Here is a 49821-nt window from a genome sequence, read left to right as displayed (position 1 = left end):
CCACCGTCAAGTCATTTTTATGTAGATAAATCAAAGTATGAAGATTTTTTACAAACTTTAGAATTAAATTATTTTATAACAAAATATAATGAGCAGAAAGACCAAGATAGCAGAGATATTATGTCTTTTTATAGTTTAAATTATGGTTTGTGTGTAAAAGAGAATATTAATTACGGTAGAGGAAAAGATAGGAAGTATGTTATACAAAGAAGATTTAATTATAATTTTTTGATAGAAAAATTTTTGGAACAAGCTAAATCTATTGAATGCGACAACGGAAATTGTGCAGCATCATTTAAAATGGAACAGTTAGATTTTCTCAAAATGTATGATATGTTGTGCCCAAAATGTAAAATTGGAAAATGTGAGATAAGAAACGTTGAAATAGATTTAGATGAGAAACCAGAAGAAATGTTACTATTACCTGTTGAATATGAAATATTGAATTCTTTAAGAATTAGCCCTGAACAATATCCATTAGAATTAGCTCAAGAAATTGATTGTACAGTTCAAAAAATCAGAAGAATTATAGACAAATTAGAGGAGAAAGGATTAGTTAAGAGGGATAAAGATGGAACAAATGCTAATGCAAGAACTATCTACCTTTTAGAACCCAAAGCTCAAATATATTTTAAATAAAAATAACCGGATCTAGACATAATACGATGACCGTATCATAAATAAGTGCGTTTTTTTCACATAAGTCATCAAGAACAGTTATTATTAATGTGTTTTTGATGGCTTATTTCATTTCTTTGTTAAGAAGGTTAGCTTGATTTAACTAAGTAACTTTATATAAAGGGAAAGCTATTTTGCGCCTACGTTTGTAGATTTAATTTAAGATACAGAGAGAATTTGTTTAAATGATAAACACTTAAAAAGAAGAATTTTATTGATTGGTATAAAAACATAATAAAAGGAGGTATTCCTAAATTTAATATTAGAATGCCTCCGTTGGCTTTTTTATATGTTTTCTAACTTTCGATATTCCGTATATTCACCTTCATATTCGGCAAGGCCTAAATGATCGCAAGAGCCGTTCATATTTTCAACACGGATTTCATCATCATATTTAACTAAATCAAATGAGCAGCCATTTAACTCATATGATGCCACATCATCAAAAATTAGCTGTGCGTCACGTGTTGTATAGTTAACGTGCCATGGCATTTGGTAGCCAAATAATTTTCCATTTGTAGGGTCATAGCGATAGCCATTAACAGATGTAAATGTAATTTTTGTCGGTGTCACTTTATCAATACGAATTGATGTTTCTACACCTGATCCTGTAAAGGCTGGATTATTGTAATAGCCTAACCAATGTGAGCGCTCTACTTGCGAAGATCCTTTAGCATAAATGGATACTTCATTTAAATCTTGATCCCAAGAAACTGTCGCCCCTAATGCTTCACTAATAAAGCGTAATGGCACTAATGTTGTCCCTGATTTTATAATTGGTGCTGCTGTCACAACTAATGCGTTGCCGTTAATTTTTGCTTTTTTTGAACCGACCATTAGCCAAACTGTTTTCGTGCTATTTTTCGCTGTAATCGTTTTATCTTTCGCATTCCAGCTCACTGTTGCACCTAATGTTTCAAATACGCCTCGTAGTGGTACTAGCGTTACGCCATTATGAATAATTGCATCACTGTGATAGCTTTGTGTTTGTTCGTTTGCTACATATACGTCTATGCCAGAGTAGGCAGAAGCATTATGTGCTTGTAAACTAAATGTAACGACGCATGTCATGGCAATAATAAAATATTTAAAAATCTTATTCATAGTATTCTCTCCTTCTAATAACTTACTGATTGAATAATTTTATTGCTAGTTAATTCTTTTTCTGATTTAATTTTTATGACTTCAAAGTTTTCCGTATTTACATATTTTTTCTTTAATAAACAATATTATACTAGTATAAAACAAAGGTGAAGGAAAATCACCCATTTTTTTAATAGATTTTTACTGGTTTTATAATATACGTATTAGGAGTAAAGGTTTAGGTTGGACTATTAAGTTAATTTACATAATGGTGGCATTCCTAACATCCCAAAGGGGCTATCCACCAGTTTGACTGAATATTTTTAACTAATCCCAACTCTTGGCTAACCCCTACTACTTGTAGTCGGGGTTTGTGGTGGTTGGACCAATTTTGGGCTCATTACGGAGAACCGTATCATAAATAAGTGAGGTTATTTCGATTACCTCAGTCTGAGAGTTAAACATTTTAATTTTGAAATGTAAAGGGTGCTAACATAGAGTAACGCTGTGTGTTGGCATCCCTTTTTGTGTATTTATTCTTTTGATTTTGGTGGTAGTTACTGTTTTTTCAGTAAAACTAGTACCCTTATCAAAAAACACAATAATTAAAATTATTTAAGTAAGTTTTATTATAATAATGTATAATATGCTGATGTATATGAAAGGAGGGATAAAAATGGTTTTTTGTGTCCACTGTGGTCATCAAAATGCAGAGGAAACTAAGTTCTGTGAGAACTGTGGTAAACCTATTAATTCGGTAATGGAAACTAAATTTGAATCGAATAATACCGTAGGACCTCAGCATTCTAAACAAAATGCAAAAAAGAAGCCTATGTCGAAGAAGAGTAAGTTTACAATCGTAGGTATTGCAGTAATGATCGGGTTAGTTGTGATCGCAAATATTGCTATTACGAAAATGTTAGATCCGATGAAACAGATTGAAGCGATGGATTCCGCATTGAAACAAGAAGATTATCAAGCGTTTTTAGAAGAATTCCAAATTCCTGAAAAATCGATTTATGATGCTGAAAGTTTTTCTTTGTATGTAAAGGAAAATGGGTGGAGCGCAATTCGTGATAATTTAATAAAGGAAGTAAATTCTTTAGAAAATGGTAAATTTGCAGATCCCATTAGTGATAGCCATGGTACAGATTTGATAACGGTTCTACAAAAGAAAGTCTTGTTTGGGCTATTTAAAAAGGTAGAATTCAAATTGGTTCCAATAGAAGTCTACACTGAAGCGCCATTTAAGGATATGGAAATTATCATTAATAATCATAAAATTAAAACGGATAACGAAGGCACACAATTATTGGGGCAGTATTTGCCTGGTGTTTATGCCTGGAGTTATACGTATGATGGTCAGTGGGCTAACTTGAAGAATAGCGGTGAACTGGCAATCCGAGGCAATGGATCAAATAAGCTGGAAATTGATCTTGATTGGAATATGACATCTTTAGAATTAGATTCTGACATAGAAGACGCAATCGTTTATGTGAATGGGAAATCCACTAAATTGACTGTTTCAGAAATAGGGAAAATGTATCCTCTTCCAGCTGACGATAGTATAAAGATTTATGCTGTTACTAAAAACTCAAAAGGTCAAGAGGTTCAATCAAATAGCATTACTTCAGATGCCCGATATGCTTACTTTGAATTTCCAGAAGATACAACACAAGTAAATCAAACTACTATTGAAGAAAAACAAGAAAAAGTTACAAATGGAAGTCAAAAAGATGAGTACATACAGAAGCTAGATTCGATTGATGTTGGTTTAGCAGATCTTGAGCATTTGTATACTAATAAAGATAATACAGAAATTTTAAAAGCAGAAAAAGAAACATATAAAAGATGGGATAATATCTTAAACGAAATTTATGCTCTGTTAAAACAGCAACTTTCTAGTGGTGACATGGAGAGTTTAAAAGGAGTACAAATAAAGTGGATTAAAGACAAAGAGAGTTCTGCCAAAAATGCGGCTTCAAAGTATGCTGACGATGAAATGAAAGAAATTACAAAGTATAAAATTGAAGCTCAATATACGAAAGAAAGATGTTATGAGCTAGTAAAAAATTATATGAAATAAACAAGTGAAAAAGAGAGTTTTAAAATCTATGCTTTACATGCCTCATACTGTCCATATTGCTCGACGTTCATCTACATCGAAGCGGATAAAAAATTATTATTTCTAGTTTAGCATTTTAAAACTTACATTGTAAAAAACCGCACTTAGTTACATTCCGGAGAACCTTATCATTAAGTGTGGTTTATAAAAAACTAACTAAAATGTACATTTTAGTTAGTCTTTTATTTTTCATCGTGTGATGTTAATTTATTGATGAGATTTTTAAGTGTCTTCATCGTTTCAGGATTGTTTGTATCTATTAATTGGTTATTATTTAACTTCTTTTAGCAAATGTTTTTTGGTAGCGAAAGCGAAGCGTCAGCTACAAATGTCTTTTGTACAGAAAGTATAGCGACAGGGACGCAATTATGCTGAGACATAATTGATAGGCATAAATATGGTGGGATATAAAAAAGGTAGCTGACGAATTCATCAGCTACCAATCTTATTTTTCAAGCTTTGTTAATGTTTTACCGCTCCAACCAAAGATAATCGTCAAAATTGGTCCGAGTAGACAGAAGAAGGTAAATGGCAGGTAAGATGTTGTTGGTATATCTAGTACACTAGCAATGAAAATACCACAAACACTCCATGGAACAAGAGGATTGACTACAGTTCCTGCGTCCTCCATAACTCGGGATAAATTTTTAGGGGCAAGCCCTACCTTCTCAAATTGTGCTTTAAATGCTTCACCAGTAAGTAGGATGGATAAATATTGCTCACCAATTAATGTGTTTACACCAATCCCCGTAATGGCTGCACCTGTAATGACAGAGCCAGCACTTTTAAAGAGGCTCTCTACCTTCGCTAAAATACTTTGAATAATGCCGAGCGTAAATAGAAGACCGCCCATTGTTAATGCTAATAAGACTAAGGCAATTGTAAATAGCATACTGTTCATACCACCGCGAGACAGTAATGCATCTACACCTTTATCACCCGTACTAGATACATAGCCTTCAAAAAGGATTTTAAAGACATTCGATAAGGCAATCGGTTCTTGTATGTAGGCAAGCCCAACGCCAATAATGGAGACGACTGCGAGTGTGATAAGTGCAGGCGCTTTATAAAAAGTCATAATAACAAGAACAACAATTGGCAATAATGTATACCAATGAATAAGTCCAGTTGACAGTAAGCCCTCTTTAAATTGCTCAACTGTTTCAAACGAATTATTTCCACCTGTTGGCGATAATATTGCATAAAGGACGAATGAGATCACGAAAGCTGGAATCGTTGTCCAACCCATATTTTTAATATGCTCGAAAAGATCTACACCAACCGTTCCAGATGCAAGATTTGTTGTATCCGAAAGGGGAGACATTTTATCCCCAAAGAAAGCTCCTGAAACAATCGCACCAGCTGTTATAGCTAAAGAGATGTCCATTGCACCGGCGATTCCCATAAAGGCAACGCCCACTGTTGCTACAGTAGTTAAAGAACTACCAACTGAAACACCAACGATACTACAAATCAAAAATACGATGGCAAAGAAAAAGCTTGGTGAAACTGTTAAAAAACCGTAGTAGATCAGTGTTGGAATTGTACCACCCATAATCCAACTCGAAATTAAAATACCAATAAAGAAGAAAATGAAAACTGCCCCAAGTCCAGCACTTGCACCAGCAATCATACCAGCTTCAAGCTCACGAAAAGGAACTTTTTTTAGTAATCCATAGGCAAGTAAAAGTGAAATGACAAGAAAAATAGGTATATGGGGTGTTGCTTTTAAATACCCAATACTGATTGCCATCGTGGCAATTATTAATATTATTATGAAGCTTGCCTCAATAAATCGAGGGTTACTCTTAGCTTCTATTCGAAACATGCTAATCCTCCTACTAGTTACTTCTTCGCTTCAACGCGGTGAAGCCTAAAAGAATTATAGCACGCTAATAAATTTTGTCAATTGACTGATAAATTTTGTTAATGAAATCGGTTGTGTTTTTCTTTAATGGATACTGAAATAATCCCATGCATTTTTAACAATTAATGTACAAGTCATGATGATAAAAATAATACGCATCATTTTTGTCCCACGTTTCAGCGCAAATTTTGAACCCATTATGGCACCAAAGATCATGACGAAGCCCATCGGTAGGCCGTATAAAAAATTTACTTTTCCTAATAGTAAAAACATAGCCAGCGCAGCTAAGTTCGATGTGAAATTAAAGGCTTTAGCATTACCAGCGGCCTGCAAGAAATCATTGCCCATCATTAATAAAATGAAAATAAAAAAAGAACCAGTGCCAGGTCCGAAGAAACCATCGTAAAAGCCAACAGCTGCAAAAGCCCCAACAAAGGCCATTTTCTTAACAGTACTTAATGACCGTTCTTCAGGTTGCTGTCCCCAATCTTTTTTGAAAATTGTATAAGCCGTAACAAGGACGAGCATAACAAGCATCATAGGCTTTAAAATAGTTGGTGATACGAGATGCACGGTGTATGCTCCAATAAATGAAGCAATAAAAATAAAAGGCATTATTTTCTTATTTTTTTTAATATCAACCTTGCCTGCTCGTAAAAAAGTTAACATGCTAGTCCCATTACTAATTGTATTTGCGAGTTTGTTTGTGGCAATCGCTGTACTTGGCGGTAAACCAACCGCCATAAGGGCAGGCAATGAAATTAATCCTCCGCCACCGACAATCGCATTTAAAAAGGATGCGATAAAGCCTAGTACTAAAAGTATTACAAGTGATAGTAAATCGATGTCCATATGTATGATACTCACAACCTTTTTATCGCATACTGTGTAACTTACACTATTCTAATAACAGTACTGCGAATTGTAATAAATGACAATGGAGTTTTTCATTTCTAATGTAAATATCGTTTACAATTCCTTAACATTTATAATGATGAAAAAAATAGAAGGGAAAAAAGTTTTTCAAGTATTTTTATAAAAATAAAAGAAAAAATGGGTATATTTAAAGAAAAATCGAACATTTTTGTTACTGAGTTTCCAACGTTTTCAACTTGGAAAAGTACCTAGAATTAATTGTGGCAAATTTTATATTACATTTTTGTAAATTCAACTTGTTTATGTTTAAAAATCTGTAGAAGTATGTGAAAGTTTTGTTATGATGATTGCAGAAATCGACAATATTCATTCAACAGGAGGAACATGATGTTCAACTCAAACAAGCAAGATCCATTTTTTAAGGCATTGTTAAACATTTCTAAAAACGTTAAAGAAGGTATTTATTACGCTCATAACGCACGTATTGAAAATATAGATTCACTAAAAGAAATCGCAGACACAATGAAGCGATATGAAACAAGTGGAGATAAATTGATTCACGAGCTGATCGTCATGCTCAATAAATCATTTATGACACCAATAGAGCGTGAAGATATTTTAGCACTTGCCAATAAATTAGATGATGTTATTGATGGAATGGAAGGCTGTATTGCTCATTTTGACATGTACAATTTAACAGAAGTGACAGACCCGATGCGCCAATTCTTAACATATATTGCGAAAAGTACAGACGAAATGGTCCAAGCAATGGAGCTATTAAATAGTAAAAAGCTTGTTGAAATGCGTAAACATGCTATTCAAATTAAGGACTATGAGCGTGAATGTGATGAAATTTTCCGCTCTTCGATGAAGCAATTATTTATTCAAGAAAAAGATCCGATGCGCATCATGGTGTTCAAGAGTATATACGAACAATTTGAAGATATTGCAGACTACTGTCAAACTGTAGCAAATACAATTGAAACAATAATTATGCGTAACGCGTAAGATGGAGAGTACGAAATGGATACGATATTACTGATAACAATATTAGTCGTTATATTTGCGCTTGTGTTTGATTTTATTAACGGCTTCCATGATACAGCTAACGCGATCGCAACTTCTGTATCAACAAGGGCATTGAAGCCACGTACAGCGATATATATGGCTGCACTTATGAACTTCATCGGAGCTATTACATTCGTTGGGGTAGCGAAAGCATTAACAAAGGATATTGTTGACCCGTTCAGCTTAAATGCTTTTACTGGAGATACTACAGGTTCTGTCGTTATTTTAGCGGCATTATTATCAGCGATCACATGGAATTTAGTAACGTGGTACTTTGGAATTCCGTCTAGTTCATCACATACATTGATCGGTTCTGTGGCTGGTGCTGCCATTGCGGCAGCTGGCTTTAATATTTTGAACTATAGTGGCTTTATAAAAATCCTTCAGGCGCTTATTTTCTCACCATTACTTGCGTTTGCAGGTGGTTTCTTAATGATGTCTTTATTCAAAGTATTATTTAAGGATATGAATTTATATCGAACGAATAAAGGCTTCCGGACAATGCAAATTGGTACAGCCGCTTTACAATCATTTACACACGGTACAAACGATGCACAAAAGGCGATGGGGATTATTACGCTCGCTTTAATTGCAGGAGGCTTGCATCACACAGACGATATTCCTTTCTGGGTACGTTTTGCAGCAGCATGTGCGATGGGTCTTGGTACTTCTGTAGGTGGTTATAAAATCATCAAAACAGTCGGTGGCAAGATTATGAAAATCCGTCCAGTAAACGGTGTTGCAGCAGACCTTGCTTCTGCATCTATCATTTTCGGTGCAACTTTAATTCACTTACCAGTATCTACAACACATGTTATTTCTTCATCTATCATGGGAGTAGGAACAGCACATCGTGTAAAAGGTGTTAAATGGGGTATGGCACGTAAAATTGTGACAACATGGGTAATCACGATGCCAATTTCCGCAGTCATGGCGGCAGCTATTTACTTTATCTTAAGTTTATTTTTCTAACATAATGAAGGAATGCACAAATTGCGTGCATTCCTTTTTTTATTTGATTAATTGGAATTGGGTTGTCTGAAAGCGATGGATGGGAAAGGCAAAGCGACGGAAAGACAGGTCTGACCGACGGAAAGAAAAGGCGAAGCGACGGAAAGTCCGGGTAGAACGACGGATGGAAAAGAAGGCGACGGAAAGACCGAGCAGACCGACGGAAAGAAAAGGCGAAGCGACGGATAGTCTGAACAGACCGACGGATAGAAAAGGAGAAACGACGGATAGCTTAATATAGAATTTAAAATAGGAGAAAATAAGCAAAATAATGCAAATTTATGACAAGATAGAGCCATGATTTTTATTGAGAGATTGCTATAATGGCAGTACATTCTATGGTAGGGGGGATGAAATGGTGGGAAATATAAACAGTTTCAAAAGGTTGCAATGTTGTTGAATATCCCATATTGCATTTTATAAGTAAGAAAAACCAGGCGTTTTTGCCTGGTTTTTCTTAACTTCCATAATATCCGATATTGTTATGTGGAAGTGTAACAGTGTGGATGTGAATCCCGAGATCCGTAGCCTGTTGTTTAAAAGTCTGATCCATATTCTCATCACAAATTATGGTATGAATTTTGTGTAGTGGAGCGATTTGAGCAAAAGAATGTGTATTAATTTTACTAGAGTCTACAAGTAAAATTGCTTCATCACAATGTTCAAGCATTTGTGCCTTTAATAGAGCCTGAAGTTCACTTGAGTCACTAACTCCATGCTTAAGATGTACACCTTTACATGAAATAAATGTCTTTGTCACATGATAGTTGGCTAGTGAACGTTCTGCTAACGGCCCGACAAAGGAATGAGATTTAGCAGTGTAGCGTCCGCCGGTTGAGATTATCTCAATTTGATTTTTATCAACGAGCTCTGTAACTACCTGGACAGAATTCGTGATGACTGTTAAGGGGATATTAGGCAAAAATCGAGCTAGACACCGGGCTGTTGTACTTGCATCTAAAATAATTTTATCACCTGTTTGGATGAATTTTAAAGCTTCATAGGCAATCGCCCGTTTTTCATGCACATTCAAAATTTCACGCTCTGTAAAATGGATTTCTTGATCGACGGAAGGGATTTTAATAGCGCCACCATGTTGCCGTTGTATTTTATGTTCGCGTTCTAATTTTTCTAAATCTCTTCGAATAGTTTCTTCAGTGACAGAAAATAACTCACTTAAATCGGTAACTTTAACGAAGTTCTGTTCGTAAATCAATTCAAAGATTTTTTTACGTCTTTCTGCTGCAAGCATGGTAAACACTCCTTTCAGTAAGATAAACCTTCATCATTTTAGCATACATCATAATGATACTGCTTTAATTACGATGAGTAAGCAGCTCTTTTTCATACGCTTTGACATTATTTAGCCAATTTTCACGCACTGGTACTTGTTGTGTTTCACAGTAATAATCCCAAATGGCTCCAAATGGATATGTTTTGAATTCTTCCATTAAAGCAAGGCGTTCAGTAAAATTTCCCGATTCCTGTAATTGGCGTAAATAATCGTTTGGTAGTAAAAGTGCATATAATAATGCTTTGATCATATTACGTGTGCCGATAACCCATGCCGCTATACGATTAATGCTAGCGTCAAAGAAATCAAGACCGATAATAACACGATGAATAGCATCATTACGCACTATTTCCATGGCAATTTCCCGTAATTCATCATCAAAGGTCACGACATGATCACTATCCCAACGAACAGGACGAGATACATGTAATGCTACCTTTTCGTGAAAGAGCAGTAGTGTGGATAGCTTATTAGACACCATCTCAGTTGGATGAAAATGGCCTGTATCTAGTAAACATAGTTTATTATTTTGTTGTGCATAGCTTAAGTAAAACTCATGTGACCCTACTACAAAGGATTCTGAACCGATGCCGAATAATTTACTCTCTACAGCATCAAGATTGTAGCGAATATCAATATCTTCAGCAAAGATAATATCTAATGATTCTTTTAAGCGCTTACGTGGTGTTAGACGATCACTAGGTGTATCCTTATAGCCATCTGGAATCCAAATATTTGTTAAACAAGGTGAGTTTAAAGCTTTCCCAAAGTATTCGCCAATTTTGCGAGAGGCGATGCAATGCTCAATCCAAAATGCACGAATGTTCTCATCGGGGTGAGATAGTGTCAAACCATCTTGTGCTTTTTCATGTGAAAATAATGTTGGATTAAAATCTAAGCCGAGTTGATGCTTTTTAGCCCATTCTACCCATTTAGTAAAATGCATAGGCTGTAACTCATTTCTTTCTACTATTTGCCCATCTGTTTCTGCATAAATGGCATGCAAATTAATGCGATGTTTACCAGGAATCAGTGCTAATGCTTGCTCAAGATCAGCACGTAGTTCGTCCCCATTACGTGCCTTGCCAGGATAGTTTCCTGTTACATCAATGCCACCAGAAAGTGTTTGCCGTTTGGTCTCAAAGCCGCCAACATCATCTCCTTGCCAGCAATGAATGGAAATAGGGATATTTTTGAGAGTTTGAAGTGCTCCTTCTACATCTATATTCCAATGTTCATAGAATGCCTTTGCTTGTTGAAAACGTTGTTGTATTGTCATAGATATCCTCCTTATCGTGAAAGATGAAATACTTGTTTAAGATCTATTGATACAGGTTGATTATTAGCATAAGTTTCCATTAGAGGTGCCATATACGCCCACCATTGACGACAAATTTCTGTACTTGCTAATGCATCCCATAGTTGCTCATCGTTAATTTCAAGATAGGCAAATAATTGTCCAGTTGCAGGATGTAAGAAAATAGAATAGGAATGTGCCCCATGAGCTTTAATTGCCTCTTGCATTGCGGACCATAATTCAGCATGGCGTTTTTCATATTCCTCATAGTATTGTGGGTAAACAGTCATTACGAATGCTTTTCGTAACATCATTATCCCTCACTTTCAATAAAGGTTGTCGCATGTGAAAATGCCGAAAACAGTTGTTGTTGATTACAAGGAAGAGGGGTGAATACTTTGTGTGGAAAAGAACGTCTCACAAGTGCGCGTCCCGCTTCAATAGATTCAACAGTACCTACATGAATTAATTGTACTAATAAGTTTCCGATAGCAGTGGCTTCAGTTGGACCTGTTACCACTGTTTTTTGACTAAAGGTAGCGATGCATTGATTTAGAAAATCATTATGAGCACCACCGCCGACAATATGTAGCACATCAATGGAATGTCCGACTATTTCTTCGATTTGCTCAAGATGATGCGCTATGATGATAGCTAAATTATAGTAAACTGCCGCAGCTAGCTCACCTTCTGTGTTAGGGATAGGTTGTTTTGTTTCCAGACAATAGGCTTGCAATTCCTCAATCATATTGTCTGGATTGATAAAACGACTATCATTTAAATTAATATATTGTTGAAGTGGGGGGACTTTTTTCGCTTTCTCTACAAGTACTTCAAATGTATAAGCTGTCGGAAGTAGACGCTGCACTTCTTGTATAATCCAAAGTCCCATTACATTTTTTAAAAAGCGATAAGTGTGTGCCGCACCGTACTCATTCGTGTAATTTTCTTCTAAAGTTCGTGTTGTCACAATAGGTTGCTTTGTTTCTATACCGATTAATGACCATGTCCCAGAGCTTAAGTAGGCCCAGTTGTCTGTACTTGCGGGCGTTCCTAATGCAGCAGAAGCTGTATCGTGTGATGCGACTGCAATGACAGTACATGCAGGCAGATCATATGTTGGAAAGGCATCCATACGTAATGGGCCAATGACTGTTCCTGGCTCAATCAATGGCGGAAATTGTGCGCGTGATAACCCAAGTATTTGTAAGAGCTCTTCATCATACTCACGTGTTGCGATATTGAGTAATTGTGTTGTTGAAGCATTAGTAATTTCGGCTGTTATATGTCCTGTTAGCCGATAATTTATATAATCCGGCACAAGTAGGATAGATGCTGTTTGGGTAAGGATATCCTTATTTTCCTCATATAGCTGAAATAGTGTATTGAACGGCAAAAATTGAATACCTGTTTTTTGATAAATCGTCGGACCATCCATCTGTTGAAACACAGAGGACATCGTATGGTCAGTACGATGGTCACGATAGGCAATCACAGGTTGTAGGAGCTCACCATTTTGGGCAATTAATGCATAATCAATTGCCCATGTATCGATTCCGAGTGTGCAGCTAACGATACCTTGCTGTTTGGCAATCGCTAATCCTTTTAAAATTTCATCCATTAAATAATGCACATCCCAGCAGAAGTGATTATTTACGTGGTGGAATTCATTTTTAAATCGATGAAGCTCTTTTAGCTGAATATGTCCATCTAATAGTTGGGCATGTACAAGACGACCACTAGACGCTCCGATGTCAACAGCAATATGATGCAATGTTTTTCACCCCTTGAAAAGAATGTACATCAATAGTAAGGAAAACCAAATAACGTATTTGAATTTGTTATTTGGTCGATTCTATAAATAGCTACAGGCTTAGTAACATTAGCGTGTAAATGCTGCTGGTACGCCTCCATCTACCGTTAGCATGCAACCTGTTGTTTTGCTAGATTTAGAGGATGCAAAAAATAGAATAGCATCTGCGATATCGTCAGGAAATATATTCACCAATAAGGTTGTGCGTTGACGATAATGTTCTTCTAATTCCTCTGGATCGATATTATAGGCGGCAGCACGTTCTTCTCGCCAGCGTGAGTCCCAAATAGCGGACCCTTGTAGTACAGCATCTGGCAATACAGAGTTAACACGGATGCCGTATTCACCTCCCTCGGTAGCAATACATTTGGCAAGATGAATTTCAAGTGCCTTCACAGCACTATAAGCGGCTGCATTTTTTCCTGCATAAAGTGAATTTTTAGATCCCACAAATACCATATTACCCCCGAGCTCTTGATGCCTCATGCATTTAAAGGCTTCGCGTGCTACTAGGAAATAACCTGTGCCAAGTACATCCATATTTAAGTTCCATTCTTGCAAAGTCGTTTCAGAAAATGGAGCGGATGTTGCTAAACCTGCATTGTTGACGATAATATCAAGGCCACCATAGGACAAGATAGTTTGTTGGATGGCTTCGATAACTTGTTCTTCCTTCGTCACATCCATTTTCACGGCAAGAGCAACAGGCGCTTTATATTCCTTGTTTAATGCATCGGCAACCTTTTGAGCGCCTTCAAGATTAATATCGGCCAATACAATGTGAGCTCCTTCAGCTACGAATTTTCTAGCAGTCGAGCTTCCGATACCACCAGCACCACCTGTAATGAAAGCAATTTGGCGGGAAAATTCTGCTTCTTTTGGCGCTAATGATAATTTATATAATTCAAGTGGCCAGTACTCAATTTGATAGGATTCTTCCTCATTTAGTGATACAAATTGACCGAGGACTTCAGCACCTTTCATAACGGCAATTGCCCGATTATATAGTTGGCCACTTACATCTGCCGTCAACATGCTTTTTCCGCTATTTATCATACCGATGCCAGGAATGAGGATCACACGTGGAGCTGCTTCAAACATAACATCATGGTCATTTTTATGACGTTCAAAGTAGTCCTTATAATCTTCTTTATAATTGTTAATAGCCTCTTTTAACATACATTTTAATGTCTCTACGTCATCTTTTTGAGGATGCCATTCTACATAGAGCGGTGTTCTCTTAGTGTGCACTAAATGATCGGGGCACGCTGCGCCAATTCGAGAAAGTTTCTCAGCATGTTGGCTGTTAACAAATTGCAGAACACTTGCAGATGTATCTACTTTTAACAGCATCTTTTTTTGATCACTTACAGCTCCTCGAATGACAGGTAAAATTTTGTGTAAAATGTTTGTGCGCTGTTCCTCATCGAATACCTCAAATTTCTGACCACCGAAGATAGTGGCTTCATCGATTTTATTAGCAATGAAGCGTTCAGCTTGTGCAATAATTTGAATCGTTTTATCGTAGCTTTCTTCCGCTGTATCTCCCCATGTAACTAATCCGTGTTTTTCCATTAAAACAAGTTCTGCATTTGGATTGTCTTTGACTTCTTGGGCAATCATTTTCGATAGCTTGAAGCCAGGGCGAATATATGGAACCCATACAAATTTATCTCCGAATATTTCCTTTGCTATTTCTTGCCCATTATGTGCACAGCAAATACTGATAATCGCATCTGGATGTGTGTGATCAACATGTTTGAATGGCAAAAATGCATGCAATAATGTTTCGATAGAAGCACGCGGATGATGTGTATCTATCATACAATGTCCGAGATATGCGACCATTTCTTCATCAGACATGTCTTCGCGCTCCAATAATGGCAGGATGTTTGCTAAGTCAAGCCCGGTAAATTGCTGGGGTTGAATAGTGGCTAAGTCAGAGCCGCTGCCCTTTACCCAAAGTACTTCGACATTTTCACCTTTAAAATTTTTTTCTATAGATTTGGCTGAAGTGTTGCCACCTCCCCAGTTACAAACTGTCCGATCTGAACCGAGTAGATTGGATCGATAGGCAAGCTCCTCTAGTGTCGATGTGAATGTTTTAACTCTGTCATTATTCCATGTATTGATTGGCATCAAATATCTCCACCTTTTAATTTCTTTGTTTTTCTTTGTTTATAGTAACATTTTTTCTGAAAAATAGAAATAATTTTTTGAAAATTAAAAATATGGCATTGTAAACGCTATATATTTGCTTTATGATAAGAAATAAAATAATAACAAAAAGTTTGAATTTGTTTTTTTATGTTGTTTTTTCTTTATTTGCAGCGTGGATAAAGCAAAGGGGGATGGTTTAGATGACGGAATATGTTTTAGAGTTACGGAGAGTAACCAAACAGTTTCCCGGAGTAACGGCTCTAGATAATGTGAATTTAAAATTAAAAAAGGGTGAGATTCATGCATTAATGGGAGAGAACGGCGCAGGAAAATCAACATTCATTAAAATTATTACAGGAGTATATGCCCCTAATGAGGGAGAAATTATTTTGCATGGAGAGAGTGTGCAATTTAATAATCCAAAGGAGGCACAAGCTAAAGGAATTGCAGCAATTTATCAGCATGTTACCAACTATCCAGATTTGACTGTCACTGAAAATATTTTTATGGGGCATGAACGAGTTAGTCCGCGTACGAAACGATTACTATGGAAAGAAATGCATGCTGAGGCGAAAAAGATTTTAGTTCAACTAGGGTCATCTATTGATCCTAAAACAGAGATGAGTGCATTAAGCGTAGCACAGCAACAAATTGTAGAAATTGCGAAGGCCATTTCTACAAATGCCAATATTATTATTATGGATGAACCGACAGCTGCCTTAACAGCGCGTGAAAGTGAGGAACTTTACCGGATTGCAGAAACATTACGAGATCAAGGAGCTTCTATTATATTTATCTCTCATCGTTTTGAGGATATGTACAGGCTTGCCACACAGGTCACTGTACTGCGTGATTCTAAATATATGGGAAGCTGGGGAGTGCATGAAATTTCAAATGAAGATTTAATTGTGCAAATGGTTGGCCGTGAAATTTCGCAAGTGTTTCCAAATAAGCATAATCAAATTGGTGAAAAAATTGTAGAAGTAAGGGATTTAGGAAAAGTTGGATACTTCGCTGATATTTCTTTTGAAGTACATCGAGGAGAAATCCTAGGGTTAACAGGATTAGTGGGGGCAGGGCGTACAGAGGTATGCCAAGCACTTTTTGGTATCGCACTAGCGGATAAAGGAGACATTTTTATTAAGGGACAAAAAGTTGTTATTAAAAAGCCGCAGGATGCAATGAAACTAGGAATTGGTTACTTGCCTGAAGATCGTCAACTCCAAGGATTAATTTTATCGTGGGAAATTGGTCAAAATATTACTCTTCCAGCTTTACGTCAGTATGCGACAAATGGATGGCTACGTACAGCTAAGGAGGCTCAAGTTGCTAAAAAATTAGCAGAGAAAGTAAATGTAAAAGCAAACTCTATTTTTGATTTAGTCAGCTCTTTATCGGGTGGAAATCAACAGAAAGTAGCAGTTGCTAAGCTACTTACGAGTGATGTAGACATTATCATTTTAGATGAGCCGACAAAAGGAGTAGATGTAGGGGCGAAATCCTCCATTTATGAAATTGTAAATGAACTTTCGGCACAGGGATATGGCGTAATACTTGTTTCATCAGAAATGCCTGAGATTCTAGGTTTAAGTGACCGGATTATTGTTATGAAAGAGGGACGTATAACACGAACATTACATCGAAATGAGGCCACGCAGGAGAAAATATTAGAGGCGTCGATGGGAACAGAAGTAACTGTATAAGTGGGGTGTGAAAATATGGAGACATTACAGCAAACGACAAATTCAGTGGATGCGCTAGCAGAGAATCGTTGGTTGACAAATATCTATAAATTTAGAGAACTGGGGTTAATTGGCTTCATTGTTGTCCTATGTATTTTTATTCAATGGAGAAATAGTAGCTTTCTCACTTTAGAAAATATTAATGATTTAATGACAAATGCTGCAATTTTAAGCATTCTTGCAGTGGGGATGATGCTTGTATTAATTACACGAGGAATTGATCTATCCATAGGGGCTATTATTGGCTTGACAGGAATGATTAGTGCCCAGTTTGTCAGTAATTATCATTTACATCCTGTCCTAGTACTGTTGCTTGGGATAGGGTTAGGTATTCTATGCGGTGTAATCAATGGCACACTCATTGCCAAGCTTGGCATTTTACCTATCATTGCTACATTAGCATTGATGAATATTTTCCGTGGACTTACTTATCGAGTGAGCAATGGTGAATGGGTTAGCTCTTATCAAATGTCTGAAAGTTTTTTAGCGATGGCAACAGGTAAATTATTCGGAGTTAATCATTTAGTGATCATTGCAATTGCTATTTATATTATTTTTTACTATTTTATCAATCACACCATTACAGGACGTCAAATTTATGCAGTTGGCAGCAATCCGGAATCGGCTGTTGTTAGTGGTATTCCTGACAAGAAAATACTAATTTTAGTGTATGCCATTATGGGAGGGCTCTCTGGTCTAGCTGGTGTATTATGGGTAGCCAAATTTGCATCCGCTCAAGGAGATACTGGTTCAGGCTATGAATTGACGGTTATTGCTGCCTGTATTTTAGGCGGTGTCAGTATTGCTGGTGGAGCTGGGAAAATTTCAGGTGTATTACTTGGTGCTTTGCTGTTAGGAATTTTGCAAAATGCACTGCCATTACTAAATGTATCTCCATTTTGGCAAACAGGTATTCAAGGTATCATTATTTTATTTGCAGTCATTTTAAACACACTTGTAAAACGTAGCGTAGATCGTAATAACTTATTAAGGAGGAAGATTTAGTGAATGAAAAAATACTTGTAGAAACAAAGCATCTTCCACGTAATTTACTACATGAAAAAACATTTTCATGGAAAAATTTCTTCTTTCAATGGGAATGGCTATTAATGATAATATTGTTGCTTGTTTTTGTTGTCAATACAGTGCTATCACCTTATTTTCTTAACGCTACTAGCTTATTAGATGCAACGATGATGTTTTTAGATAAAGCATTTATTGTGTTTCCGATGGCGCTAATAATGATTTTAAGGGATATTGATATTTCCGTAGGATCCATTGTAGCGCTAGCCTCTGTTGTTATGGCGACTGTATACAATGCAGGGGTATCTATGGAGTTCGCCATCATTTTATGCTTAATCGTGGGAGCGTTATGTGGTCTTATCAATGGATTGTTAACCGTTAAATTTAAAGAGCTTTCTGCAGTTATTGTGACATTAGGAACAATGATTTTATTTAGAGGGATTGCCTATATCATTTTAGAGGATCAATCATCTGGTGCATTCCCGGATTGGTTTAGTTTTTTTGGATGGGGTTATGTGGGGCCGATACCGTTTATCTTAATCGTATTTGTCATTGTAGCTATTTCCTTTACGTTACTTTTACACAAAACAACATTTGGACGTCGTGTATATGCAATGGGTAGTAATCCAACAGCAAGTTGTTTCTCGGGCATTAGTGTAGATAAAATACGGGTGATTATTTTTATGCTGGCTGGACTTATGGCAGCTATTACAGCTATTTTCTTAGTATCACGTATGGGAAGTACAAGGCCTAATATTGCAACAGGCTATGAGTTAGATATTATTGCAATGGCTGCTTTAGGGGGAATAAGCACTGCAGGTGGTAAAGGTCGTATGCTAGGAACAATTATTGCGATTTTTATTATCGGATATTTACAGTATGGCTTAGGGTTAATGAATGTATCTGCACAAACATTGCTTATTGTTATAGGGTTGCTGTTATTGCTATCTGTATCAGTGCCTAAATTTAAACTACCAACTTTCTTCACTAAAAAAGCATGAGTCGATTTACATTGGGTGTATATAAAAGCAATAAAAGATATCAATCTAAATGGTTTTGGTCATGACGATCGGCCGTTAATATGCTGTAAATGCCAAAATTGGAAGAGTTCATTTGTTTTGTGTATACCTAATTTAAATAAAAAATTTACTTAGGGGGTTATGGTATGAAAAAGTTTTGGAGCTTTGTGTTAACGATGACACTCGTATTATTTGTATTATCTGCATGCAACTCAGATTCCCCATCTAAAGAAGACAAAACATCAGGTGATAAGGAGAATAATAAGTATGCTTTTATTTTTAAAAACACCGGCAATCCTTATGGTGAAAAGATGCAGGAAGGCTTCAAACAGGCTATTAATGAAATTGGTGGAGAGGTAATTTTTCGTTCTCCAGAGCAACCAACTGCTGAAGGGCAAATTCAAATTATTGAGCAGCTAATAACGCAAAATGTAACTGCCATTGCTGTGGCAGCAAATGATTTCGACGCATTAGAACCTGTGTTAAAAAAGGCGAAGAGTAAGGGAATTAAGGTGCTATCTACAGATTCTGCAGCAAATGCTAATAGTCGTATGCTTCATGTTAACCAGGCTAATCCTGAGCGCATTGGTCGTATTCAAATTGAAGCGGTATCAGAAATGATTGGTGGTGAGGGAGAGATTGCTATTTTAAGCGAAACATCGCAAGCATCTAATCAAAATCTATGGATAGAGTGGATGAAAAAGGAATTAGAAGATCCTAAATATGCAAATATTAAACTAGTTAAAGTTGCATATGGTGATGGTTTACGTGATAAAAGTGTATCTGAAACAGAGGCGCTATTAAAATCTTATCCTAACTTGAAGGCAATTATTGCACCAACAACAGTAGGGATTGCAGCAGCTGGAAAAGTATTATCTGATAAAAATTTAGGAGGAAAAGTAGCTTTAACAGGACTAGGGTTACCTAGTGAAATGGCTAGTTACATTGAAAATGGTGTATCGCCTTGGATGTATCTGTGGAACCCTATTGATGTAGGTTATGCTACTGGTTATGCAGCAGCTGATTTAGTGAATGGTAATAAGGGTGAGGTTGGTGAAAAATTTGAATTAGGAACATTGGGTTCATTTGAAGTAGTAGAAGATGGAGAAGGCTCACAAGTTATGCTAGGTGATCCATTTAAGTTTGATGCGACAAATATAGCTGAGTGGAAGGATGTTTTCTAATCCATTACTAACACTGTCTAACGGTCGAAGTTTTCGACGTGCTAGACAGTGTTATCAATACCATAAATATTGGTGTGCAATTGATAGGATGTGGGATTTTCAATGGATACATGTACAGGGGCAATCTATGAGAGGTTATTGTAGCTTATTTCGACAGTTTACAAAGAGTCCGTTGATATCAACACCACAAGAGCTATTTAAGGATGCCTTTCAAAATATACTAATGATTAGAAATGAGCAAGGGATGGACGCTCAACTTAAATACTTACTCATAAAGTTTTGACGGAATGGATGACACAGATACTCGAAAGGTATTTACGGAAAGGTGAGCTAAAAGCTAAGGTTCCGGATTACCTACAGGAGGTACATGCTTTATTGACAACACAGTTTGCTGAACATCTATCTCTTTGTCATTTGGAGCGAAAATTTGCTATTAGCCGTTATACGTTGATTCGTCACTTTAAGCAATTTTATAGTATGACACCAAATGCCTATTTAATTTTGCGTAGGATGATAGCCACTGAACCATTGTGCAGGAGACAGCCCTTTCGGTACAACAGATTGGAGAGATGGTAGGCGTGTTTCATACAGGCCATTTCATTCGTTTATTTAAAAGTTATAAAGGTTTGACACCGCATACATTTCGAAAATCATTATAAATGTATGTTCGACTAGCTATTATATTTTTAATAGATGGAAGTAAAAGGTTCCTTGCCGGTTACATCATTTTTATATAATCTAAGAATGCACAATGAGCGCGTGCATTCTTTTTTATTGAAGTAATCAGACGGATATCCAGATCTATGGTAATTATAAAGAAAGTATAAAGTTCAGAAAAAATGTCTTTTTACATAGTAAGGTTAATGCAGGAGGAAAACAGATGAAAGAAAAGCTATTACTGATTGAGGATGATACGGCGATTGGGCGTATTGTGAAGGAAACGCTTGAGCAAGAGGGTTACCAAATTACTTGGGCAACAACAGGACTTGAAGGGCTAGCTGATTTTCAAGCAGATTCTTTCGATTTAGTGTTAGTCGATTGGATGTTACCTGAGATGGATGGTCTTACTGTTTGTCAAAATATTCGTTGGGAAAGTGATATACCTATTTTAATGATGAGTGCGCGTAAGGAAGAGGCAGATAAGGTTGAGGGCTTGCAGGGCGCTGATGATTATATTGCGAAGCCGTTTAGCTTAGAGGAGTTAAAGGCACGAGTAGCCTCACACTTACGCCGCTGGAAACGTTATTCGAAAAAAGAAATCGCTGAAGATGTAACATCCTTTGCACACGGCTTAAAAATTGATTGGCAGAAGGAAACAGCGCACCTTGATGATCAAGAGCTTGCCTTAACACAGAAGGAATTTGCCCTGTTAAAACTACTTACGAAAAATCCAAGCCAAACCTTTTCAAAAGAAGAGCTCTATCAGCATATTTGGCAACAGGCGAGCGTAGATGAAACACATACAGTCACAGTACATATAAAGGCGCTTCGAGAAAAGCTAAAAGACCCAGTAAAATCACCGTATTATATACAAACAGTATGGGGCAAGGGGTACCGCTTTATCGGTGAACTTTTATGAAGATTAAAACATGGTTACTCATCACTTTCTTCATCGTGATGGTTTTACCGATAACAGGTGCTTATAGCCTTTATGTGTGGATCAATGCCTATTACCAAGATAAAAACGTTGGTGAATATTTTGAAAAATTAACAGAGCTCAATCAGGTAAAATCTGTTCTCGAAAATCCTATGTATTATAAAAAAAATGCGGATATAAAGGATATTGAAGCACTAACGAATGAGCATCTTGCAATTACTCTTTACTCGAAATCAGACTTGATTTTGCATTCCTCAAATCCATTGAAACAGGTGTTTGATTCTAAAGATAGAATTTTTAAAGGTTTATATGAGCTAAAGCAAAACTACAATGCTTTTACTTATAAAGAACCTGTTTATCAAGATGGAGAATTGCTTGGGGTTTATGAGATTCAATTAGTTAGGACGGATTGGGTAAAAGGTGTAGAAAGTCGTTCTTGGCTTGTAATAGCTAGCTCTATATTTTTATTTCTCCTTATTTATTTTGCAGTAATGATGCTACTTAACCGTAAATTAAATCGCCCGTTACATGAACTGATGCGGCAAATGCGTACTTTTGCAAAGGGAGAGCATGTAGAAACAAATTTAGTGGCAAGAAAAGATGAAATTGGGGAACTTGCTCAAACCTTTCTTGCCATGCAGGACGAAATTGAAACAGCGCGTGCTCACTTGAAAACCGAGCAACAGCAAAAGGAGCTAATGATTGCAAGTATTTCCCATGATTTGAAAACACCTCTTACAGCTATTCAAGCATATGCTGAATCTTTACAAAGCAAGGCGTTATCAGAAGAACAGCAAGACGAGTACCGACAGATAATTTTAACAAAGTCTGAAACGATGAAGCATATGTTAGAGGATTTACTAATGTACACTTTACTGCAATCGACAAGCTATCATTTAGAACTTGTTGCAGTTGATGGGGCAGAGTTTTTTGAAATGGCACTGTCTGATTACGAGCAGCTGTGCAAAGATCAAGGATTTATGCTTGAAGTTACTTGTGACATAGAGGGTATGTATGCAGTGCATCCGAAGCAGCTTCAACGGGTGATCGACAATTTAATGAGTAATGCTTGGCGCTATGGAGCAGTAGGTACAACGATAGGCTTAGCAGCCGTGAATGCTGGACAATGTCCTAAAGGGTACTTTGATCTTGTATTGCCAGCACTGAATAAGCAGAATGGTATGTATATCATTGTACAAAATAGCGGGCAAGGTGTAAAAAAAGATGATATCGAGAAGCTATTCGAGCCCATGTACCAAGCAGATTCAGCACGAACTAAGGCTGGGGAGCGCGGCACTGGACTAGGATTAAATATAGCAAAACAAATAATAGAAAAACACGGTGGGACAGTAGAGCTTATATCAAAAGAAAACTATGGGACAGCTGTACTTTGCTGGTTACCATCATTTAAAGGAGAGAATTCATGATGAATTGGAAAAAATCATTACGTGCAGCAGGTTTAGTTGCTGCCCTAACATTTAGCTTAGTAGGTTGTAATACAGAGGGATCATATTCACCACAGGAAATTATTGATCATGCATTACAGGAAACGAAAGAACCACTTACGTATTACGGTGAATACACAATGGATATAGGCGAGGCTGGTGAAAAAGCTCAAGTCAAAGAGTGGATTAAAGATGGTAAACGACGTATTGAGTCGACAACTGAAAATGGTGAGCATAGCATCGCAGTCAACGATGGCTCACAGATTATGATGTATGATGTTGTTAAAAACACTGTTCATAAATTAGATATTAGCAACGGTGGGTTAGATGAAATCCCATCACAAAGAGACCAGTTAGAATTACTATTTAACGCAGTAAAGGATACACATGATGTGAAAATTGCAGGAGAGGAGAAGATTGCTGGAAGAGATACGTATAAAGTTGTCGCGAAAGCTAAAAAAGATGATACTTTAATAGGTGATATAGAAGTATGGGTCGATAAAAAAACATGGGTAACGTTAAAAACAATAACGAATAGTGCTGGAAGTAAAATGACATCAGAGTATACGAAAATGGATGAAAATGCAAAAATTGATGATGCACAATTTACACTTGATATTCCAAAGGATGCAAAAGTAGAAGACATAAATGTACCTGAACCTGAATCGGTGACACTGGATACAGTGAAAGAACAGCTTGGCGAATTTTTATTGGTGCCAGAAGTAAATGGACTAACTTTGGAGGATATTTCATTAGATAAAGGGATAGAAGATCATTCAGCATATACCTTTAGCTATGCGAAGAATGGTCAGCAAGATATTTCAGTAACAGTTGTTAAAGCAACTAGCAATGCTAAGAAGGAAGAGCCTATTAAAGGTCAAAAAGAAATGGACATCCGAGGTCAAAAAGGTACTGTAATGGATGAGAAAAACTTCCGTTATATTAGCTGGCAGGAAAACGGCTATCAATATAGCATTTTTCTTGCAAAACCTAAGCTTACTATCGAAGACCTTGTAGCCTATGCAAAACAAATGACCATCGTTAAGTGAGGTGAATTGTAATGAAAAGAAATGAATTTATCAAATGTCTTGCATTGTTTTTATTTAGCACAGTTTTTTTATACGGTGTAGGTGAAACATATGGCGTTCCGTGGCTGCAATTTCATTTCTTAGGACAATTCAATCATGGAGGTTTTTATTTCAGTTTTAGTTCTTTAACCCCTATACTTGGCGGCTTGCTAATTGTTGCGCTATATGAAACGAAGATAAAGCGACTTATTTAACTTCTTTCAGCGGGTGAGAAAATCCACTTTAAAAAAGAGTGGATTTTCTTTTTTGTCTTGATTTAGGCCACTTTTAAAAACGTGGATTTTTTAGCGTTGATGAAATACAGACAATAAAATCTCATTAATGATGATTAGTATAGCAAATACAATAGCTAATTGTGTTCGGCCTGTAGCATATAAAGCTAAGGCGGCTAGAGAGAATATCACGAATTCAAACATAAAATGCGAAATCCCACTCAATGGAAATGTTGCTTTGGGTGAACCAAACATACTCCAAAGAACTACGAACAAAGCGGGTGCTCCAATGCCTAGTAAAAGCTTAAAAAACATGCCTTTCCCAGTTTGTATACCCCAATATCCAAAAGCCATTAACACACAAATTTTTAATAGAAAGCGAAGAACTAAATTCAACACCATAGTATCCCTCCGAAAAATTGGTTTTTGAAAGGGGAAACATAAACACTGATAAAGTGAAAAGATTTGCTGATAAGAACGTCGCTTACCGATAGAGTCGCAACTTCTAACTTAAGCTATTTGTTGTAAATGAGTTTTTGTAAAGGCTTCATCATATTTTAATCCATAGCCTAGTGCACGATCTAAAAATATATGAGCTAGCCAAATTATAGAGGCCATTAGTAGCGGTGATGATACAGTGACAAAGCCCATAATTAAGAGAATGGCTGGCAAGGCTAAACTATGGCCAATGTTGTAAAACAACGCGCCGACTTTAGTGTTTACTATGTAGCCTAACATCGTTATATCAGGTAGTAATAAAAGCAGTACAAAATATAGGAACGAAAATTCAAAATGCCAGTAGAAAAATACAGTTACTAAAAATGCTATTAAATATTCCAATGAGATTATTTTACGTAGTTTTATGATGAACACTTCCTTCTTGTAATTTATTATACATATCCTCGATCAGTGAGCCGATGACTAACTTATTTTCAGCGTATTTGCCTTCAGCCAATAGTGTTTGAGTGAGCTGTAAGGATTGTAGTGCCTGCTGATAAAAAAATAACTGCTGCTCAATATGGGTGATTTTTGCTGAGAATAGCTGTACTGTTTCTTGATTGCAGGAATCTGAAATAGGCTTTTGCTCTAGTGTAAGGAGCTGTTTGATTTCTTGTAATGTAAAGCCAACCTGTCTTAATACTAAAATGAATTTTATTGTATGTTCACAAGTGACATCATACACGCGATAGCCATTGTCCTGTTTACTTGGATGTAATAATCCTTCTTTTTCATAGTAACGTACGGTATCAGTAGATAAATTATACTTAGCTGCAAATTGTTTGATAAGCATGTGAGCACCTCCTAAATTTATCCTAACATTGGAGTATGCTCCAAGGTCAATACCATTTTTTGAAATAAAGTGAAACGGTCATTTATTGGCAGTCGTTTATAGTGTAAGAGGGGGAGGTGAACGGCATACTTGAAAAAATGATGGATGAACATGCAGAGCATTTATTGCGTCTCGCCTATTTTTATGTGAAAAATAGGCACGCAGCAGAGGATATTGTGCAGGAGGTTTTTATAAAATTTTCTCAGCATGATTATGAGGAACGTGGACAGCTACGTGCTTATTTATCTAGGTTAACGATTAATAAAAGCAAGGATTATTTAAAAAGTTGGCATTATAAAAAATTGATTTTACAAGAAAAAATATTTCCTGAGAAGGCTAACATACAACGCGATACACTGGTTAAAGCGGAGGAAAGATCGCATATCGGAGCAGCTATTCTAAAGCTTCCACTAACATATAGAGAGCCAATCATCCTTTACTATTATGAAGAGATGAAGATTGCCGAAATAGCACAGGTTCTAGGTATTGTAGAAAACACTGTTAAAACAAGGTTAAAAAGGGCAAGAGAAGCCTTAAAGTCTCAACTAAAGCTAGAGGAATGGGAGGTGCTTGGACATGAATGAATGGCAAAAAGAGTTGGTGAGAGTGGCAGGGGATATGGTAGAGAGTAAGGAGCGTATCAAAAATCGTGTCTTACAGCAGCAGGTTGTCAAACCTAAAAAGCCCATTCGTTTCGTGCTTTTAACGGCAATTGTGACGTTTTGCTTAGTTGGATTTGTCATAGTGCAACTACTAAATAAGGAAACGCGACAATCGGCAAATTTGTTTAACGATACGCAGCTTGTTCATTTTGAAAATATTATGCGGATCAATTGGGGTAAACAAGACGAGGAATTTTATACAATAGAGGCATTTGAACGCTACAAAAAGGTAATTGCCACTTATTATTATGCGAAGTCACTTGGTCTTCAATATTCTGAGGCTGAGCTAAAGGCTGTAAGGAAGGAGCATTATGACGAGCTTATTATGTTACAACAATCACCTGAATATGCTGAGCTTTTAAAAGAGAAGGGAGTCGATAAATACTTTACAACGTATGTGGAGCCGTTGTTACCGATGTATACAGCTAAAAAAAAGCTTGGTACCTTTTACTTGGGGAAGTACCCCACTCTCCCGAACGGTATAGTACAAGAAATAGCCGCTCAAGATGCCATCCGTTATTTTGATAAACATTTTGCAGAACAGGTAAAAACGTTTCAGGAGCAAAATGAAATCAAGAATTATTCAAGTAATTCACATGGAATTACGTATGTGGGAACAGTCATAAAAGTAGAATCCAATACCTTTCTATTTGTTGAAGAGGCTATTCCAGAAGACTTAGGAAAACTTTCGCAAGTGCAAATCATGAATAAGTACCCAAAAGCAACTTGGTATCCGGTTTTAGATGATTTCCCAGTAAAGCAAGGAGATTATGTTCGTATAGAATCAAATAGGAATGAGTCAATTGATGAAAATGGAAGTGTTACACACTACGGCGTTTTAAACAATGTGGACATTGTTGAACCAACCGTCACGACTAAGCTCAACATTCAAAATGAACAGGAAGTCATGCAATTCTTTCGACAAACAGAGTGGCAGCCTACTGAAGATACAGGAAGCCCTCCAGGTTATTCATTTATGCTAGAGGGAGTTCGTGTAGATGTCTGGGATAGTAACGATCAATCACTTTATTTGTGTAAAGTGGGTTACGGTACTGCACATCTTAGTCAAAAAAGGTCGGAAGAGTTAAAGAAGCTTTTAGGTATTAAAGAACCTTAACAGGCAAAGCTACTTCTTGTATCCATATAGGTGTATGATAATATAATAGGCTGACCTCGCCATTTGGACTTTTGCTTTATGACGAGGTTTGCCTTGTTTAGTATTTTAATCGTTTTGATTTCAATGTGGAAATCCACCCAACATTCTTCAAGTCTCTTTAAAGAAGAGGCTTGTTTTTTCTTTGTTGGGAAATTATAGTTTTTGTACTGTCTTAAATATTCTCCATATAAAAAGAGTCATATTTACATAGGGGATATCATCTTTTTAGGAGAAATGAATCATCGAATGTTATTTTGAGGTTAATTTTACTCATTAATTTGAAAATAAATGAGTCTGAGGAATTGTAATATTATGCACATAAAGATAGTATTAAAGAAGTAGGGGTTACGATAAGGAGGGGCGGTATGAACACACAGGAGTTTGAAGAATTATGGATTACGCTCAATGAATTGTATGATGCGAATCGCTTTATAGAATATATAGAATTAAGTAATGCCGCAATTGAAAGTGCTATTGAGCTTGGTATGTATAAAAAAGCAATTCTGTTATTACGCTATAGCTGTGCAAGCTATTTTCAAACAGGTGATTTGCAAGTGTCCATTAGTGTGCTTGAGCAATATCGCGAATTAACCTTTCAATATGGCGATGATATCGATTTAATCCATCATTATATTTTAGCATCCATTTATTGGGGGACATTTGGCCATATAAAGAAATCTAAAGAGTTTATGATCAAGGGACTAGAGATTGCTGAGCGTATTCAACATACAGATAGCTTAGGGAAAATTTATAATAATTTAAGCGACTTAGAAAACTCTTTAGGGAACTATCAAAAATCGAAGGATTTTGCATTAAAGAGCCTATACTTTGGCAATTATTTTGAGACAAAGCATGAAAATCCTTATTCAGGGGTTATTTATTCAAAAATAAACTTAGCTGTTGCACAAATTTGCTTGGGGGAATTTGATGAAGCAGATGAATTATTGCAAGAGCTGTTACTGATGATTCAGAAACCACCGTATTCCAAGGTACAATTGGAGGTTATGAATGCCTATGCTTTACTTTGTGAAAAACAGGGACGCATTGGCGAGGCCATTGATTTGTATCAAAAGTCGAAGCACTATGCCTTACAAAATAATGATTTAGCGATGCTTCAAACTATATACAATTCTTTAGTGAAGCTTATAGAAGAACAAGGTAATAAACTTGTATTGTGCTCGATACAAAAGGAATATATTGACATACTATTAGAAATACAAAGGGAAAATTATACTCATTTGTTATTTGAGATGGAGTATAATGACCAGAAAAAACGTTTTGAAAAAACTTCCTTTATTGATCCATTAACGAATATTTATAATCGACGTTATTTTGATGAGAATGCAAAGAAAATGCTGGAGAAAGCTTCAGTAGAAAATCAGCAATTAGCATTAATGATGATTGATTTAGACCATTTTAAAGAAATCAATGATACAAATGGTCATTTATTTGGTGATGATGCTTTAACGATTACTGCAACTACATTAAAGGACTATTTTCAATCATTTGAATCGATCGTTGCTCGTTTTGGCGGGGATGAGTTTATTGTGCTTTGTCAATTACAGGAAGGCGAATCTGTTCAAACGATGACGGAAAATCTCTATCAGACATTAAACTCTCTGTCCTTAACAATCAATGATGAGAGCGTTCAGTTGGAATTTAGTATTGGCGTAAGTACAAATAAACAAGTTCGAATTACTGCAGTCGAAGAGTTGATCCATAATGCGGACACAGCACTGTATACGTCAAAGCGCAATGGTCGTAACCAAATCAATGTTTTTAATCATTATAGTGATGCGGTGAATCGTAACTAAACAAGTCAGATGATGGGTATTGACGGTTAAGTGTTACTATCTAGTATTAATCATAAAGGATCTGCTTCATTCCGACGAATAGCCGTTGGAGTTTCGCAGATTCTTTTCTTTTGAAAAAATTTTAAAAAAAGTGAATCGGAAATGAAGCGGCGTCCGTCAGTAGTTTAGAAAGAAGGTGAGGACAACGATGGATATCGAAAATATTATTGCAGAGCACGGTGACTATTTACTAAAAGTTGCTTATTTATATGTGAAAAATGAAGCAACAGCTGAGGACATTGTGCAGGATGTGTTTATCGCCTTTTATCAAAAGCAGGAGCAATTTCGTCAAGAATCATCATTACGTACATATTTAGTGAAAATGACGGTCAATCGAAGCCATGATTATTTGCGTAGCTGGAAAAGTAAACGACTGACACTCTTTGAAAAAATAACAGGGCGTACGACAACAGTCACGCCTGAAAAAGAATTTCTTGCTAAGTCCACAAAACGAGAGCTAGTAGAAGCTTTGTTTACATTATCCGTAGCCTATAGGGAAGTACTGATTCTCTACTATTTTGAGGATATGACGACAGTGGAAATTGCACAGCTCGTATGTTGTCCTGAAGCAACCATACGTACAAGATTACAGCGTGCTAGAAAGCAACTTGCAACAGCAATCGGTGATTATGATTGGGAGGTGTTACGCCATGAATCAATTTAAAGAAGATGTGCTAAATGAACTTCGGGATGTAAAGCTTACAGATGAGAAAAAACTGATGATTGCCCAAAAAGCTCGCAGTAAAACTAAACAAAGAAGAAGTAGTCCGTGGCAATATCGTGTGGTGCTAGCAACGTTTACGCTTTTTGTCATTTGTTTTAGTTATTTATTATCAAACAATAAAAATTCAGGAAGTCATCAGGCAGCTAGCTTACAACAAGAAACGGATACATGGAATATATGGACATTTATACAAAATGATTTCGTAAAAGGTATATTGCTTTTTAGTTTTTTCGTAGGTATTGCCTTAATTATTAAACGTGTGCTAATCAAGAAAGGATATGGCCTACCGGTGTGCATTGAGTGTGGGGAAACTTGGTCAGAGAAGCAAGCTCGAAAAATGTACCGAAAAAATGGACAACTCGAATGTCCTTATTGTGGGAAAAAACAATATCGCACAAAAAAATCTATGCAAATGGGTGGCATTTTAGCATTTCCGTTTCCTTTTATTTCTTTAATGCATTTTATTTTTAATAATATTACGATTGGTATTATTTTCCTTATAATTGCAATTCTTATTTATTATCGTCTATTAGCACCATATGTCTTTGATTTACAAGAAGATGATCCTATCAATGATCCGCTTTGGTAATTTGTGAAGAGAAATTGCTAGCTCTTAACGCAAATGTGGAGGCAATTTAGTTCGAAAAAGGCAGTACCTATTAATATGTAGTAACGACTTTTCGAGCTGCAATTATCTCAAAGAGCAGAGGCTCCATAGTTATTCGCGGATTCTTTAAATGAATAAACGATATGAAAAGCCCCTCCTAATTACTCGGCTATCGAGCGATTAGGAAGGGCTTTGATATTCTTATTTTTAAAATAATTCAATATCCACGTCCGCGAAACATTGAGCGGTTATTCCTCTTGCAAATTAAACTTTCTGCTTGTCAATCTCCTGGTCCTGTGCCGGTTGCTCTGATTGTGCTGGTTGTTCAGATTGTGTCGGCTGCTCCGATTGTTCTGGCTGTTCAGATTGTGTCGATTGTTCCTCCGACTGCTCTTTCTTCAACCCGGTTTTTTTACGAATAAAGCCCCAAATCGCGCCGACGGCCACCACAATTATGATCCCGAACTTCTTCAATAGAGGGATGAGTATAGCAAGCAAGCCCGCTTTTTTGGCAACCGCTAGACCCGCGCCTCCAAGAATTAATCCTGTCAAGCCGTATTCAGCTACCTTATCGGTTTTTTTGTCAAAATCCTCATAGCGCTGACCTTGCTTTAAGTTAAACTGCTTTAGGATCTTGTTGTTAAATACTATACGATCGGCCTGCAAATTCGCCGGATCTGAGACGAGTATCGCTGAGATATAGCCTTGGCGGGATAGAATTCGCACATTGTAGTTAATAACACCGTTGTTCTGATTATCATGCGCCAATAAAGACCACGACAAACTATGTAATTGGTTGTCGTAGAATGGAGCAACATCCCATTTGTCAACGAATAACTGATTTTCAGGGCTTAACTCCTTATTCATTTCTTCCGTACCTTCTTTGTAGCTGTCCAACAAAGCATCAGCATCGATATCAGTTTTCTCGTCGTCTTCTATATGTCCAGATTCTTCATATTCGAAATAAACGGCCCAAGTCTGTTTTTCATCCTTTGGGAAAATCACGCCGATTTCTGACCCGCTCGGTTCCATTCCGCCCTGCGTTAGATACTTTTTCGTATCTTCGGCATTAAGAAAAATAAAATCACTGCCTAACTCCAGTTCCGCTAAATTGGTCCCTACGTCAACTTTCTGTCCACCTTCTACCCAATTCAGCTCTTCTTCGGCGAATGCGGGAACCGCACACACCATCATAATTAAAGTCATAACAGTTACTGATTTTAATAGTTTTGCAATCCACGATTTCAAAATAACTTCCTCCTAAAAATCACATGTTCTTATGCTGCGGACGACTTGTCCTTCTTTCCTTTAAATAAATGCATGCATACTAGGACAGCGCCTATACCTGCAAGAGCAATTTCGACAAAGGTTTCGCCTCCGCCAAAAATGTCGCCAAAAACAGTAAATAATTTGAATTGTAGACCGAATTGCGGCAGTATAAATGCACCTAACCCTAAAATTAAAAATATGATACCAGTACGAAACATAACTTACCCCCCTAATAATGGAAAAATACTTAAGTAGGTTACCATATAAACCAAATTGTTACAATACGAATTCTTCCAACTGAAAATATGCTGGTACAATTTCTGCCGCTTGCTAGCTCACGTTGGAGACTGAGATACCCATTTTTCGTTTTCAAGATACGGGTCTTTTTCCGAATAACTTTTAATCCAAATGGACTAATGATAGTCAAAAAACCAACATTAATTGTAGATTGTTAATGAATCGTACATTCAATATGTATATGTGACTAATCATATTTACGCATTTTTCGATAACCTTTTTTGGAAAAGGGTTGGGTTTTATTTGGTTGGTGTGGTTTTCTTGGTTTATCAAATAACTTTTGATTTGTTTGAATTACAAGCGGACGATCTAAGAATACACCACTTTGGTCATGGCCTTATGATAAGAAATTGCTAGTTCACTATAGCAATTTCTCAAAATAGATTGACAACAGTTTTCATTTGCTTTATCTTTGTGTTAACTTATTTTTATTTGTAGTTAACGCACAAGGGGAGGCAATTTAGTTTGAAGAAGAGTAGTACATATCATTATGTGTTAGCGGCATTTGGTGCAGCGATTATTTCTGTTCTTGCACAAGTAACGATTCCGCTACCACTTATTCCAATTACAGGACAAACATTAGCAGTAGGCTTAGTCGTAACTATTTTAGGGACAAAAGTTGGTACGTTATCAGTACTGCTTTATATTTTACTTGGTGCAGCTAGTCTTCCGGTATTTAGCGGTTTTTCAGGGGGATTGGGTATTTTAGTTGGTCCTACAGGTGGCTATATTGTTGGATTCCTTGTTACGGCAATTATAATGGGCTTATACTTAGATAAATTAGGGCTTACAATTTTCCATGCAATTGTTGCGAACATCATTGGAATGGTTGTGACATTGGCGTTTGGAACGACTTGGTTAAAAATTGTCGGAGATTTAACTTGGACAGCTGCATTTATGGGTGGTGCGGCACCATTTATCATTGTAGGTATTGTGAAAGCTGTTCTAGCAGCATGGTTTGGCGTAATTGTTCGTCGTCGCTTAGAGCGAGCACATTTAATTTCTTTCAGCGGGGTCCAAACACTCGCTGAACAGAGGAACTCAGTCTAAGAACGCCACGTCCTGTGGCAACGACTGAGTGACCAACATCACGTTGGCCCAAAGCCTCCGGCGGATGTCACGGAATCGGAAAGGAGTGCTATAGGATGTTAGCCTAAAATCATCGCATACATGCGATAACGGCTAACTGACCTGCATCACGCAGGCCTAAGCACAAAGCCGATTCCAGACGCAATTATGCCGAAGCATAATTGATTAGAAGCGATTGCATAGGAGGAATTGTTTTGGCAACGTTATGGACAGGTGGAAAAATTTACACGATGGCACAAGCTGGCGAAACAGTTGAAGCAGTCCTTGTTAAAGAAGGAAAAATTGTGGCGACAGGCTCAGTAGAGAGCTTGTCGCCACAAGCTACTTCTATTCGGCATTTACAAGGAAATGTGATGTATCCAGGCTTTGTGGATAGTCATTTACATATTATTGGCTACGGTGAGAAATTAAAGCATATTGATGTATCGAACGTTAGAAGTAAGGACGAGCTACTAGCCATTATTCGTGAAAGGATGCTGGAAGTTCCCACGGATCAATGGGTAATCGCGATAGGGCTTAATGAGACACAATTTGAAGTTCCAATTTTCCCAACATTAGCAGAGCTTGATGCTCTAGGAGAAGCTCATTTAATAATTAAACGCAGCTGTCATCATTTAATCTTAGCTAATTCCAAGGCATTAGCATTTGCAGGCATTACAAAGGACACACCATCACCAGAGGGGGGCGTCATCGATAAGGTGGATGGGCAGTTAACAGGCGTCTTAAAAGATGCAGCATTGTATATGATTGTAAACCATATGCCCCATATTACGCCCGACTATATCGAGGATGCTCTTGAGAAGGCGGTAATCTCCTTACAATCATATGGCTTAGTGGGTGGTCATTCGGAGGATTTAAGCTATTACGGGCCTCCGCTTCAACCTATAAATGCTTTTCGAAAGATTGTCGAGGCAAAGCAATTGTTTAAAGTTCATTTATTACAACACCACACAGTATTTGAGGAAGTTGCCAAGATGGAAGAAACATCTTCTCCGTATCTAGAGTTTGGGGCAATGAAGATCTTTATCGATGGTGCCTTTGGAGGACGTACTGCAGCCTTACGAGAACCATACTATGATGAGCCAGGCAATTGCGGAATACTTGTTCACTCAACTACACAATTAGAGCATTATGTTCAACTGGCGCGTCAGCATGGACAAACAGTGGCAGTGCATGCCATTGGAGATTTAGCTATTGAAACTATTTTAAACGTATTTACCACGTATCCGCCGCGAGAAGGTCAATTAGATCGTGTTATTCATTGTAGTTTGGTGGATAAAGAAATTTTAGAAAAACTTGCTGCGTTGCCTGTCGCAGTGGATATACAGCCGCAATTTGTGCAGGGCGAGTATGCAGCAGAACTAGCTAGGCTAGGGGAGAAACGAGCGAAAGGCTTGCACCCGTTAAAATCGCTGCTTGATCACGGATTAGTCGTTGCGGGTGGCAGTGATGCCCCGATTGAAGTACCAAATCCCTTATATGGTATATACGCTGCTGTAACAAGACGGAATGTTGGAGAATCTCATAACGGCTACGGTCCAATGGAGAAAATATCACGTTTTGAGGCAGTACGACTCTATACTGTAGGAGTTGCACAAATAATCGCTCAAGACCATATTCGAGGTAAGATTGAAAAGGGCTATACAGCAGACTTCACTGTTCTAGAAGAGGATCTTTTTACGATAGCTATTGAAAACGTTCCACAAGTAAAAGTTGCTTATACGGTTGTGGATGGCCGTATTGTTTATGAAAAACGCTGTAAAGAATAAACTTTACAGCGTTTTTGCTTGTCGATAAAAGAAGTTTGTTCAATGCCAACAGAGTGCGGGTGCAGTGGGGTTGTCAATCTAATACTCGAGAAAGCAAAAATAAAAAGAATAGCAAAAACTACTTTGGCTAAAGTTAAATTGAAATGAAGGGGAACAAACAAAAGAAAAAAGAGCAGTCGCAGCTGCTCCTTACAATATGTCATAATCTTTGTCGTTTTCATACCACTCTCGATCTGCTGGATTATTTCGGTCTAACAAAATTGCCCCATCTTTCCCGACTGGCATTTTTCGAATTGCTGAAGCTGAATGTAGCGTACTGACACATGCTGTCAATTCCTCAATCGTCATGCTTTCAAGCTGTTCCGAATCAAGTGCAAAGATTTCATCAACGGTCATTTTTTCTTTCTCAATCTTGGCATCATATTCCTTCAAATTTTTCTCATATTCCTCAATTGATTTATTGAGATAATCCCTGTTTATCGTGTATTTTATTGGCTCATCGGATGGTAGGCTTTTCTTTATTCGGAAATAGTCGCTCATTATTCTGCTCCTTTTAGATTTTTATTTTTTTTACTAATTTTCTTAATAATGAAAGCTATTGCTCCCAAAGCTGCTGTTCGTGATATTTCGCTAGCAATATATGAAAGTAACAATCCTGTTGTATCTCCCACAATAAAAAACTTTAACAAATATATCCTAACTTTTTTAAAGCTGTTGTTCAATAAAAAAGGGATGGGCGGCAGCCAATAGGGTGATGCAGAGGAAACTCATTCCTTATTAGTGTGATGTGTTCCTAGCGATGGAGTATATGATTGGGCTATTTCATTGGGGAGGTAATGCTCTTGAGACCGTTCTTTTGAAAGAGGACCAGTTGATTAAATTCGCCATGCAAGATTACACATCAATTCGACTTATACCATGATTGCTCATTTCCAGCATATCAAACAGCTTTTGAATGGCGTTTTGTGACCAATGAAGACCATTCTTTAAGGCCTTCCTTTTCAAAAGAATTTCGGCGATCGGATGCCCACCATTTTCGAAATGCAATAGCTAAAGGTTTTCCTGCAGCCGAATCATTTTTGGTAAAATTGAATAAGAGGTGATAGGAATGGTTCATAAAATGGGACTGTATGGAGAATATTTTCAATCCATCCTAGAAGGAAAAAAGAAAGTAGAAGTTCGTCTGAACGATGAAAAGAGAAGGAAAATTAAAGTTGGCGATACGATTGAATTTATTAAGGTTCCTCAACAAGATGAAACATTACAAGTTCAAGTAACAGGAGTAATAAAATATGATACGTTTAGGGAAATGTACGAAGATATTCCTTTTACAGAATTCGATTGCGAAGGATGGACAATGAAAGAAATGATAGACGGGACATATGAGATTTACACTCCAGAACAAGAAAAAGAGTGGGGAGCATTAGCAATAATCATCAAATATTAAAGCAATGGCAAAGAAATACCATTGCTTTTTCTATTGCTAATTTAGCTTGCGAATTGGAGCTCAAAAACCGAATCCGTTAAGCATTTTCAATCCATTTTGTATTTATTTAATAAAGAAACTTATCCAAAAAAAGCAAAAGAAAACTACCTGCAAAAAAGAAAATGGCTATCCCTGTTATAACATACATAACAATTTCAAACCAAGAAAGTTTTCTTTCTAATCGCTTATTTTTCAGTTGTCTGAAATAGATATAGCCACAAAATAATAATACGAAAGCAGCAATTTCTTGGATGCCCTCCAATATTTTTATTACAAAAGCGCTCACCCTCCCACCTTTCAAATGGCACTGAACTAGCACTAGGAGATCTCCAGTCATCGTCACAAGGTGCACAGAAATATCAAAAAACGCAAGAACTCCTGTTGCTTCAACCCAAACCTGTCTAAATTTATCTAACGCTGAATCATTTTTTCTTCTTCAGTATATGCTGAATTCTTCATTTCTCTTAATCCCGATTTTCTAGTGTTTTCACCCTTGTTGTTAAATCGTCTACTTTGTGCTGAAGTGTTTCTTCAGGAGGTAGAGGAGCTGTCGATTTCATTTTTTTAATCATCTTAATCATTACGAAAAAAATGGCGAGGAAACTTACAAGAAGTACAGTTGTACTAATAATATCTCTCAGGTTAAAAATCGTATGTATCATAATTATTAGCCCCCTTAAATTGTATCGATTTTATTATTTACTGAGTGACATACAAAAAAGTTTCAAAAAAATTTTTTTAGACACTATAAATACAGAAATCGAATCATTTTTCCTCGCATATTATATGGGACAAATTGTATTTCAAGAGCTAAAAGTAATTTGAAATAAATGTCTTTACATATCCTATAGGGAAAAGCTTATAAAAATCGTAAAGATGCTTAAGATAGGGGATACGATAGGTATGACTGGGGTGAGTAAATGCACAAAACGGGACAAGTAATGCGACAAGCCGTCTACAATATTTATATGTATCGCTCTGATTATATACAGGTTTTCGCACTGATTAGATTATTTCAGTTTTTATTAATTGTTCCTGTAACAGCTATCGTATTTAAGCTAATGCTGCGAGTAACTGGGTACACACATATTACTGAGCAAAATATTCAAAGTTTTATGGGGCATCCCTTTGTCATCTCGATGATTATTCTTTTGATAATGCTCATTTTGCTATTTATTTATTATGAAATGGGCTTTCTTTTTATAATGGCCTTTCATCAACAAAGAGGTATTCGCTATCGATTTCTACACATATGGCAGCAACTCAATCGTAAGGTTATTTACTTTTTTAGCATTCAAATTCTTTTTTTAATTATTTATATTGCACTTTTATTGCCATTAACTTCATTAATATTTCCGCTGACGTTCACACAAGCCATTTCCCTTCCGCATTTTTTGACAGATGAAATCATGAGCAGTCGTTCTGGTCGTTTACTTTATGCGGCTATTACAATTGTTTTAGTAATAGTGGGGATACGTAGCATTTTGGCATTGCCGATTTTTACAATCCAGCCGAAAATATCAATACTTCGTTCATTTATACAGAGCTGGCGTTTTTCAAAGCGGGGCTTGTTGGGACTCCTTAGCTTATTAGCTATGCTTGTTACGGTTCATTTACTTGTAATGCTTGGAATTACGCTTATAAGCACCTTGCCATTATATATTTTGGAGCGTTTGATTCCTAGTACAGCACTTGTCACAGCGGCAATTACTCTTGCTTTTTTAGAAATGGTCTTTGTCGTGTTATTTAGTTTACTGCAAGCAATGTTTTCACAAGTAATGGTGGCAATTACCTATAATACGCCAATTTTAGGTAAGTCAAGATTTACACCGAAATTTAGAAAAAGACGCTATAAGCCATTGACTTTCATCATTTTGGTTGTTTTCATTGCATTAAGTGTGATGAATGTTATTTCATTAGAGAAAAGTGTCTATGCACCAGATACAAAAATAATTGCACATCGTGGCTACACGAAGGGGAATGTGGAAAATACGATCAGCGGCCTTGTTAGTGCAGCCAGTTCGGGTGCAGATTTAATCGAAATCGATATTCAACAAACCGTTGATGGACAATTCGTAGTATTTCATGATCAAACATTAAGAAGACTTACAGGTAAAAATGGTGTAATCGCCAATATGACGCTCGGTGAATTAAAAACGTTAACCATTCATGCTAATGGCTTTAACGACAAAATTTCATCATTAGATGATTTTATTGAAATAGCAAAATCACTAAATGTTTCCTTACTGATTGAATTAAAAGTTCATGGTAAAGAAAAGGAAGATGTATTGCCCAAGTTAGTAAAAAAACTAAAGGCTTACAAGGTTCTCGATAAGTATTATGTGCAATCTTCAGATCCTCAAATGATGTCACAGTTAAAAAAATTGGCGCCGAACTTACATGTTGGGATTGTCTATGCATTAAATATCGGGCCGATGGATGAAACGGTTGATTTTATTTCACTTGAGGAAGCATGGGTAACAGACCAGCTAATCTCAGAGATGAAGCAACAAAAAATTGATTTGTTTGTATGGACATTGAATAATAATCGGTCATTACATGAATTTATTCGGAAAAATGTCAATGGAGTCATTACCGATCTCCCCGATACGGCTTTGGATATACGAAGAAAGCAAAATGAGCGTGAATACTTTTTACAGCGTATACTAAACCTATTTCAATTCATGTTTTAAATTTACATGTACAACCTGATTAAATGGAATACCCGCGCGAGGTGATCAAATACCCGCGAACCAAACAGTATAAGGGAAAGCCGTGATTCTTTTACGATGAAGAATCGTGGCTTTTTTAGGGGAATGCTAAAAAAAAAGTTGGCAATGCTGTAACCTTTTTCTTTTATAACCGACTACTACTATGAATTCGGGAAATGAAGGAGATGCTTTTTTTATGAAAATGACGAAAGTCGTACCATTTGCAATGTCAGCATTATTAATCGGGGGCGCTGTAGTAGCTCCAACTGCATCAGCCAACGAAGGAGAAGCCGTTGTGACGAACGCTACTGATAATAATGAGCAAAATCCACAAGTTCAACCTATTTTTATTAAAATAGCTGGAACAATTGAGAATGTTGAAAAACGTGAAGATTCAACTTATTACACTGTGAAAGAAGACGAAAATACAAATGTTTTTGTTGTAAATGACGAAACACTAGTTTTCGATAATACTGGTAAAGAAGTTAAACTACAAAAGGGTGATCAAGTAACAGCTTACACATATGCAAATAAGCCAATGCTGATGATTTATCCACCACAATATAACCCAGAAGTAATTATTGTGGAAACAAAAGAAATGGGAACTGTTGAAGTAGACTTTTTCAATAAAGAATTAGTGAATACTGATAACACGTTAAAATTAAATGTTGGCAAAGAAACAGAATTACTTAGCCTATCTGGTAAAAAAGTAAAAGCGAAGGATTTAGCAGACCAACATTTACTAGTGTTCTACAAAATTACAACAATGAGCATTCCAGCACAAACACCACCTTCAAAAGTTGTCGTTTTAGATACGATTGCACAAGAGCCTGGTAAAGAGGATCCGTCTAAAGCTGCTGTACAAGAAATTATTAACAATGATTTTTATGAGGTAGAAGGTACTAAAATGGTACCACTACGTTTAATTGCCGAAGAGTTAGGCTTTAAAGTAGAATCAACAGGATATGGCGCTATTATTTCTAAAGGCGCATTATCTTATACAATTACACGTGGTCAAAAAGAATATGGCTATAATAAAGCACTTCGTCATTTTGAAGTAGCACCAGCTTTATTAGAACCAACAAAAACATATGTACCAGTTGAATTTGTTGAAGAATTAATGAAATAAAATGTTGTTTACCCCCTTCATGGCATCGCGCTGTGGAGGGGGTTTTATCTTGACTCAGTAGATGCTTTAGAAAGGATGCGGCTCATCTGACGCTCTCAGGAAAGCGCCCAGTCGGAACGGAAATCAACTACACGCTACGGTGATGAGCTATTCATTTCTCATAATTCTCTTTAAATGCAAAGAGTATTTTTGTACAATAAGAGAATTAAAGTCAGATTCTTAAAGGAGAACTATATGAAGCAGGCATTAATTATAGTGGATATGCAGGAAGCATTCTTTTTGGATAGTGAAAACTACTTATTTGATTATGAAAAAGTGTTAAATAATATTAATATGTTAATAACTTGGGCTCGTAATAGTGAAGTTCCTATTATTTTTATCCAGCATACAGATTCAAATAAGGATGACGATTTTGCGTTTGGTAAGCCAGGCTGGGATCTATATCACGGGCTTCTAAGACAACCAGAGGATAAAGTGATTCAAAAAACAACGTGGGATGCATTCTATCAAACGGAATTAGCACAATACATACAGGAACAACAAATTGAACAGCTTATTTTCGCTGGTGCTCAAACAGAATTTTGTCTTGATACAACCATCCGAAACGCCTATAGCCGTGGATACCATCATAATATTTTAGTTGAAGATGCACATTCCACACTAGATAGTCACGTATTAAATGCGCAGCAAATTATAAAGCATCATGAGTCCGTATGGCACAATCGATTCGTGAACATTCAGCCAAGTACTTTTTTAAAAACTAAGTAAAGAGGGGTTTCAATAATGCTCATAAATAGCCAAGAATTCTATATCAATGAACTTCATTATACAATTAGATCTGCCAATATCGAAGATGCCCAAGCATTATCTGATTTAAGGCTACAGCTTGATGGAGAAACGGAAAATTTCGATCGAGAACAAGGGGAAGGCTTTATCGATACGAAAGGATTTGAAGCGATTATTAAGGACGACTCAGAAAGTCCAAGAAATTTGTGTTTAGTGGCAGTGGTCGATAATCGCATCGTCGGATTTTCTAGATGTGCGGGCTCGCCATTTAAAAAAATTGCTCATAAAGTAGAATTTGGTGTAGGTGTTTTAAAGGAATTTTGGCGCTATGGGATAGGTAAAAATTTCTTAAATGCTTCGATAGAGTGGGCTGACGCTAATAACATTAAAAAAATGGCCTTGACTGTTGTAGAGACAAATGACAAAGCAATTTTGCTCTATAAAAAGCTTGGCTTTGAAGTTGAAGGCGTCTTAAAAAATGATAAACTCCTTTCAGATGGCAACTATTATAATACGATTGTCATGGGAAGAATTAAGGCATAATTTTAAAATAAACCAGCTAAGCAAATAGGTGCTTAGCTGGTTTTTTTACAACAAAAACAACTTGCTTTTCAAATTGGCTACTAAAAAATGACCTGGACATACGATCCTTTACAAACGCGTAATGCATATTTGAATTTAACGATACGTATATTGAGAATTGCTATGGCAAGATGGAAGACGGTCTAAATGGTGGTCTCCTGAAGAGAACTATAAACAGTTTAATTAGTATTTTTGAAAAATAACACTTAAAGTAGAAAATATTGTATGTTTTTAGCTAAAAGTAACTTATCTGTAAAAATGCCGTTATTTACAATAACTTTTGCTGAATTTTCTGATTATAATTAAAGAGAACAAATTATAAGGGGTTGATAGAATGTCAGTAAAGGTTAATCCAAACGTTGAGCTAAGCCACCCATTATCACCATTATCTGAAGTAGAAATTGAAAAAGCTGTTCAAATAGTCAAGGAACAACAACAGTTGTCTGAACATGTACGATTTATGTCGGTGATGTTACATGAACCTAAAAAATCAGAAGTACTAAATTACAAACCAGGTAATTCTGTAGATCGCCAAGTATTTTTAGTGATTTTAGATGATAAAGAATTGAAAACATATGAAGCAGTTGTAAATTTAACTTCAGAAAAAGTTGATTCCTACGAACATATTCCTGGCGTACAACCAAATGTAGCCTTAGAGGAATTTGAGCAATGTGAAGAATTAGTAAAGAGCCACCCTGATTTTGTAGCAGCATTACAGAAACGTGGTATTGACAACCCTGAATTAATTATGGTGGATCCTTGGTCAGCAGGGAATTTTGGTGTTCAGGAACATGAAGGTAAACGTTTACTTCGTGCGATTTGTTGGCAAAAAAAATCGCTAGAAGATAACGGATATGCTTACCCTTTAACAGGTATTGTAACGTATGTAGACCTAAACAAAATGGAAGTTTACAAAGTAGAAGATCACGGGGTACGTCCAATTCCAACAACATCAGGTAATTACCATCCTGAAGTTGATGAATCAATTGTGTTTAGAAATGACTTAAAACCATTGGAAATCATTCAACCTGAAGGTCCAAGCTTTACAATTGAAGGCAATTTGATCAAATGGCAAAAGTGGAGTTTCCGCTATGGATTTACACCACGTGAGGGCCTTGTATTATACACAATTAATTACCATGACAAAGGCAAGGATCGTCCAGTTCTTTATCGTGCAGCATTATCAGAAATGGTTGTCCCTTATGGTGAACCAACATTTTCGCATAACACACAAAATGCCTTTGATGCTGGTGAATATGGAATGGGTCAATTAGCCAATTCGTTAGAACTAGGTTGCGACTGCTTAGGCGAAATTCAATACTTTGATGGTGTTGTAGCTGATGTTAAAGGAAATGCGCGTACGATCAAAAATGCGATTTGCTTACACGAAGAAGATTACGGGATTGGTTGGAAACATACAGATTGGCGTACAGGTCATGTAGAAGTACGGCGCTCACGTCGACTAGTGATTTCATTTTTCTGTACAGTTGGAAATTATGATTACGGCTTCTATTGGAGTTTCTACCAAGACGGTACGATTGAAGCTGAAGTCAAACTAACAGGTATTTTAAGCACTGGTACATGTGAAGATGGCATCCAAACAAAATATGGATCTGAGATTTCTCCAGGATTAAACGCATCACATCATCAACACTTCTTTAATTTCCGACTTGATACGATGTTAGACGGTGAAAATAACTCAGTAGTTGAAACAGAAACAGTATCAGAAACATTGGGAGAACACAATCCGAATGCCAATGGTTTCTATCCTCTTTCACGTATCTTTAAAACGGAGAAGGAAGCGTTACGTAATTTAGATTTAAAAACGCAGCGTACTTGGAAAATTATCAATAAAAACTCACTTAACCGAGTGAATCAACCTGTTGGATATAAAATTTTGCCTGGCGAAAATTGCTTCCCATTTGCTCATGAAGAAGCAAGCGTTATGAAACGTGCTGGTTTCCTCAAACACCATTTACACGTTACGCAATTTGATGAAAATGAAAAATATGCAACAGGTATGTATCCAAATCAACATGCTGGAGGAGATGGACTTCCAAAATACGTTGAGAAAAACCGTTCAATTGATGATGAAGATATCGTCGTTTGGTACACAATGGGCCATCATCATATCCCGCGCCCTGAAGATTGGCCTGTAATGCCAACTGCATACATCAATTTCCAATTGAAACCAGTTGGATTCTTTGATCGAAACCCAGCAATAGACGTTCCTAGACCGGACAAGAAGTGTCACACAACCTCGTCTTGTCATATACAATAAAACTCTTAAAGGAGTGATTAGATGCTACCATTCCTAAGCATGTTGGTGATTGTTACTTTTACGGTAATCACTAACCGTTTATTAAAACAGCGTTTTGCTAATCATGGCATGGCCAAGTGCTGTATAATGCTGATTTCTATGACCATGAGTACTGCTGTTGGGATGAATATGGCTACCTGGCTTCCGGATATGGTACTAGGTGCAATAGCATCTATTATTATTTCTATTGCATTAGGCTATTTACTGTCAATAGGCTTACCAATGTACCTATTCATGGAAAGTGTAGGATCTAGTTTTATGGGAGCAATGATGGGCGCGATGCTAACATTAATGACCACCCAATATTTAACGTTAAGCATTATCTTTTTTACAATGATGTTTATTGTAAGTGCTATCATTTCTATCGGTGTATGGAATCGTGAGATGTTTCCTATCTTTATAAAAGCCATTCCAAAGCATATTTACATTGTGGCTGGTTTAATGCTTTGTGTACTAGTATTAAGTAGTTTTGAGATTCAACATGAGGTACCTGCAAAAGAAGAACAACAGCATCAACATCATCATTAAAGGGGTCGATAATTATGCTAAATGTTAAACCGAATATTGAAAAATCTGGCATTCAATTCAAAAAGGAATATGACAATTTTATTGGTGGTGAATGGGTAGCACCTGTAAATGGAGAGTATTTCGATAATATTACGCCTATCACGAAAGAAGTATTTACACGTGTAGCTCGTTCAACAAAAGAAGATGTAGAGCTAGCATTAGATGCCGCTCATGAAGCCCAAAAAACTTGGGGGAAAACACCCGTAGCAGAAAGGGCACGTATCTTACTAGCCATTGCTGATCGTATGGAAGAAAACCTTGAAAAAATTGCAAGGGTAGAAACTTGGGATAATGGGAAAGCGATTCGTGAAACTATGTATGCTGATATTCCATTGGCAATTGATAATTTCCGCTATTTTGCAAGTGCCATTCGCGCACAACAAGGGCAAGTGACACCTTTTGATGAGGATACAGTAGCTTATCATTTCCAAGAACCTATTGGTGTAGTTGGCCAAATCATTCCATGGAACTTTCCTATTTTAATGGCAGCTTGGAAATTGGCGCCAGCACTTGCTGCAGGAAATAGTGTTGTATTAAAATTAGCAGAACAAACGCCGGTATCATTCTTATTCGTAGTTGAACTTATTCAAGACCTATTACCAAAAGGTGTATTAAACGTCATTAATGGTTTTGGTGTAGAGGCAGGGAAAGAGTTAGCTTCAAGTCCACGTATTGCCAAAGTGGCCTTTACGGGTTCTACAGCTGTCGGCAAACTGATTATGAAATATGCATCTGAGAATCTAATTCCTGTTACACTAGAGTTAGGTGGCAAATCTCCTAATATCTTCTTTGAAGATGTCATGGATGCTGATGACGGATATCTAGATAAGGCGATTGAAGGATTAGTTATGTTTGCTTTAAATCAAGGTGAAGTTTGCACTTGTCCATCTAGAGCCTTGATCCATGAGTCTATTTATGATCGTTTCATGGAAAAAGCCATTGAACGAGTAAAGCAAATTAAAGTGGGTGATCCATTCGAACTTGAAACAATGATGGGTGCACAGGCTTCAGAAGAACAACATAAAAAAATTCTTTCTTATTTTGAAATTGCCAAACAAGATGGCGCAGAATGTTTAATCGGTGGCGCCGAAAATCACCTTGATAATTTAGAGGGTTATTTTATTAAACCAACTATTTTTAAAGGCAATAACAAAATGCGTATTTTCCAAGAAGAAATTTTTGGTCCTGTATTGGCAGTGACTATGTTTAAAACCTTCGAGGAAGCGATTGAAATTGCAAATGATACTATGTATGGATTAGGGGCAGCTGTATGGTCACGTAATACAAACGTTACCTATAAAGCAAGTCGAGAGATCCAAGCAGGACGTGTTTGGATAAATACGTATCACCAATACCCTGCTGGTGCAGCATTTGGCGGCTACAAAAAGTCAGGCGTCGGTCGAGAAAATCATTTAAAAGCTTTAGAATCGTATCAATCAACTAAATGTGTCTTAGCTAGTTACAATGAACAGGCGCAAGGATTCTTTTAATTTTACCTAAGAGTGAAGTGAGGGGGCGGCTTATTGAGTAGCTATTATCCAATCCAACCTGAATTGGTCCAAAAAACGTATTCTTATAGAGAACTGACTCCAAACAGCTATTTAAACCAGGATATACTATTTTATTATGAGTTTGAACCAATAGGCATTAATAGTGATATTCATGTTATTCCTGATGCTTGCCAAGATTTAATGTTTTACATTGGCAAAGATCAAAAGGTTGTCTTAGGGAATACCCCGACTACTCGTGAAATTTATTCATTTACCCCAAAAGGTAAATATTTTGGTGTTCGTCTAAATCCAAAACAAACAGTTATTCAATACAATTGCGCATTAAAACAAATTGTTCAACAACCGTTTGTTAATGTTGAAATAGGCTGCACACTAGACTCTAAATTTATACAAGCTGTTTTTGAAGCAGGTGATTTCGAACAAAGAGTGCAGATTTGTAATGAGTATTTTTGTTCTCAAAAAAAGGAAAAAAGCTTGGGTGATGAAATATTCGCTACTTGTTTTGATTCTATTATTGAAAATAATGGGCTGTTCTTACCAGATGTAATTCAGCATAAAACAGGTTATTCTGAGCGATATATCCGAGAACTTTTCTACAAAAAAACTGGATTTGGACCAAAAAAGCTAAGTAAATTCATACGTATTCAACTCTTACTTCAACATTTTTCTTTTGAAGAGACACCTGTAAACATTGACCAATATGGTTACTATGATCCTTCACATTATTACAAAGATTTTAAAAGCTTACTTGTCATAACACCTGCTGAATATATAAAAGAATTTTTAGGTTGGAAAAATATAAAACGAAAGTTTCTATCTTATTAGCCCCTCAAAGCTTTCACTCTTTCTTATAAAAAACATACTCATAAGTTATCTTACGGTGAAAACCTTCATACGTATGTAAATAAATAGACCAAACATATTTTATATATATAATATGTTTAGTCTATTTTTTATGATTCTGTTCGTAATGATTGTTGTTTTATCTTGTCTTACTCAACTAACATATAAGGAAAAACGTAGTTTTAGTTGAAATTTATGTAATAATAGAAATATTAAAACATAATTCAGGGAGGTTTTTATGCAAACTGCAATACCAGCTACTTCTATGTTTCTAATTATTGGATTGTTCATTTTAGTTCGCAGAATCCGTTCTATGTACAAACCAACCAAAGGCAGAGGAGTGCGATTAATTCTTCCTCTTCTATTTTTAACACCAGGATTTTCATTTTTTCTAAACGCTTCTGGGAACGTCACATACCTTCAATTATCTATAGCAATTTTTTTAGGAGTGGGTTTTTCTATTCCTCTTATTTTATGGTCAGATTATGAAATACGAAATGATGGTTTAATTTATGCTAAGAAAAGTCCTGCTTTTATAATTACTTTCGCCATTATAATTGCTTTACGTTATTATTTTCGACAACATATTTCTACTATCGAACCAGGTACACTCAATGTGCTAATTTTCTTACTTGCTATTTGTTATTTAATTCCTTGGAGAATAGCTTGCTATATTAAGTATAAAAAGGTTCTTAAACTAAAAAATACAGTCAGTTTGTAGAACTTCGTATATAATAACGCCCTCAAAAATAAAAAGAAGTATAAGTTTGTGTAACGGGTACTTTACTTCAATAAGAAGTAGTGCCTTTTCTACTTCAACTAAAGGGGGAGTTTAGTTGAAGTAGAATAAAAAAGAAGGTGTCGATATAGGGATGATAATTCGGAAATCCCAAAAAATAGGAATTTTTATTGTAGTTTTATTGCTTGTTATGGTGGGTATCAGAGTATCGATGTAGAAACAGAGGACATATTCACACCAATTGAAGAAATGCAACAGGAACTTATAGGGGCATTTAAAAATGCAAAATTTAAAAAAGTAAAAGTTGTTTCAGGTAATTACGATTATCGAATCAATATTACATTAAATACAGGATTTCCAATGTTTGTTGCTTCAGATGAGAAGTTACTGAATATCATTAGACCAGACGGACAATTTGAATACTATGTAATTCTAAATGATAGCGATTTTTTTAGTATTTTAGAAAAGGCAACGAAATAAAAAAGCACCTAGGTGAATCTGGTTTTTTAGGTATGTTAATAGTAACATTACTTATAGTGACAATATATTTTACTATGACATAAGGAATTTCTGAACTTTCTACAATATTACCACATGCAGGTGGCCCTTATTCTTTTGCAAGGGGAGCTATGGGAAGATTTGAAGGTTTTATTACGGGAATCGGGGTGCTTCTACAATATATAATCGCAGGACCAGTAGTAGCGATTGGTATGGGAGGATATGTGGATTTCTTATTCCCTGAAATTCCAGCACTTGTTCCAGCAGCAATAATTTTTGGTATTTTTATGATAGTGCATATTATCGATATTAAAGCGTATGCAACCATAGAAATGGTTTATTTTCTGTGGCTGTTGGATTATTAGCTTAAAAACAACTCCCATATTTGGAGATGAACAAAACAAATAACATTACATAATATAAAAATAAGAAATATTTATCTCCATTCAGTCAAACATCTACTGAATGAAGATAAAGCCTCCGGTGGATGTCATGGATTTTGAATTGTGCTGGCACAATTCAAAATCTGGACTCAATTACGCCAAGGCGAAATTAATAAGAAAAGGATGATGTATTATTTCTATAGTTAGAATCGGTACCCTTCCTAGCGGAGAAATACATGACGGCGTGGAAGATGTTGTTTGGGACATTGATCGTTGGGAAAATGACGGCGGTAGAAGTATTGGCACGAGGCGGGGGTTTTGATAAAGTGCCCTATATTAAATTTTGATGAAGTGGGAGGCAAGCTTGTCTCCCTTTAAATATTTAGAAGGACAAGTTTCGACTAAAAATATTTATATTGCTTTCCACAATCTTATGTGGAGGGCTTTTTTCAGCTTGATTAAACCCTTTCTACTTTTTCATTTGGCTCAACTATCGTTTTGTAAAATTAATAAACTTGTAAGGAATGAGTAAGAAAAAAGAGACAATCGATTCGTACAATTAAAGTACGAAATGAAAGGGGCTGATCTAAATGATACTAATTAGAGGAACCGATCTAATGGCTAAAAATTTTTCTGAGGAAGATATTCCATTACTTAAACAAAAGTTACGTGAAAGTTGTGCTCAGAGTTGGAAAACGAAAGGATACAAATTAACTTGCATCGATACACTTACTAATGAAGTTGGCATATCAACCGAATTTTTTTACAGGCTTTATAAAACAAAAGAAGAGCTCTTTCTAGAAGTACTGTCAATGATTCAAAATCAATTGAAAGAACAATGGCACTCTATGATACAGACTACCTCAGGTATTGAAGGGTTTAAAAAAGCTATGAACTGGCTTTTTGAAGAGTATGTAAAGCATCCTAC

51 protein-coding genes and 1 pseudogene are annotated in these 49821 nt (G+C 36.5%); 35 read left to right on the top strand and 17 right to left on the bottom strand.

The features are described 5' to 3' along the window. Positions 1–639, top strand: a 639-nt coding sequence (locus ACFCYJ_RS21370; RefSeq protein WP_376076778.1) for a MarR family transcriptional regulator, incomplete at its 5' end; no start/stop codon positions are given. A 324-nt stretch (positions 640–963) separates the two neighbouring features. Here ACFCYJ_RS21370 and ACFCYJ_RS21365 read toward each other — a convergent pair. Next, on the bottom strand, positions 964–1782 hold the full coding sequence (locus tag ACFCYJ_RS21365; protein ID WP_376076776.1) for a stalk domain-containing protein: 819 nt from the start codon (positions 1780–1782) through the stop codon (positions 964–966). Between the two features lie 655 nt (positions 1783–2437). On the opposite strand from ACFCYJ_RS21365, the gene ACFCYJ_RS21360 reads away from it, so the two are divergent. Then, on the top strand, positions 2438–3847 hold the full coding sequence (locus ACFCYJ_RS21360) for a TcaA 3rd/4th domain-containing protein (RefSeq protein ID WP_376076773.1): 1410 nt from the start codon (positions 2438–2440) through the stop codon (positions 3845–3847). Positions 3848–4331: 484 nt separating this feature from the next. Here ACFCYJ_RS21360 and nhaC read toward each other — a convergent pair whose 3' ends face one another. Next, complete coding sequence (gene nhaC, locus ACFCYJ_RS21355) at positions 4332–5714, bottom strand: Na+/H+ antiporter NhaC (protein ID WP_376076771.1); 1383 nt, start codon at positions 5712–5714, stop codon at positions 4332–4334. 123 nt (positions 5715–5837) lie between these two features. Continuing rightward, positions 5838–6605, bottom strand: a complete 768-nt coding sequence (locus ACFCYJ_RS21350) for a sulfite exporter TauE/SafE family protein (protein ID WP_376076787.1) — start codon at positions 6603–6605, stop codon at positions 5838–5840. 411 nt (positions 6606–7016) lie between these two features. On the opposite strand from ACFCYJ_RS21350, the gene ACFCYJ_RS21345 reads away from it, so the two are divergent. The 3 genes from ACFCYJ_RS21345 (at position 7017) to ACFCYJ_RS21335 (ending at position 8949) form a co-directional block, all read left to right on the top strand. Then, complete coding sequence (locus ACFCYJ_RS21345) at positions 7017–7637, top strand: DUF47 domain-containing protein (protein ID WP_376076784.1); 621 nt, start codon at positions 7017–7019, stop codon at positions 7635–7637. Between the two features lie 15 nt (positions 7638–7652). Continuing rightward, entirely contained in the window at positions 7653–8669 is a 1017-nt protein-coding gene (locus tag ACFCYJ_RS21340; protein ID WP_376076768.1) for an inorganic phosphate transporter, read from the top strand. A 79-nt stretch (positions 8670–8748) separates the two neighbouring features. Beyond that, entirely contained in the window at positions 8749–8949 is a 201-nt protein-coding gene (locus ACFCYJ_RS21335) for a hypothetical protein (RefSeq protein ID WP_376076767.1), read from the top strand. A gap of 216 nt (positions 8950–9165) precedes the next feature. Here ACFCYJ_RS21335 and ACFCYJ_RS21330 read toward each other — a convergent pair whose 3' ends face one another. The 5 genes from ACFCYJ_RS21330 to ACFCYJ_RS21310 all read right to left on the bottom strand — a co-directional run bounded on the left by ACFCYJ_RS21330 (position 9166) and on the right by ACFCYJ_RS21310 (position 15251). After that, entirely contained in the window at positions 9166–9960 is a 795-nt protein-coding gene (locus tag ACFCYJ_RS21330; RefSeq protein ID WP_376076764.1) for a DeoR/GlpR family DNA-binding transcription regulator, read from the bottom strand. 64 nt (positions 9961–10024) lie between these two features. Beyond that, positions 10025–11281 (bottom strand): L-rhamnose isomerase, encoded by a 1257-nt coding sequence (gene rhaA / locus ACFCYJ_RS21325; RefSeq protein WP_376076761.1) that lies wholly within the window; start codon positions 11279–11281, stop codon positions 10025–10027. Between the two features lie 11 nt (positions 11282–11292). After that, positions 11293–11610: an L-rhamnose mutarotase gene (gene rhaM, locus ACFCYJ_RS21320; protein ID WP_376076781.1), complete on the bottom strand. Its 318-nt coding sequence runs from the start codon at positions 11608–11610 to the stop codon at positions 11293–11295. 2 nt (positions 11611–11612) lie between these two features. After that, positions 11613–13073: a rhamnulokinase gene (gene rhaB / locus ACFCYJ_RS21315; protein ID WP_376076758.1), complete on the bottom strand. Its 1461-nt coding sequence runs from the start codon at positions 13071–13073 to the stop codon at positions 11613–11615. Between the two features lie 108 nt (positions 13074–13181). Then, complete coding sequence (locus ACFCYJ_RS21310; protein ID WP_376076756.1) at positions 13182–15251, bottom strand: bifunctional aldolase/short-chain dehydrogenase; 2070 nt, start codon at positions 15249–15251, stop codon at positions 13182–13184. 221 nt (positions 15252–15472) lie between these two features. On the opposite strand from ACFCYJ_RS21310, the gene ACFCYJ_RS21305 reads away from it, so the two are divergent. From ACFCYJ_RS21305 to ACFCYJ_RS21265, 9 genes are all read left to right on the top strand, one after another. Then, positions 15473–16975, top strand: coding sequence for a sugar ABC transporter ATP-binding protein (locus ACFCYJ_RS21305; protein WP_376076754.1), 1503 nt, complete (start codon positions 15473–15475; stop codon positions 16973–16975). A 15-nt stretch (positions 16976–16990) separates the two neighbouring features. After that, positions 16991–18019: an ABC transporter permease gene (locus ACFCYJ_RS21300; protein WP_376076752.1), complete on the top strand. Its 1029-nt coding sequence runs from the start codon at positions 16991–16993 to the stop codon at positions 18017–18019. Beyond that, positions 18019–19038, top strand: coding sequence for an ABC transporter permease (locus ACFCYJ_RS21295; protein ID WP_376076750.1), 1020 nt, complete (start codon positions 18019–18021; stop codon positions 19036–19038). Before ACFCYJ_RS21300 ends, ACFCYJ_RS21295 begins: the two co-directional genes overlap by 1 nt. Before the next feature lie 164 nt (positions 19039–19202). Further along, the gene (rhaS, locus tag ACFCYJ_RS21290; protein ID WP_376076747.1) at positions 19203–20240 is read left to right on the top strand and encodes a rhamnose ABC transporter substrate-binding protein; all 1038 of its coding nucleotides are present in this window, start codon (positions 19203–19205) and stop codon (positions 20238–20240) included. Positions 20241–20770: 530 nt separating this feature from the next. Beyond that, entirely contained in the window at positions 20771–20899 is a 129-nt protein-coding gene (locus ACFCYJ_RS21285; protein WP_376076745.1) for an AraC family transcriptional regulator, read from the top strand. A gap of 221 nt (positions 20900–21120) precedes the next feature. Next, positions 21121–21819: a response regulator transcription factor gene (locus ACFCYJ_RS21280; protein ID WP_376076742.1), complete on the top strand. Its 699-nt coding sequence runs from the start codon at positions 21121–21123 to the stop codon at positions 21817–21819. Then, the gene (locus ACFCYJ_RS21275) at positions 21816–23264 is read left to right on the top strand and encodes a HAMP domain-containing sensor histidine kinase (RefSeq protein WP_376076739.1); all 1449 of its coding nucleotides are present in this window, start codon (positions 21816–21818) and stop codon (positions 23262–23264) included. The genes ACFCYJ_RS21280 and ACFCYJ_RS21275 overlap by 4 nt, the downstream gene beginning before the upstream one ends. Then, the gene (locus ACFCYJ_RS21270; RefSeq protein ID WP_376076736.1) at positions 23261–24331 is read left to right on the top strand and encodes a LolA family protein; all 1071 of its coding nucleotides are present in this window, start codon (positions 23261–23263) and stop codon (positions 24329–24331) included. Before ACFCYJ_RS21275 ends, ACFCYJ_RS21270 begins: the two co-directional genes overlap by 4 nt. An 11-nt stretch (positions 24332–24342) precedes the next feature. Further along, a complete protein-coding gene (locus ACFCYJ_RS21265; RefSeq protein ID WP_376076733.1) occupies positions 24343–24564 on the top strand; it encodes a hypothetical protein in 222 nt (73 codons plus the stop codon). Positions 24565–24654: 90 nt separating this feature from the next. Here the strand turns inward: ACFCYJ_RS21265 and ACFCYJ_RS21260 are convergent, their stop codons facing one another. The 3 genes from ACFCYJ_RS21260 to ACFCYJ_RS21250 form a co-directional block, all read right to left on the bottom strand. Beyond that, positions 24655–24984 carry a YrdB family protein gene (locus tag ACFCYJ_RS21260; RefSeq protein ID WP_376076730.1) on the bottom strand — a complete coding sequence of 110 codons (330 nt, stop codon included), beginning with the start codon at positions 24982–24984 and terminating at the stop codon, positions 24655–24657. A 108-nt stretch (positions 24985–25092) separates the two neighbouring features. After that, positions 25093–25422, bottom strand: coding sequence for a DUF4260 domain-containing protein (locus ACFCYJ_RS21255; protein ID WP_376076728.1), 330 nt, complete (start codon positions 25420–25422; stop codon positions 25093–25095). A 10-nt stretch (positions 25423–25432) separates the two neighbouring features. Continuing rightward, a complete protein-coding gene (locus ACFCYJ_RS21250; protein WP_376076725.1) occupies positions 25433–25873 on the bottom strand; it encodes a MerR family transcriptional regulator in 441 nt (146 codons plus the stop codon). A 116-nt stretch (positions 25874–25989) separates the two neighbouring features. Between ACFCYJ_RS21250 and ACFCYJ_RS21245 the strand changes: the two genes are divergently transcribed. From ACFCYJ_RS21245 to ACFCYJ_RS21225, 5 genes are all read left to right on the top strand, one after another. Continuing rightward, positions 25990–26496: a sigma-70 family RNA polymerase sigma factor gene (locus ACFCYJ_RS21245; RefSeq protein ID WP_376076723.1), complete on the top strand. Its 507-nt coding sequence runs from the start codon at positions 25990–25992 to the stop codon at positions 26494–26496. Next, positions 26489–27691, top strand: a complete 1203-nt coding sequence (locus tag ACFCYJ_RS21240) for a hypothetical protein (RefSeq protein ID WP_376076720.1) — start codon at positions 26489–26491, stop codon at positions 27689–27691. The genes ACFCYJ_RS21245 and ACFCYJ_RS21240 overlap by 8 nt, the downstream gene beginning before the upstream one ends. Positions 27692–28095: 404 nt before the next feature. Beyond that, positions 28096–29544 (top strand): tetratricopeptide repeat-containing diguanylate cyclase, encoded by a 1449-nt coding sequence (locus tag ACFCYJ_RS21235; protein ID WP_376076717.1) that lies wholly within the window; start codon positions 28096–28098, stop codon positions 29542–29544. A 187-nt stretch (positions 29545–29731) separates the two neighbouring features. After that, complete coding sequence (locus ACFCYJ_RS21230) at positions 29732–30247, top strand: sigma-70 family RNA polymerase sigma factor (RefSeq protein ID WP_376076714.1); 516 nt, start codon at positions 29732–29734, stop codon at positions 30245–30247. After that, positions 30234–30896, top strand: a complete 663-nt coding sequence (locus ACFCYJ_RS21225) for a TIGR04104 family putative zinc finger protein (protein ID WP_376076712.1) — start codon at positions 30234–30236, stop codon at positions 30894–30896. Before ACFCYJ_RS21230 ends, ACFCYJ_RS21225 begins: the two co-directional genes overlap by 14 nt. 282 nt (positions 30897–31178) lie before the next feature. On the opposite strand, the gene ACFCYJ_RS21220 is transcribed toward ACFCYJ_RS21225, so the two are convergent. Together ACFCYJ_RS21220 and ACFCYJ_RS21215 are read right to left on the bottom strand one after the other, a co-directional pair. Next, complete coding sequence (locus ACFCYJ_RS21220; RefSeq protein ID WP_376076709.1) at positions 31179–32162, bottom strand: DUF2167 domain-containing protein; 984 nt, start codon at positions 32160–32162, stop codon at positions 31179–31181. A gap of 29 nt (positions 32163–32191) precedes the next feature. Continuing rightward, positions 32192–32401: a hypothetical protein gene (locus ACFCYJ_RS21215; protein ID WP_376076707.1), complete on the bottom strand. Its 210-nt coding sequence runs from the start codon at positions 32399–32401 to the stop codon at positions 32192–32194. 544 nt (positions 32402–32945) lie between these two features. Here ACFCYJ_RS21215 and ACFCYJ_RS21210 point away from each other — a divergent pair. Together ACFCYJ_RS21210 and ACFCYJ_RS21205 are read left to right on the top strand one after the other, a co-directional pair. Then, positions 32946–33530 (top strand): biotin transporter BioY, encoded by a 585-nt coding sequence (locus ACFCYJ_RS21210; protein WP_376076704.1) that lies wholly within the window; start codon positions 32946–32948, stop codon positions 33528–33530. Positions 33531–33763: 233 nt separating this feature from the next. After that, positions 33764–35338 (top strand): amidohydrolase, encoded by a 1575-nt coding sequence (locus ACFCYJ_RS21205; protein ID WP_376076703.1) that lies wholly within the window; start codon positions 33764–33766, stop codon positions 35336–35338. A gap of 189 nt (positions 35339–35527) precedes the next feature. On the opposite strand, the gene ACFCYJ_RS21200 is transcribed toward ACFCYJ_RS21205, so the two are convergent. Both ACFCYJ_RS21200 and ACFCYJ_RS21195 read right to left on the bottom strand, forming a co-directional pair. Then, complete coding sequence (locus tag ACFCYJ_RS21200) at positions 35528–35878, bottom strand: hypothetical protein (protein WP_376076700.1); 351 nt, start codon at positions 35876–35878, stop codon at positions 35528–35530. Continuing rightward, a complete protein-coding gene (locus tag ACFCYJ_RS21195) occupies positions 35878–36027 on the bottom strand; it encodes a hypothetical protein (RefSeq protein ID WP_376076698.1) in 150 nt (49 codons plus the stop codon). The genes ACFCYJ_RS21200 and ACFCYJ_RS21195 overlap by 1 nt, the downstream gene beginning before the upstream one ends. Positions 36028–36446: 419 nt before the next feature. Between ACFCYJ_RS21195 and ACFCYJ_RS21190 the strand changes: the two genes are divergently transcribed. Further along, the gene (locus ACFCYJ_RS21190) at positions 36447–36785 is read left to right on the top strand and encodes an ASCH domain-containing protein (protein ID WP_376076696.1); all 339 of its coding nucleotides are present in this window, start codon (positions 36447–36449) and stop codon (positions 36783–36785) included. Between the two features lie 106 nt (positions 36786–36891). Here the strand turns inward: ACFCYJ_RS21190 and ACFCYJ_RS21185 are convergent, their stop codons facing one another. After that, on the bottom strand, positions 36892–37110 hold the full coding sequence (locus ACFCYJ_RS21185; protein ID WP_376076695.1) for a hypothetical protein: 219 nt from the start codon (positions 37108–37110) through the stop codon (positions 36892–36894). A 178-nt stretch (positions 37111–37288) separates the two neighbouring features. Next, complete coding sequence (locus ACFCYJ_RS21180; protein WP_376076693.1) at positions 37289–37486, bottom strand: hypothetical protein; 198 nt, start codon at positions 37484–37486, stop codon at positions 37289–37291. 258 nt (positions 37487–37744) lie between these two features. Between ACFCYJ_RS21180 and ACFCYJ_RS21175 the strand changes: the two genes are divergently transcribed. The 13 genes and pseudogenes from ACFCYJ_RS21175 to ACFCYJ_RS21115 form a co-directional block, all read left to right on the top strand. After that, positions 37745–39517, top strand: coding sequence for a glycerophosphoryl diester phosphodiesterase membrane domain-containing protein (locus tag ACFCYJ_RS21175; protein ID WP_376076690.1), 1773 nt, complete (start codon positions 37745–37747; stop codon positions 39515–39517). 214 nt (positions 39518–39731) lie between these two features. After that, positions 39732–40664, top strand: coding sequence for a stalk domain-containing protein (locus ACFCYJ_RS21170; RefSeq protein ID WP_376076689.1), 933 nt, complete (start codon positions 39732–39734; stop codon positions 40662–40664). A gap of 234 nt (positions 40665–40898) precedes the next feature. Continuing rightward, positions 40899–41432, top strand: a complete 534-nt coding sequence (locus ACFCYJ_RS21165; protein WP_376076686.1) for an isochorismatase family protein — start codon at positions 40899–40901, stop codon at positions 41430–41432. Between the two features lie 15 nt (positions 41433–41447). After that, on the top strand, positions 41448–41993 hold the full coding sequence (locus ACFCYJ_RS21160) for a GNAT family N-acetyltransferase (protein ID WP_376076684.1): 546 nt from the start codon (positions 41448–41450) through the stop codon (positions 41991–41993). 48 nt (positions 41994–42041) lie between these two features. Then, positions 42042–42190: pseudogene (locus ACFCYJ_RS21155) on the top strand (GNAT family N-acetyltransferase); the annotation flags it as partial. A 176-nt stretch (positions 42191–42366) separates the two neighbouring features. Continuing rightward, complete coding sequence (locus ACFCYJ_RS21150) at positions 42367–44313, top strand: primary-amine oxidase (RefSeq protein ID WP_376076681.1); 1947 nt, start codon at positions 42367–42369, stop codon at positions 44311–44313. A gap of 21 nt (positions 44314–44334) precedes the next feature. Beyond that, positions 44335–44880, top strand: a complete 546-nt coding sequence (locus ACFCYJ_RS21145; RefSeq protein ID WP_376076678.1) for a hypothetical protein — start codon at positions 44335–44337, stop codon at positions 44878–44880. A gap of 14 nt (positions 44881–44894) precedes the next feature. Then, positions 44895–46409 carry an aldehyde dehydrogenase family protein gene (locus tag ACFCYJ_RS21140; RefSeq protein WP_376076677.1) on the top strand — a complete coding sequence of 505 codons (1515 nt, stop codon included), beginning with the start codon at positions 44895–44897 and terminating at the stop codon, positions 46407–46409. A gap of 33 nt (positions 46410–46442) precedes the next feature. Next, positions 46443–47255: a helix-turn-helix domain-containing protein gene (locus ACFCYJ_RS21135; protein WP_376076674.1), complete on the top strand. Its 813-nt coding sequence runs from the start codon at positions 46443–46445 to the stop codon at positions 47253–47255. Positions 47256–47511: 256 nt separating this feature from the next. Continuing rightward, on the top strand, positions 47512–47994 hold the full coding sequence (locus tag ACFCYJ_RS21130; RefSeq protein WP_376076671.1) for a CcdC family protein: 483 nt from the start codon (positions 47512–47514) through the stop codon (positions 47992–47994). A gap of 267 nt (positions 47995–48261) precedes the next feature. Then, positions 48262–48492 carry a hypothetical protein gene (locus tag ACFCYJ_RS21125; protein ID WP_376076669.1) on the top strand — a complete coding sequence of 77 codons (231 nt, stop codon included), beginning with the start codon at positions 48262–48264 and terminating at the stop codon, positions 48490–48492. 86 nt (positions 48493–48578) lie between these two features. Beyond that, positions 48579–48875 (top strand): amino acid permease, encoded by a 297-nt coding sequence (locus tag ACFCYJ_RS21120; RefSeq protein WP_376076779.1) that lies wholly within the window; start codon positions 48579–48581, stop codon positions 48873–48875. A gap of 608 nt (positions 48876–49483) precedes the next feature. Continuing rightward, positions 49484–49821, top strand: a 338-nt coding sequence (locus tag ACFCYJ_RS21115; RefSeq protein WP_376076667.1) for a TetR/AcrR family transcriptional regulator, incomplete at its 3' end; no start/stop codon positions are given.

Source organism: Lysinibacillus sp. NPDC056232 (genome assembly GCF_042267565.1).
In the GTDB taxonomy this organism is placed as follows: domain Bacteria; phylum Bacillota; class Bacilli; order Bacillales_A; family Planococcaceae; genus Lysinibacillus.
The sequence above is the reverse complement of the archived record's forward strand: the minus strand, read 5'-3'. Positions and strand labels throughout refer to the sequence as shown.

Bases quoted from the DNA above. Each gene is read 5' to 3' on its own strand.
- ACFCYJ_RS21365 (WP_376076776.1), bottom strand. From the start codon at position 1,782: ATGAATAAGATTTTTAAATATTTTATTATTGCCATGACATGCGTCGTT.
- ACFCYJ_RS21360 (WP_376076773.1), top strand. From the start codon at position 2,438: ATGGTTTTTTGTGTCCACTGTGGTCATCAAAATGCAGAGGAAACTAAG.
- nhaC (WP_376076771.1), bottom strand. From the start codon at position 5,714: ATGTTTCGAATAGAAGCTAAGAGTAACCCTCGATTTATTGAGGCAAGC.
- ACFCYJ_RS21350 (WP_376076787.1), bottom strand. From the start codon at position 6,605: ATGGACATCGATTTACTATCACTTGTAATACTTTTAGTACTAGGCTTT.
- ACFCYJ_RS21345 (WP_376076784.1), top strand. From the start codon at position 7,017: ATGTTCAACTCAAACAAGCAAGATCCATTTTTTAAGGCATTGTTAAAC.
- ACFCYJ_RS21340 (WP_376076768.1), top strand. From the start codon at position 7,653: ATGGATACGATATTACTGATAACAATATTAGTCGTTATATTTGCGCTT.
- ACFCYJ_RS21335 (WP_376076767.1), top strand. From the start codon at position 8,749: ATGGGAAAGGCAAAGCGACGGAAAGACAGGTCTGACCGACGGAAAGAA.
- ACFCYJ_RS21330 (WP_376076764.1), bottom strand. From the start codon at position 9,960: ATGCTTGCAGCAGAAAGACGTAAAAAAATCTTTGAATTGATTTACGAA.
- rhaA (WP_376076761.1), bottom strand. From the start codon at position 11,281: ATGACAATACAACAACGTTTTCAACAAGCAAAGGCATTCTATGAACAT.
- rhaM (WP_376076781.1), bottom strand. From the start codon at position 11,610: ATGTTACGAAAAGCATTCGTAATGACTGTTTACCCACAATACTATGAG.
- ACFCYJ_RS21310 (WP_376076756.1), bottom strand. From the start codon at position 15,251: ATGCCAATCAATACATGGAATAATGACAGAGTTAAAACATTCACATCG.
- ACFCYJ_RS21305 (WP_376076754.1), top strand. From the start codon at position 15,473: ATGACGGAATATGTTTTAGAGTTACGGAGAGTAACCAAACAGTTTCCC.
- ACFCYJ_RS21300 (WP_376076752.1), top strand. From the start codon at position 16,991: ATGGAGACATTACAGCAAACGACAAATTCAGTGGATGCGCTAGCAGAG.
- rhaS (WP_376076747.1), top strand. From the start codon at position 19,203: ATGAAAAAGTTTTGGAGCTTTGTGTTAACGATGACACTCGTATTATTT.
- ACFCYJ_RS21280 (WP_376076742.1), top strand. From the start codon at position 21,121: ATGAAAGAAAAGCTATTACTGATTGAGGATGATACGGCGATTGGGCGT.
- ACFCYJ_RS21275 (WP_376076739.1), top strand. From the start codon at position 21,816: ATGAAGATTAAAACATGGTTACTCATCACTTTCTTCATCGTGATGGTT.
- ACFCYJ_RS21270 (WP_376076736.1), top strand. From the start codon at position 23,261: ATGATGAATTGGAAAAAATCATTACGTGCAGCAGGTTTAGTTGCTGCC.
- ACFCYJ_RS21265 (WP_376076733.1), top strand. From the start codon at position 24,343: ATGAAAAGAAATGAATTTATCAAATGTCTTGCATTGTTTTTATTTAGC.
- ACFCYJ_RS21260 (WP_376076730.1), bottom strand. From the start codon at position 24,984: ATGGTGTTGAATTTAGTTCTTCGCTTTCTATTAAAAATTTGTGTGTTA.
- ACFCYJ_RS21250 (WP_376076725.1), bottom strand. From the start codon at position 25,873: ATGCTTATCAAACAATTTGCAGCTAAGTATAATTTATCTACTGATACC.
- ACFCYJ_RS21240 (WP_376076720.1), top strand. From the start codon at position 26,489: ATGAATGAATGGCAAAAAGAGTTGGTGAGAGTGGCAGGGGATATGGTA.
- ACFCYJ_RS21235 (WP_376076717.1), top strand. From the start codon at position 28,096: ATGAACACACAGGAGTTTGAAGAATTATGGATTACGCTCAATGAATTG.
- ACFCYJ_RS21230 (WP_376076714.1), top strand. From the start codon at position 29,732: ATGGATATCGAAAATATTATTGCAGAGCACGGTGACTATTTACTAAAA.
- ACFCYJ_RS21225 (WP_376076712.1), top strand. From the start codon at position 30,234: ATGAATCAATTTAAAGAAGATGTGCTAAATGAACTTCGGGATGTAAAG.
- ACFCYJ_RS21215 (WP_376076707.1), bottom strand. From the start codon at position 32,401: ATGTTTCGTACTGGTATCATATTTTTAATTTTAGGGTTAGGTGCATTT.
- ACFCYJ_RS21200 (WP_376076700.1), bottom strand. From the start codon at position 35,878: ATGAGCGACTATTTCCGAATAAAGAAAAGCCTACCATCCGATGAGCCA.
- ACFCYJ_RS21190 (WP_376076696.1), top strand. From the start codon at position 36,447: ATGGTTCATAAAATGGGACTGTATGGAGAATATTTTCAATCCATCCTA.
- ACFCYJ_RS21180 (WP_376076693.1), bottom strand. From the start codon at position 37,486: ATGATACATACGATTTTTAACCTGAGAGATATTATTAGTACAACTGTA.
- ACFCYJ_RS21175 (WP_376076690.1), top strand. From the start codon at position 37,745: ATGCACAAAACGGGACAAGTAATGCGACAAGCCGTCTACAATATTTAT.
- ACFCYJ_RS21170 (WP_376076689.1), top strand. From the start codon at position 39,732: ATGAAAATGACGAAAGTCGTACCATTTGCAATGTCAGCATTATTAATC.
- ACFCYJ_RS21165 (WP_376076686.1), top strand. From the start codon at position 40,899: ATGAAGCAGGCATTAATTATAGTGGATATGCAGGAAGCATTCTTTTTG.
- ACFCYJ_RS21160 (WP_376076684.1), top strand. From the start codon at position 41,448: ATGCTCATAAATAGCCAAGAATTCTATATCAATGAACTTCATTATACA.
- ACFCYJ_RS21150 (WP_376076681.1), top strand. From the start codon at position 42,367: ATGTCAGTAAAGGTTAATCCAAACGTTGAGCTAAGCCACCCATTATCA.
- ACFCYJ_RS21145 (WP_376076678.1), top strand. From the start codon at position 44,335: ATGCTACCATTCCTAAGCATGTTGGTGATTGTTACTTTTACGGTAATC.
- ACFCYJ_RS21140 (WP_376076677.1), top strand. From the start codon at position 44,895: ATGCTAAATGTTAAACCGAATATTGAAAAATCTGGCATTCAATTCAAA.
- ACFCYJ_RS21130 (WP_376076671.1), top strand. From the start codon at position 47,512: ATGCAAACTGCAATACCAGCTACTTCTATGTTTCTAATTATTGGATTG.
- ACFCYJ_RS21125 (WP_376076669.1), top strand. From the start codon at position 48,262: ATGCAACAGGAACTTATAGGGGCATTTAAAAATGCAAAATTTAAAAAA.